At 36.5% G+C, this 50,857-nt stretch carries 41 protein-coding genes (1 of these 41 running past the window's edge); 13 read left to right on the forward strand and 28 right to left on the reverse strand.

Annotated elements, in window-relative coordinates:
* From A8L32_RS20515 to A8L32_RS20525, 3 genes are all read right to left on the reverse strand, one after another.
* On the reverse strand, positions 1-26 hold the 5' end (the start) of the coding sequence (locus A8L32_RS20515) for a hypothetical protein (protein WP_075591403.1). Its footprint begins 331 nt before the window's first position; only the first 26 of its 357 coding nucleotides appear in the window; its start codon is at positions 24-26; its stop codon lies off the left edge, out of view.
* Positions 27-142: 116 nt separating this feature from the next.
* Positions 143-2,812 (reverse strand): AMP-binding protein, encoded by a 2,670-nt coding sequence (locus tag A8L32_RS20520; RefSeq protein ID WP_075591404.1) that lies wholly within the window; start codon positions 2,810-2,812, stop codon positions 143-145.
* Positions 2,813-2,948: 136 nt separating this feature from the next.
* Positions 2,949-4,181: an MFS transporter gene (locus A8L32_RS20525; protein WP_075591405.1), complete on the reverse strand. Its 1,233-nt coding sequence runs from the start codon at positions 4,179-4,181 to the stop codon at positions 2,949-2,951.
* A 251-nt stretch (positions 4,182-4,432) separates the two neighbouring features.
* On the opposite strand from A8L32_RS20525, the gene A8L32_RS20530 reads away from it, so the two are divergent.
* Together A8L32_RS20530 and A8L32_RS20535 are read left to right on the forward strand one after the other, a co-directional pair.
* Positions 4,433-4,969, forward strand: a complete 537-nt coding sequence (locus A8L32_RS20530; RefSeq protein WP_083631435.1) for a glutathione peroxidase — start codon at positions 4,433-4,435, stop codon at positions 4,967-4,969.
* 212 nt (positions 4,970-5,181) lie between these two features.
* Entirely contained in the window at positions 5,182-5,898 is a 717-nt protein-coding gene (locus A8L32_RS20535; protein WP_075591407.1) for a YebC/PmpR family DNA-binding transcriptional regulator, read from the forward strand.
* A 58-nt stretch (positions 5,899-5,956) separates the two neighbouring features.
* Here the strand turns inward: A8L32_RS20535 and A8L32_RS20540 are convergent, their stop codons facing one another.
* Genes A8L32_RS20540 through A8L32_RS20550 form a run of 3 tightly spaced genes read right to left on the reverse strand, consistent with a single transcriptional unit; the run spans position 5,957 to position 7,157 of the window.
* Complete coding sequence (locus A8L32_RS20540) at positions 5,957-6,172, reverse strand: hypothetical protein (protein WP_075591408.1); 216 nt, start codon at positions 6,170-6,172, stop codon at positions 5,957-5,959.
* A gap of 42 nt (positions 6,173-6,214) precedes the next feature.
* Complete coding sequence (locus tag A8L32_RS20545) at positions 6,215-6,568, reverse strand: hypothetical protein (RefSeq protein ID WP_075591409.1); 354 nt, start codon at positions 6,566-6,568, stop codon at positions 6,215-6,217.
* Between the two features lie 10 nt (positions 6,569-6,578).
* Entirely contained in the window at positions 6,579-7,157 is a 579-nt protein-coding gene (locus A8L32_RS20550) for an RNA polymerase sigma factor (protein WP_075591410.1), read from the reverse strand.
* A 162-nt stretch (positions 7,158-7,319) separates the two neighbouring features.
* Between A8L32_RS20550 and A8L32_RS20555 the strand changes: the two genes are divergently transcribed.
* Entirely contained in the window at positions 7,320-7,673 is a 354-nt protein-coding gene (locus A8L32_RS20555; RefSeq protein ID WP_075591411.1) for a DUF6249 domain-containing protein, read from the forward strand.
* A gap of 93 nt (positions 7,674-7,766) precedes the next feature.
* On the opposite strand, the gene A8L32_RS20560 is transcribed toward A8L32_RS20555, so the two are convergent.
* From A8L32_RS20560 to A8L32_RS20575, 4 genes are read right to left on the reverse strand one after another with little or no spacing between them, the layout of a single operon-like run.
* Positions 7,767-8,966, reverse strand: coding sequence for a YeeE/YedE thiosulfate transporter family protein (locus A8L32_RS20560; RefSeq protein ID WP_075591412.1), 1,200 nt, complete (start codon positions 8,964-8,966; stop codon positions 7,767-7,769).
* A gap of 2 nt (positions 8,967-8,968) precedes the next feature.
* Entirely contained in the window at positions 8,969-9,499 is a 531-nt protein-coding gene (locus A8L32_RS20565; protein ID WP_075591413.1) for a YeeE/YedE thiosulfate transporter family protein, read from the reverse strand.
* Positions 9,492-10,181, reverse strand: a complete 690-nt coding sequence (locus A8L32_RS20570; RefSeq protein ID WP_075591414.1) for a cytochrome b/b6 domain-containing protein — start codon at positions 10,179-10,181, stop codon at positions 9,492-9,494. The genes A8L32_RS20565 and A8L32_RS20570 overlap by 8 nt, the downstream gene beginning before the upstream one ends.
* Before the next feature lie 32 nt (positions 10,182-10,213).
* A complete protein-coding gene (locus tag A8L32_RS20575; RefSeq protein ID WP_075591415.1) occupies positions 10,214-11,803 on the reverse strand; it encodes a tetrathionate reductase family octaheme c-type cytochrome in 1,590 nt (529 codons plus the stop codon).
* A 478-nt stretch (positions 11,804-12,281) separates the two neighbouring features.
* Here A8L32_RS20575 and A8L32_RS20580 point away from each other — a divergent pair, with 478 nt between their 5' ends.
* The 7 genes from A8L32_RS20580 to A8L32_RS20615 all read left to right on the forward strand — a co-directional run bounded on the left by A8L32_RS20580 (position 12,282) and on the right by A8L32_RS20615 (position 27,266).
* Positions 12,282-13,016, forward strand: coding sequence for an NUDIX hydrolase (locus A8L32_RS20580; RefSeq protein WP_075591416.1), 735 nt, complete (start codon positions 12,282-12,284; stop codon positions 13,014-13,016).
* A gap of 29 nt (positions 13,017-13,045) precedes the next feature.
* The gene (locus A8L32_RS20585) at positions 13,046-14,653 is read left to right on the forward strand and encodes an MFS transporter (protein ID WP_075591417.1); all 1,608 of its coding nucleotides are present in this window, start codon (positions 13,046-13,048) and stop codon (positions 14,651-14,653) included.
* Between the two features lie 107 nt (positions 14,654-14,760).
* A complete protein-coding gene (locus tag A8L32_RS20590) occupies positions 14,761-17,199 on the forward strand; it encodes a GH36-type glycosyl hydrolase domain-containing protein (protein WP_075591418.1) in 2,439 nt (812 codons plus the stop codon).
* Positions 17,200-17,937: 738 nt separating this feature from the next.
* Positions 17,938-21,060, forward strand: a complete 3,123-nt coding sequence (locus A8L32_RS20600) for a SusC/RagA family TonB-linked outer membrane protein (protein WP_083631436.1) — start codon at positions 17,938-17,940, stop codon at positions 21,058-21,060.
* Positions 21,061-21,079: 19 nt separating this feature from the next.
* The gene (locus A8L32_RS20605; protein ID WP_075591420.1) at positions 21,080-22,669 is read left to right on the forward strand and encodes a RagB/SusD family nutrient uptake outer membrane protein; all 1,590 of its coding nucleotides are present in this window, start codon (positions 21,080-21,082) and stop codon (positions 22,667-22,669) included.
* Positions 22,670-23,147: 478 nt separating this feature from the next.
* On the forward strand, positions 23,148-25,430 hold the full coding sequence (bglX, locus tag A8L32_RS20610; RefSeq protein WP_075591447.1) for a beta-glucosidase BglX: 2,283 nt from the start codon (positions 23,148-23,150) through the stop codon (positions 25,428-25,430).
* Positions 25,431-25,766: 336 nt separating this feature from the next.
* On the forward strand, positions 25,767-27,266 hold the full coding sequence (locus tag A8L32_RS20615) for an acyl-CoA dehydrogenase (protein WP_075591421.1): 1,500 nt from the start codon (positions 25,767-25,769) through the stop codon (positions 27,264-27,266).
* 57 nt (positions 27,267-27,323) lie between these two features.
* On the opposite strand, the gene A8L32_RS20620 is transcribed toward A8L32_RS20615, so the two are convergent.
* The 12 genes from A8L32_RS20620 to nifH all read right to left on the reverse strand — a co-directional run bounded on the left by A8L32_RS20620 (position 27,324) and on the right by nifH (position 39,858).
* Entirely contained in the window at positions 27,324-27,908 is a 585-nt protein-coding gene (locus A8L32_RS20620) for a DUF1287 domain-containing protein (RefSeq protein ID WP_075591422.1), read from the reverse strand.
* Between the two features lie 274 nt (positions 27,909-28,182).
* Positions 28,183-28,554 (reverse strand): hypothetical protein, encoded by a 372-nt coding sequence (locus A8L32_RS20625; RefSeq protein WP_075591423.1) that lies wholly within the window; start codon positions 28,552-28,554, stop codon positions 28,183-28,185.
* Positions 28,555-28,656: 102 nt separating this feature from the next.
* Complete coding sequence (locus A8L32_RS20630) at positions 28,657-29,766, reverse strand: homocitrate synthase/isopropylmalate synthase family protein (protein ID WP_075591424.1); 1,110 nt, start codon at positions 29,764-29,766, stop codon at positions 28,657-28,659.
* 97 nt (positions 29,767-29,863) lie between these two features.
* Complete coding sequence (locus A8L32_RS20635; protein WP_075591425.1) at positions 29,864-30,169, reverse strand: (2Fe-2S) ferredoxin domain-containing protein; 306 nt, start codon at positions 30,167-30,169, stop codon at positions 29,864-29,866.
* Between the two features lie 249 nt (positions 30,170-30,418).
* Positions 30,419-31,684, reverse strand: coding sequence for a radical SAM protein (locus A8L32_RS20640; protein WP_075591426.1), 1,266 nt, complete (start codon positions 31,682-31,684; stop codon positions 30,419-30,421).
* A 193-nt stretch (positions 31,685-31,877) separates the two neighbouring features.
* Complete coding sequence (locus A8L32_RS20645) at positions 31,878-33,290, reverse strand: nitrogenase component 1 (RefSeq protein ID WP_075591427.1); 1,413 nt, start codon at positions 33,288-33,290, stop codon at positions 31,878-31,880.
* A 90-nt stretch (positions 33,291-33,380) separates the two neighbouring features.
* Complete coding sequence (gene nifE / locus A8L32_RS20650) at positions 33,381-34,715, reverse strand: nitrogenase iron-molybdenum cofactor biosynthesis protein NifE (RefSeq protein ID WP_075591428.1); 1,335 nt, start codon at positions 34,713-34,715, stop codon at positions 33,381-33,383.
* Between the two features lie 341 nt (positions 34,716-35,056).
* Positions 35,057-36,439, reverse strand: a complete 1,383-nt coding sequence (nifK, locus tag A8L32_RS20655; RefSeq protein ID WP_075591429.1) for a nitrogenase molybdenum-iron protein subunit beta — start codon at positions 36,437-36,439, stop codon at positions 35,057-35,059.
* Positions 36,440-36,458: 19 nt separating this feature from the next.
* Positions 36,459-38,096 (reverse strand): nitrogenase molybdenum-iron protein alpha chain, encoded by a 1,638-nt coding sequence (gene nifD / locus A8L32_RS20660; RefSeq protein ID WP_075591430.1) that lies wholly within the window; start codon positions 38,094-38,096, stop codon positions 36,459-36,461.
* A gap of 36 nt (positions 38,097-38,132) precedes the next feature.
* Complete coding sequence (locus A8L32_RS20665) at positions 38,133-38,510, reverse strand: P-II family nitrogen regulator (protein WP_075591431.1); 378 nt, start codon at positions 38,508-38,510, stop codon at positions 38,133-38,135.
* Positions 38,511-38,537: 27 nt separating this feature from the next.
* Complete coding sequence (locus tag A8L32_RS20670) at positions 38,538-38,858, reverse strand: P-II family nitrogen regulator (protein WP_198931825.1); 321 nt, start codon at positions 38,856-38,858, stop codon at positions 38,538-38,540.
* Positions 38,859-39,033: 175 nt separating this feature from the next.
* Positions 39,034-39,858 (reverse strand): nitrogenase iron protein, encoded by an 825-nt coding sequence (gene nifH / locus A8L32_RS20675; RefSeq protein ID WP_075591433.1) that lies wholly within the window; start codon positions 39,856-39,858, stop codon positions 39,034-39,036.
* Positions 39,859-40,357: 499 nt separating this feature from the next.
* On the opposite strand from nifH, the gene A8L32_RS20680 reads away from it, so the two are divergent.
* Entirely contained in the window at positions 40,358-41,806 is a 1,449-nt protein-coding gene (locus A8L32_RS20680; protein WP_075591434.1) for an ATP-binding protein, read from the forward strand.
* An 86-nt stretch (positions 41,807-41,892) separates the two neighbouring features.
* Here the strand turns inward: A8L32_RS20680 and A8L32_RS20685 are convergent, their stop codons facing one another.
* From A8L32_RS20685 to A8L32_RS20695, 3 genes are all read right to left on the reverse strand, one after another.
* Positions 41,893-43,074, reverse strand: coding sequence for an aldo/keto reductase (locus A8L32_RS20685; protein ID WP_075591435.1), 1,182 nt, complete (start codon positions 43,072-43,074; stop codon positions 41,893-41,895).
* 23 nt (positions 43,075-43,097) lie between these two features.
* Positions 43,098-43,685, reverse strand: a complete 588-nt coding sequence (locus A8L32_RS20690) for a YiiX/YebB-like N1pC/P60 family cysteine hydrolase (RefSeq protein ID WP_075591436.1) — start codon at positions 43,683-43,685, stop codon at positions 43,098-43,100.
* Between the two features lie 210 nt (positions 43,686-43,895).
* Positions 43,896-44,204 carry a hypothetical protein gene (locus tag A8L32_RS20695; RefSeq protein ID WP_075591437.1) on the reverse strand — a complete coding sequence of 103 codons (309 nt, stop codon included), beginning with the start codon at positions 44,202-44,204 and terminating at the stop codon, positions 43,896-43,898.
* Between the two features lie 356 nt (positions 44,205-44,560).
* Here A8L32_RS20695 and A8L32_RS20700 point away from each other — a divergent pair, with 356 nt between their 5' ends.
* Complete coding sequence (locus A8L32_RS20700) at positions 44,561-46,120, forward strand: sigma-54 interaction domain-containing protein (RefSeq protein ID WP_075591448.1); 1,560 nt, start codon at positions 44,561-44,563, stop codon at positions 46,118-46,120.
* A 42-nt stretch (positions 46,121-46,162) separates the two neighbouring features.
* Here A8L32_RS20700 and A8L32_RS20705 read toward each other — a convergent pair whose 3' ends face one another.
* Both A8L32_RS20705 and A8L32_RS20710 read right to left on the reverse strand, forming a co-directional pair.
* Positions 46,163-47,203 (reverse strand): acyltransferase family protein, encoded by a 1,041-nt coding sequence (locus A8L32_RS20705; RefSeq protein WP_198931826.1) that lies wholly within the window; start codon positions 47,201-47,203, stop codon positions 46,163-46,165.
* Between the two features lie 8 nt (positions 47,204-47,211).
* Positions 47,212-47,784, reverse strand: a complete 573-nt coding sequence (locus A8L32_RS20710) for an ankyrin repeat domain-containing protein (RefSeq protein WP_075591439.1) — start codon at positions 47,782-47,784, stop codon at positions 47,212-47,214.
* A gap of 265 nt (positions 47,785-48,049) precedes the next feature.
* On the opposite strand from A8L32_RS20710, the gene A8L32_RS20715 reads away from it, so the two are divergent.
* On the forward strand, positions 48,050-50,104 hold the full coding sequence (locus A8L32_RS20715; RefSeq protein ID WP_075591440.1) for a helix-turn-helix domain-containing protein: 2,055 nt from the start codon (positions 48,050-48,052) through the stop codon (positions 50,102-50,104).
* 2 nt (positions 50,105-50,106) lie between these two features.
* Here the strand turns inward: A8L32_RS20715 and A8L32_RS20720 are convergent, their stop codons facing one another.
* On the reverse strand, positions 50,107-50,523 hold the full coding sequence (locus tag A8L32_RS20720) for a hypothetical protein (protein ID WP_143525182.1): 417 nt from the start codon (positions 50,521-50,523) through the stop codon (positions 50,107-50,109).
* Between the last annotated feature and the right edge of the window lie 334 nt (positions 50,524-50,857).

Below are 50,857 nucleotides of genomic sequence, written 5' to 3' on the forward strand. Positions count from 1 at the left end.
TGTTTATGTACTTTTTTTAATGTCATTGAAAGAATATTTACTCCAGTTTCCTTTTTTCTAACTGCAATTAGCTGTCAAGTACATCTATATTTAAAATAATTTGGGTGATTGAATCCTCCTTCAACTATAAACTATCAACTCATTATTTTACTTGTTCTTTCAGTAGTTTGTAATCAACTTTACCTGTACCGAGCAGCGGAATATTTTCCATTAGTATTACATCATTTATTTTAGCGAGAGGGGGCGCATTCTTTTCTTTTAAATAATCATTGGCCTCCTTTACGCTTATGGCTTTAGTAGAGAATAGAACAATTTTAGGAGGAGAACATTTGTCGCTTCCTTCAATCGCCAATACTTTTTCATCTTCATCACCATATTTTTCTAGCAGTATGTTTTCTAAAAACGGAAGGCTAATCATTTCGCCACCATTCTTAATAAAGCGTTTTAATCTACCCGTTAAAAATAAATAACCTTCATCATCCATGTAACCCAAGTCACCCGTTTTGTAGAACGGCTCACCATTAATTTCTATAAAAGGAGAATCTATGGCTGAGTTTAAGTATCCATTAAATATATTTTTACCTCTAAAGCAAATCATACCTTCTTTATTGGTGTTTAAAAGAGTTCCGTTTTCCAGGTCAATGATTTTGCATTCTACATCAGCAATTACTTTTCCTACGCTACCCTCTTTTTGTTTTTGTATAAGGTTTAAAGATAAAACGGGTGCGCATTCTGTAATACCATATCCTTCCAAAAGAATACCATTGGGAATCATATCATCAAACTGTTTTTTCACATCTTTGCCTAGTGCTTCAGACCCAGACACAACAAAATTGATGGATTGCAGGTCTTCCTTTTGAGCATGCGAAAGAATCATTTTTAGAAAGCTTGGTGCAGCTACTAATAAGGAGGCATCGGTATGCTGAATTGTTCTGACCACGCCTTTGGCATCCGTTGGGTCAGGGAAATAGGCAATTCGAATACCTGTAATGAGTGGTAATATGGATAAAACCGTAAAGCCAAAACTATGAAATGGTGGGAGGATGCCCATGAATATTTCGTTTCTGGTAAAATCTACAGTGGATAAAGTACTTTTTAAATCGTTGACAATATTGCTATGCGTTAAAGGCACGGCTTTAGGTAAACTCTCACTACCCGAAGTAAAAAGTATAACAGCAATCTCATTAATGTTCTTTGTATTAATCAACAGTTTCGGGAAGCTGCTTTTTACGGCTCCTTTGAGTTTAGTTCCTATACCAGCCTTGGCCACCTCTTTTTCCATCATCACCAATTTTCCGATAACTGAATCTGGTAATTTATCTTTGATGTTCTCGATGAAAGAGCTTGCGGAAAATATTTTAGCTACTCCCGCATCCTCAACACAATGTTCTAGTATTTTTTTACCAACCGTCCAGTTGAGCATAACGGGTACTTTGCCTGCTAAATAACATGATATGATTAACAAAGAAGTGCTTTGGAGTGCAGGCAGCATAATACCTATGCGTTCTTCTTTACATTGTTTTTTTATTATTTCGGCCACAACACATGCTTTTAACAAAAAGCTTTTACGAGTGGTTTCGCCTAAAATAGCATCAAAGGCAAAAGGTAATTTTTTGTGTGATGTAAACCTGTCAATAAATTGAGTTGGAATGTTATTGAGGTTTTTAATTTTTACATAATCGCAAAAAGGGGTAGACTTGGAAAAAGAGCATGGAGGTAGTGATTTCTTCGTCTGTAATTCGGCATTTGCCAAATAATAGAAATCAATTACATGGTTAAATCCTGCTATGTCACTTACTCTATCAATCTTAAACTTTTTTTCAATCTCTGTAATAATCTCTACAATACTTAATGAGTCTGCTCCCAGGTCATTTATTAAATTAGCCTCAGTATGTACAGAATGAATATCAATATCTAGTTTTTGTGCGATAATTTTATTCACGCCTTTTTCAATAGCAATAGGAAAATCTACTTTCTCAATGGTATTTTTCTTTAGCTCTAGATTGGTTTGTAAATGGCTTTCTTCAATACCTTTTTTCTTATTTTTTAAAAAGAAAAAATGTCTAACAGAAGATATTGCTTCTGTTCCGTTAATGTTGTAAAAATTTTCTAAGTAGGAGTTAAAACCTTTTCTATCTTGCTGCAGAGCTTGCTTCTTACATTCCTCTGTGATGTTTACAAATTCGACACTTACTTTGCGGCGAGGCATAAAAATTACCAAGTTGCTTAAGGTGTATAATAATCCTCGAAGAAGACTTTTTCCAAAGTTGGGAGACTTTCCTGTGGGTGCTTTAGACCACATGCTTCCCCATAAACCATTGATGCGAACACCTACTACATGAACATGGCTAGGCATGTTTTTAACAATTTCGTAAGCTGATTTTTTATTCAAGATACGCTCGTAACCTTGCCCTGTAATTTGCCCTGCAGGGTAAATTACAATGCTGCGTCTGTGGTTAAAGGCTACTTGGGTAGAGTCCACAATATCTTTTAATACATCCGTATTTCTACTTCCAGCTTGCAGGTCACTTACTCTAACGGCGCCCCAGTTTTTAAAGAACTTATTTATGATGGGTAAGTCGTAATAACCAGATGTAATAACAGGTACAATGTTTTTAAACGAAGCCACATGACTAACTAATATCATGGGGTCTACCACTGCTTGATGATTAGGTAAAAACAGAACAGGTCTATTTTTATCAATAGCTTCGGTATTATTAAGCTTAACTTTATACCGGAGCGATAACACAACTCTTCCTAAAAAGAAAATAAGTTGTCCTATGGCTCTTACTATGGGATGTTTTTTTCTCATTCCTTTTGTTTTTTTTGAACAGCATCCATAAAGCAAAAATACATTGAGCTGTAATTGCTTATGCTACAATATCTAAACTTCCGATAAATGAAATGTGCTTACAAATGGTATATTCAATTTACAAAATAAATTAAACTTACCTCTTTCCTGCTCCAGGAATACGAAAATATGCCATCAGAGTAATGGCTAAGGATAATATTAAGATGAATAAAAACACCATTCTGGAATTAAAACTTCCTTCGATAATAGGAAATAATAGTGCCGAAATTAAGATGGCCACAAAAACCATTTGGTTGTTATAAGCAATAACAGGGCCTAGTTCGCGGCCTTTTACTTTATCTTGCATAAAGGCATTTAAGGGAATTTTAAAGAGCCCTGCAAAAAAGGCAAAAATGATAATGAGTATTGTAAATATGGTTACATCTGGTTTTATAAAGAAAATGGCTGCCATACTAATGGTCATTCCAACTCCTCCTATAGGAACCAGTTTGGTATTTACTTTATGGTTAGATAATACACCTGCAGCATAACAACCTGCTCCAATACCAATGGCCACTAATGCCATAATAGTTCCAGTGGCAGTGTTGGAAAGTTCTAGAAATTTTTCACAATAAATATAAAGGTTCAGTTGTATCATGGAACCAATTAACCAAAACATAGACAATCCAAGTACGGTGTAATTTAATCCAGTAACTTGTTTACACCATTTAAACCACTTAACGGGAAATAAAAAGGGATTTAAGGTATCGTCAGAATCATCTTCGGGTTCCGTTTCAATGGCTTCAATCTTTATACTAAACAACCAACCTACAAATGCTAAAATCATTAAGGATGCTGTCAGTATAATGGTTTGATGACGCGGATTTTCAAAATGCTCATGTAAGTCAGATATCACTCCACCCAAAAAGGTGCCCAGTAAAACGGCCACAAAGGTAATCATCTCCATGGCACCTGTTCCAAACGAAATACCTTCTTTGCCACCAATGTCTCTAATTATTCCGTATTTACTTGGAGAATAAATACAACTCTGAAGACCCATTAATAACATACTGAATAATACTACATACACGTTTTTAGTAAAAAAACCAGTTGAAGCAATAATCATAATAGGTATTTCAGCCATTTTTGCCCATTGAATGATTAGGGACTTAGGATTCTCTTTGGCTAGCTTACCAGCCCAGGGTGACAGAAATATATAGGGTAATACAAGTAATCCCGCTGCTGCAGAAACCAATTGAGCCTTGTGTTCTAGACCTATCCAGGTAATGCATACAAAACCAATTAAGGTTTTTAATAAATTATCATTTAATACGCCAGCAAAGTTTGTACTAAATAATGGAAACCATTTTGCACTTTTTTTATTCTCCATGTTCAAGCCTTATTGGTGATATTTATTGTACTAACATACACTTATTTATTAAGCTCCTCAAATTATAACGAGTTAAGTAAGATGGGTGCGGATTGTTATGTCCTGTTGTATAGGTAGGTGAGTCTGTTTTTAGGGTAATGTAAGTTAATTCGAATTCTATCGTTGAAAATTTTTCTTCATGCTAAATGTAAGGAATGAATAAAAGTAGAGACTATATCCTCAAAATAAACACACCATAAAACAGAAAGATGATGAAGAAGATATTTTTAATACTAGGCGTGATATTAAGTGTAACTGCCATTAATGCCCAAACAGAATTTCATAATTTTAAGATAACCGATATTGATGGAGAGGCCTTTGATTTTTCTCAATTAAAAGGAAAAAAAGTAATGATTGTAAATACTGCAAGTAAGTGCAGTTCTACTATACAGTACGAAATGCTTCAAGTATTATATGAAAAGTATAGTGCGCAAAATTTTGTGGTAATTGGGTTTCCTGCAAATAATTTTCATGATACAGAGCCTGGAGATAATGCCGATATCAGAAAGTTCTGTACCTTGAACTATCATGTAAATTTTCCTTTAATGGGAAAATCATCTGTAAAAGGAGAGGATATGAGTGAAGTGTATCAATGGTTAACTTCAAAAGATAAAAACGGAGTGATGGATAGCGAAGTAGAGTGGAACTTCCAGAAATATTTAATCAATGAAGAAGGGGTGCTCGAAAAGGTATTGGCTCCGGGAACAAAACCATATGATAAGGAGATAATCAACTGGATTAAGGGTTAGTATTGAATAAATAAGGTAATTTGCTTAGCAGAAAGAAAACTCTTTCTGCTTTTTTTGATTTTATTGACTAGGAATTTTAGCTTTGTGAGTTCAATAACAGGAAGTAATTAAACGACTTGGCCAGAACAATAAAATATAAAAATCAAGCATAGAGATTTTAATAATGCTTGAAAAGGTTTAGCTAGTTAATAAACAGAAGAAAAACATATATAATGGGACGCGCATTTGAATATCGTAAAGCCACTAAAATGAAGAGGTGGGCTGGAATGGCAAAAACATTTACCAAATTAGGTCGACAAATAACCATGGCCGCCAAAGAGAGTGGTGCCGATCCAGAAACAAACCCACGATTGCGTATGTTAGTGCAGAATGCAAAAGCTGCAAACATGCCAAAGGATAATGTGGCACGAGCTATTAAAAAGGCAACTGAAAAAAATACCGAAGACTGGAAGGAAATTGTTTATGAAGGTTATGGACCTTTTGGAATTGCAGTTTTAGTGGAAACCACAACAAATAATAATTTACGTACAGTTGGAGCTGTTCGTAGTTATTTTAGTAAAGCAGGTGGTTCTTTAGGTACGACAGGTAGTGTGGAATACATGTTTGAGCATAAATGTCATTTTCAGGTTGAAGGAAAAGAAGGATTAGATATTGAGGAGTTAGAGCTTGAAATGATTGATGCTGGAGCCAACGAAATTTTTGAAGAAGAAGGCAAAATCATTATTTATGGAGAATTCGAAAGTTATGGTTCTATCCAAAGTTATTTAGAAGAAAATCAATTTGAAATTGTAAGTTCTGAATTTGAGAGACTACCTACCACAACTAAAGAGTTAAGTGCTGATGAAGTGGTTGTGTTTGAAAAAATGATGGGTAAGTTTGATGAGGATGAGGATGTGACCAATGTTTATCACACTGCTACAGGAATTTAAGATATAACTGAAAAAGAATACTAAAACCGCAACTCAATTGAGTGCGGTTTTTTTGTTGCTATACTTTGGTTACGCCAGCTATAATTTGTCCTGATGGCATCATATCGTCAGAAGGAGGTATTCCTTTATCTTTTTTATATTGAAGCCTTTTACAATCCTTCATTTTTTCTCCTCTACAATAGCTTGCAATAAAACCTCTGCAGGCTAAATCTTTGGTTTCTCCGTACTTTTTAAAAAAGCCGCAACCAGCTAAATTTACACACTCTTTATTCATAACTGTAAGATTAAGATTTACTTAAAGATATGATTTTTGTATTTAAACATGCTTATTTTTCTGTTTTTTCAGAAAGAACATCCATTTTAAAACAACCTGATCGAAGAAAAATACAAAGACAATAGCTAATACCCCTAAAACTGGAAGTACGTATTCTGGTTTTAAAATTTGAGGCATATTCTTTTTTAATAAGAAATGGATGGCTGCATAAATGAGACCAATAACTACTACCGCAGCTAGCTTTAAAACCCAATCTTCTAATAGGCGGCGTCTCATGGCTCGCATCTCAAACTTTTGTGCTAACCTATTGGCAAAGCTATCTGGTATTCTAGGCGATGGCATTTCTTGATGCACCTCCGAAATTATTTTATCTATTTTAATAGGATCTTCTTTCATGGTCGTACTTTTACTTATCGTTATACAATAACTCAATTACATTATTGCCATGATGTTTTTCTAATTCTGTCTTAAAAATATTTCTTGCTCTACTTAAATAGCTTTTTATTGTTCCCAAGGGCATTCTCGTAATTTCTTGAATTTCTTTGTTCGAAAACTCTTCTAAATAATACAAAGATAAAACAGTTTGGTAATGTCCAGGAAGCCGAGCTATTGTTTCCGCAACAATAGATTTAATTTCATTTTCCCTAATGCTTTTATAGGTCAGGTTCGAAAAATCACTTTCAAAAATCTCAGGTTCTTCGCTAAGGTCTATCTTATTTCGTGTTTTCTTTCTAACATAGTCTATAGATGTTTTCCAGGCTATAGAAGCTATCCAAGTAGATAATTTCGATTCTTTTCGGTAGCTTTTAATGTTTTTATAAACCTTAATAAAAACTTCCTGTGCAATATCTTCTGTATCCATCTGATGATGGCTTGTCATTTTTTGAGCGATACTAAAAACCAATCTTTCGTGCTGAGAGACCAGAAAGCGGTACGCTTCATGATTCCCTTTTTTTACTTGGTTTATAAGTTCAATATCGTTCATATATAATGTAAGTCGACCATAGCCAAGTAAAGGTTGCAGATATTTAAGATTTTATTTTTTTCAATTTTATTGCAACCTTAATTAAAGTTGGTGCGACAAATAAGCAGAGATGATTCTCACATTGCAATGATTAAAAATACAAATTATTAAAATGAAAATATTATGGGAGAAGTTTTTACAGTAGCAATTGTTTTTGCAGGTTTCTATTACATCATTAAAATGATAACTGATTATCTATTAAAAAGGAGAATAGTTAAGAGTGGTCATATGGAAAAGGCCGATATTTTAAGTCCAGTGAAACCAGTGGATGATGAACCGCAAAAAATGAAAAGCTTAAAATGGGCTTTGGTAGCCACCATGGCAGGTGCAGGACTAATAGTAGCTTATATTGTTGGGGACTTGTATGGTTTTGATCGCTACGGAATTGAAAGGTCTTTGATTTCTTTTGGAATTGAATTGATGTTTATTGGCTTGGGATTTTTGTTTTATTTCTTAGTTGCGATAAGACAAAAGTAGTAGCTTATCAAATCTTAATGCGAAATAAAAAAGCGGTTGGACAATGCATGTTCAACCGCTTTTTACTTTATAACGTATATCCGTTTTCTTATATTAACTGCAACCTCCAGCTACTCTGCTTGCTTTTTTCTCAACGGGTTTATCTAGGTTAGCTACAGCTTCGCCAATTTCCGTAAGCTTCTCAGCGGCATCCTTTCTAAACTTAAATAAATCAACATCTGCTTTTGAGCCATTTTCATCAACTTCAGACAATAAGAAGTATTGCTTATTAAACTCCTCGGCTGTTAGATCCAGTGCAAAATTATCTGATTTACCAAAGTATTTAGAAACCATACAAGCACGTTGCGATTGGTAAATATCAGCTCCGTAAAACACATTGGTTTTAATATTTTGAATAACAGTACTTAGGTTCATGGATTGATGAAGTTCTTCCAAAGGAATGTTAATCGCAGTAGGAATATGGAATTCCTTATATTCCTCAGGTGTACGAACATCAATAACATTGTATTTATAGTAATGATTCATTAATTCGTAAGCCAACTTGTCTGCATTCATCATCTTAGGATTACATTCTCCAGCATCTATTTTAGCATCAATACGCGTGTTCATTACTTCGGTTCTGTTTGGCGTAATGATAACAAGTAATACCAATAGTATAGGTGTAGCTACAATAATGGTGTTTTTTATAATAGTTGGTTTAAACCATTTGGTTTCTTTGTTATTAATTTTGTTTTCGATAATGGTAGTCATCACAAAAGCCCCTGCTGCCACCAGTATCATAACTATTCCAAATACTTCTCGGTTTAACCCGAATTGCTCAAACATTAATACAGGGCCCCAGTTTTCGGCAAGATATAAATCTTCCCAAATAGGAAAACCTTCGGCAAAAATAAAAATACCAATTACACCTCCAAGTAAAAAGGCCCAACCATCTACACGCCCAGTAGCTGCGGCACACGCACTCGTTCCTGGGCAAAAGCCTCCAATAATAAATCCTAAACCCATAATTCCACCGCCTACTAAGGCTGCCCATAAAAAGGTAGGGTTAATGTAAATAATACTTAAATCGAGTAGGTTAAGATGATTGAGTATGATAATACCTACCATGGCTGTAACACCAGCAGTAAAAAATACTCTTAATACGGTAAAATCGTAACCGTAAAATAAGCCCACTAATTTCTTTGTAGATGCAAAACCTGCTTGCTCTAATGCGAATCCAAAGCCAATTCCAACAATTAAGGCTATTATGAAATTGAATTCTCCACTTATAATATCTGGTACTAACGGTCCCATATCTATTGTTTTTTAATCCATAAGTTTTTGAAAAAATAGGCGGTCATATAAGCCATCCCGAAAATGGCTAGCATGGTAATAATGCCGCCAAAGGACATTACGGCCATTCCGCTCAGCGCAGAGCCCGAAGTACAACCTCTTCCGAGCTGGCTACCAAAACCAAATAAAGCACCACCTGCTATGGCTGCAATAATTCGGGTTCTGTTTTTAACGCCAGGACCTTTTTCTAATTTTAATGCGACTCTATTGGAAGCAACAGCAGAAATAAATGCACCAATAAGTACGCCTAATACTTCAAAGACTAGCCACGATTTCATAGGGCCTTCTGGATGCGATTCATTATAATCAGCATAATATGCGGTGTTTTCTGCATGTTCAGGAGCCACGCTATTTACTGATTGAATAACCACGCTTTTAAATGCTCCACTTGCGCCAAGTCCTCTACCTGTTATATATATGGTAGCTAACAGAACAAAGCCTAGAAAAAATCCCGCTAAATAGGGATTCATGTATTTTTTAGGTGCCTCACTCATTTTCTTTCGTTTTTTTAGTTTCAACAACTTCTCCTTCACTCACCGTATTCTTAGAATTTTCATTCCCATTTTCAGGTTCATCATCTAACTCTTCCCAACCGGTAATCATTGCTTTAATATTTGTGGTTAGCGTATGTCCTGTGGTGGTCATATATACATGTACAATAACAAAAGCCATCAACAAAAATGCTCCTAATGTATGTATTACTGCTATCCATTCTAATGGGATATTTAAGGCAATAATCATATCATTTACATCAAATGACTTATAAAACATATACAGCAACCCCGATAAAATAACCATTGGTGCCATAACTAATTTAAAGCCTAAATACACTACGGCTTGTAAAGGATTTAACTTTTTACGAGCCGATTTAATGGTAGGGTGCGGTTCGCTTTTGAACATACCTACCGTATAATATCTTATTTGAGCCTGCAATTTTGAAAAAGTAGGGATGTACTGTCGCCATTCGCCCGTTGTAAAGTGCCAAAATATGCTAAAGGCAATTAATGCGAGTAATAAATAAGAGGCGGTACGATGGAAAGCCACTGCTTTTTCGAATCCAAACAAATGAAAGGAGTCATGAATCTCGAATCCTGTTAATGCCAGAAAAAAGATGAGTGCTGCCTGACTCCAGTGCCAAAAGCGTTCAAACGATTTATATATATATACTTTAGCCATAATGGTTATATTTATAGTTGCTTTTAAATAAGCTATTGATCTGTATTTATTTCTTCGGCTTCCATTTCGTTTTTCCTAAACGAATTAATTAAGCGGGCTAGTCCATGAATAGAAACACCAACTAAAGAACCCCAGAATAATAAATTACCCAATAAGTCGATCCAATTGTTGCGATCTCTACCAGGCATATAAAAGTCTGTTAGTGAAGCTAAACGACCATTATCACGAGTATGGCAGTCCGCACAAGCTAATGATTGATCCTTTGGCGAAACCATGTGATTCACTGGCCAGTACATCTCTGTTTCAATAAACTCATGCTTTCCACTATAAGGAAGATTCATTCTTTTCATACCAGCTTCTGCCGCTAAATCCCAATTAAAGTCTACCCAAAATGCACTATCGCCTTTTTCAGGAGAATATAGTTTAGGTTGAATGAGTAGTTTCGTTTCAGGGTCATAAATTTGATCACCGCGATGAACTTTAACGGGATAAATTTTAGAATGAATATCATCAGCAGAACCCAATAGTGTATTTATTTGTACAGGAATTGTGTCTACTATATCACCAAGGACGTAATGTTGGGCATTTCCATTAAACCATTTGTATTCAGGTTCAACATTTTTTTGCCAATCAAACTCTCCTTTTATAGATAAATAGGTATGGTTGCCCAGTGAATCTTCTTCGTGATAAGGTTTACCATCCTTAAGTTTTCCCGATTCCGACCAGCGCCAAGCCATTTTTGTAGCATTCTCTTTTGCGTAAGTAGGTATGTGGCAAGTCTGACAAGCAATTTTATCGTAATGACGATTGAGCATATCATCCAAGTGCGGACGAGAACTGTGGCAGTCTTCACAATTTAAGCGATTAACATCGGTTGATGAAACCGAATATAGTTTTCCTTTCATCTGGTGTTTGTCTGCAGTATGGCAATCAACGCAGCTTAAGTTAATTCCGTTTTGGGCCATATGTACATCTGTGTTTCTATCGCACGCCAATAAAGCCTCCTCCAAATCACCATGTTTTACATTGTTACCACCACCACTATAAAAGTGGCAACTTCCACAGTTAATTTTACTAGGGCTACCTACACTTTGTGCCACCTTTGAAAGATTAACGCTTCTGTCAGGATATCCAGCCATGGCTGCTCCTTTTATATACTCTTCACTATTATCATGACACACCATGCAATCTACATTTTTTGCATTGGTGAAATCAAAACTATTGCTAGTCATTCCAAAGCCTATGTGGCATTTTGCACAGGATTGTTCATTGGTGTTTGCGCCAATACAAAAGTTATTAAGTACATTCTTTTTTCCAATTTTAGAAATCCCTTTTCCTTCTACATAGGCTACTCGTTCCCAATTCCAGTGGCTAGAGTGAATTACCTCTTCATGCCTTTTGTTGTGACATTCCAAACAGGCTACAGTAACGTCTTGAGGGGTTTTAAAATCTTGATTTAAGATTTCAAACTGAGTATGATCTACGGAAGGTTTATCCTTGGTAGCATACTCCTGCTTTAGTTTGTATTGCGATAGATTTAAAGGTTCTGTTTTGTGAAGTAAGTTCACAGAAACTAAAACTATTATAGTAACCACAATAACATATACAATGACTCGATTCATACGCGTTGGTTTTATTTCTTTTGTTCTGGATTACTAAAGTTAAAGATAAAAATGCAAGGTATTAAGGTTTTTGATATAATTCTTACTACGATGATTTTCACCAAAAGTATACAAGAATCTAGATATATTAAGTGAGATATATATAGATTCTTGTAATTTATATTGAGTCTGCTTAAGTATAGTCTTAAAAGTATTGAGTTATATGGGGTGAACGGTGTTTGTGTATAATTTGCATAGGTGTCATTTCTTTTATTTAGAATCGATATAAATAGAAACATTCTTATTAACTAAATATTTACCATGATTGCCAAGAATTATCAAGGGTTCTTCTACTTCATTTATTACACCAGCAGTAACAAAAATTAACTTTTGGGTTAAAATATGTTGACTATTTATTTTAAAACAATTACATTGCGTTCAAATAGTAAAGTGTAAAAAATACACTAAGGGTGTTTTAAGTGAAAATAATGTAATGTAGATGAGGAAGTATTGTGATTATATATCAGTGGATTGTGTAATATTTGGTTTTGAGATTGACCGACTGAATGTTTTGCTTGTAGATAGGACACTAAGAGGTGAAGGTGAGTCGGATATTGAGTTCGCTGATCATACGCTGACAGGTAACCACATTTACGAAACGGAGACGGTAGGTGATGCTGCAAATCGTGTTTTATACGATTTGACAGGACTAACAGGAATTTATCTTGAACAGTTTAAAACTTTTGCTCATCCCGATCGACTAAAAAAAGAGAATGATAGAAAGTGGCTGTTGCACGACGGTAGAGATCCTGATAAAAGAATTGTGTCGATTGGTTATTTTGCTCTACTGGCTACGCAAGATGTAACCATAGAATGGAAAGGAAGAAATGTAAAATGGGTTCCTTATCATGAAATAGGCGAATTGGCTTTTGATCATAATGAAATATTAGAAAATGCATTAATTGCCTTGCGCAATAAGGCCAAGCACGAACCTATAGGTTTTGAGCTTTTACCCGAGAAATTCACCTTAAGCCAACTTCAAAAAGTATATGAAATTATTCTGGATACGGAGTTTGATAAAAGGAATTTTAGGAAAAAAGTAGCACGAATGAAATATCTAATACCTCTGGATGAAAAGCAAACAGGAGTAGCTCATAAACCCGCCAGATTGTACATGTTTAGCAGAGAGGTATATGAAAAAACGAAAAAAGACCTTTTTGATTTTTGGGTATAGAACTAAAACGAATTGAACAAAGCTTTTAAATGAAAAATAATCTACAACATAAACTTTCAATTAAAGAAAAAGTAGGGTACGCCCTTGGAGATGGAGCAGCTAATATTGCTTGGAGAGGAGCTTCAACGTTTCTACTATTCTTTTATACCGATGTTTTCGGAATTACCGCTGCGGCTGCAGGAGTATTGCTTTTAGTAGCGCGATTTAGTGATGGTGTTAGTGATGTGGCTATGGGGGTAATTGGCGATAGAACCAATTCTAAATACGGAAAATTTCGCCCTTGGGTTTTATGGACGGCCATTCCGTTGGCGGTTATCTTGTCGCTATTATTTACTACACCTGAAATAGGAACCACTGGTAAAATAATATACGCCTATACAACTTACATTCTGTTTACACTGATCTATACAGCTAACAATATTCCTTATGGAGCCTTGATGGCAGTGATGACTTCGGATAATAGAGAACGAACCAGTCTCGGATCGTACAGAATGGTGGGTGCATTTGGTGGAGGAATGTTGGTGCAAGGTGCATTGCTTTTTTTAGTGGCATACTTTGGTAATGTAGATCCCACTATTAAAATAAATCAATTACAAGAAGATAAATATGTAGTTAGTGTTTCTTCTCCTCAATTTGTAGAAAGTGCTAAAATTAACACCAAGGATGGTGTGGCTAATTTCGTTTGGGAAGATAGTTCCTTGGCTGAAAATAATAAGCCATCTCCATATATTAGTTTTTCGATGGAGCCAAATCAGCCCTATTCATTTATAGTTGAGGGCGAGAGAGAACTAGAGGAAGCTAAGATTTCTTTAATCAACCAAAAACGAGGTTATAGCAATTCTATATATGTGCTATCTGTTTTTTTGGCTTTGTTTATGATTGTAACATTTGCTACTACGCGCGAAAGAGTAGCACCACCTAAAACGCAGGAAACAAATCTTAAGAATGATTTATCAGATTTATTTCGCAATAAGCCGTGGTTAGTGTTATTGGTTGTAGGCTTATTATGGACTATCTATAACTCTATGAAGCAAGGTATGGTGCTATATTACTTTACACTTTACCTCAATAATCAATTATTAGCTGCTTCCTTTTTAGTAGGATTAATGATAGCTTCTATAGCTGGAGCAATGGTAACTGCACCATTAGGAAAACGCTTAGGGAAGAAGAAGTTATTTATATGTGCCTTGATATTTTCGGGAGCAGTAAACGCCTTGTTTATTTTCTGTGGACCTCAAGATGTAGGAGCAATATTTACCATAGGTATCATTTCTGAATTTGGAGCGGCCATATTTCCTACCTTGTTTTTTGCCATGTTAGGCGATGCTGCTGATTATTCTGAATATAAAAACAACAGAAGAGCAACTGGCTTAATTTATTCAGCGGGTTCGTTTGTAACCAAGTTTGGAGGAGGTATTGCTGCTGCCATTATAGGAGCCGTTTTGGCCGCCTACAATTACGATGGTATGGATTCAAGTACTATTGAGGGAGCCTTGCCTGCAGTTAAAATGCTGATGAGTTGGATGCCTGCATTAGTGGCTATGTTGGCGGCTGTTTTAATGACTGTTTATCCTTTAACGCAAAATAAATTAGATGAAATAAGCCTAGAACTTAATGAAAGGCGGAGTAGTGAATAAGTACCAGATAAGTACAGGGTTTAACAACTAACTAAATGGAGAGGGCACCGATATAGTGTTTGCGATATCGGTTCCATTTAGTAAAACTAACAACGAAAATAAATAAAATGAAATACGGTTTTTTTGATGATACTAATAAGGAGTACGTGATTACGGATCCTAAAACTCCATGGCCTTGGATTAATTACCTAGGCAATGAGGATTTCTTTTCGCTTATTTCTAATACGGCTGGAGGCTATAGCTTTTATAAAGATGCCAAGTTCCGTCGCCTTACAAGGTACAGGTATAATAATGTGCCCATGGACAATGGAGGAAGGTATTTTTACATTAAGGATGAGGATACTGTTTGGTCACCAGGTTGGAAGCCTTGTAAAACTCCATTAGATAAGTACGAATGCAGACATGGTATGAATTACACTTCCATACTAGGAGAAAAAAATGGTGTGTCTGCCAAGTGTACATTTTTTGTTCCGCTAAAAACATGGGCCGAGGTTCAAAAGGTAAGCTTAACCAACCATACCAATGCGGTTAAGAAAATTAAGCTTTTTTCGTTTATGGAATGGGCTTTATGGAATGCTGCTACGGATATGGAGAACTTCCAACGTAACTTCTCCACAGGCGAGGTGGAAATAGAAGGTTCTACTATTTATCACAAAACAGAATATAAGGAGCGCAGAAATCATTTTGCCTATTATTCGGTTAATCAAGCTATTGATGGCTACGATACCGACCGAGAATCTTTTATGGGTTTATACAATGGTTTTGAAGAGCCTGAGGTGGTTGAGAATGGAGCACCTAAAATGTCTAAAGCCATGGGATGGTCACCTGTTGCCTCTCATTATATTGAGGTGGAGTTGCAACCTGGAGAAACAAAGGACTTGGTTTTTGTACTCGGATATGTTGAAAATAAAGATGAGGAAAAGTGGGAAAGTAAAGGTGTTATCAACAAAACGAAAGCGAAAGAAACTTTAGCTCGATTTAATACTGCCGAAAAAGTAGATTCGGCTTTGGCAGAACTTAAAAATTATTGGGAAGGGCTGTTGAGTGCTTATACCGTTCAATCTGGCGATGATAAGTTAGATCGTATGGTCAATATCTGGAATCAATACCAATGTATGATTACCTTTTGTTTTTCGCGTTCAGCTTCTTTCTTCGAGAGTGGTATTGGACGAGGAATGGGTTTCAGAGATTCAAATCAGGATTTAATTGGTTTTGTTCATCAAGTGCCTGAAAGAGCGCGTCAAAGAATCATTGATATCGCTTCAACGCAGTTTCCTGATGGGGGATGTTATCACCAATATCAGCCGCTTACCAAACGAGGAAATAATGATGTTGGGGGCGGATTTAATGATGACCCGATGTGGCTTGTTTTAGGAACTACAGCTTACATTAAGGAAACTGGTGATTTCTCTATTCTTCGCGAACAAGTGCCTTTTGATAATGACGAAAGTATCGCCAAGTCTTTGTTCGATCACTTAACTGTTTCGTTTAATCACGTAGTTAATAATTTAGGTCCGCATGGTTTACCACTAATTGGTAGAGCCGATTGGAACGATTGTTTAAATCTGAATTGTTTTTCTACAGACCCCAACGAATCGTACCAAACTACAGAGAATAAAACAGAAGGGTCAAAGGCTGAATCTCTTATGATTGCTGGTTTGTTTGTAGTTTATGGGCGTGATTATATTGAGTTATGTAAGGTGTTGGATAATAGTGAAGAGGCCAAGCGTGCTCAAGTACATGTTGATGCTATGGTAGGTGCTATTAAAGCACATGGTTGGGATGGCGATTGGTTTTTAAGAGCTTATGATTTTTATGGTAAAAAAGTGGGAAGCCATGAAAACGAAGAAGGAAAAATATTTATAGAATCGAACGGTTGGTGTACCATGGCCGAAATAGGAAAAGATGAGGGCATGGTAGAAAAAGCCTTAGATAGTGTAAAAGAAAAATTGGATACGCCTTATGGTATTGTTTTAAACAATCCAGCGTTTACAAAATATATTGTAGAATACGGAGAGATTTCCAGTTACCCTCCAGGATATAAGGAGAATGCAGGAATTTTTTGCCACAATAATCCTTGGATCATGATTGGAGAAACCAAACTTGGACGAGGGGAACAGGCTTGGGAGTATTTTAAAAAGATATGTCCGGCTTACCTACAAGAATTTAGCGACCTGCACAAAACAGAGCCCTATGTTTATGCCCAAATGATTGCAGGTAAAGATGCGGTTAAGCCCGGTGAAGCTAAAAATTCTTGGTTAACGGGTACAGCAGCCTGGAACTACTATACAATTACGCAATATATTTTAGGTATTCAACCTCATTATTACGGTCTAAAAGTTGACCCATGTATTCCAAAGGATTGGAAAGGGTACAAAATAAGCCGCAAGTTCAGAGGTGTTACCTACAATATTGAAGTGAAAAATCCACACGGTGTAAATAAAGGAGTCAAGTCAATACAAGTCAATAATAAAAGTATTGATGGTTGTATTATTCCTATTATGCCAGAAGGAACTCACGATGTAATTGTTGTGCTTGAAAGTTAAAGGATAGTAAGTGAAAAATAATGAAACAGAATGCCTATGTAACAGATTGAAAGAAAAGAAAAAGAGAACCCGTATGGAAATTGCAGCTTCCTCCGGGTTCCAAACATCAAAACCTTTAAAAAATGGAATTGAATCACTTTAATAACGCAAATTTATGAAAAACTCTAATCATTTTAGCACATGTGCATGACGACTATTTGTAATTGGTTGCTGGCTTGTAAATAGCGGTGTTGATATAAATAATTTAGTTAGCTAAAAATGTAATGTAACAAAACGATCAAAAATGGTAGTTTATGAGTAGTGTATTATTCATTATTGAAGTTTGTAACTGAGAAAAATAGGCTACCTAGTATCTACTTTATTTATTAGAGGTGCGTTTTGTAAGGGTCACATTAGTAGTTAGTAAGATGTGGTTTGTATTTCTTGATCTCTACTTTTTTAGTATATTTATTTAATAATTGTTAAAAAATGACTCTCTTTGTTAATGTAATTTTTAAAGGAGATTTGAAGGTGTTATTGAGTTTAGTTAATTGATTATAATATTGACTATTTGTAAATGCCTTTATTACTAAAAAATCTTTTGCCGAGATCAACTTTTATTAATATTTCAAGATATGCTTATGTAATACTAAAACAAAAAGAAAAAAAGAACCCGTTTGGAAATTGCAGCTTCCTTCAGGTTCCGAAAATCAAAACCTTTAAAAAAATGGAATTGAATCACTTTAATGACGCAAATTTATGAAAAACTCTTATCAAGTGAAGTGCTGTACACAGCAAGTACACACTCAAATTAATGCCAGTGCCAACTGGTTGAAAAAAATGGGTTTAACCCTGTTTTTATTGTTGTCCCTTGTGTCCACGCTTATGGCACAAACTAGTGAAGTAACAGGTACAATTACCAACACCCACGGAGAACAACTTCCAGGTGTAAATATTATTATAAAAGGCACCACACAAGGTACCGTTACTACTATCGATGGAGAATATAGAATTAATGTTGCTTCAACAGACGTTCTTGTTGTTAGTTTTATTGGTTATACCAGTCAGGAAGTAGCCGTGGGTGACCAAACGACCATTAACGTTACGCTTGAAGAAGAAACCTTAGGTATGGATGAGGTTGTAGTAGTAGGGTATGGAGTTCAGAAAAAGAGCTTGGTAACAGGTGCTATTTCTGGAATTGAAGCAGAGGAACTAGAAAATAACTCATGGACCAATGCCGAAAGCGCTTTACAAGGTAGAACCCCTGGAGTTGTTATTGTACCTCAGTCTGGTTCGCCAGGAGCTGGTATGAATATGAAAATCCGTGGTTCAGGTACCAATGGTGATTCTAATCCACTTTATATTGTTGATGGTATCCGTATGTCAGATATAAAGGATATCTCGCCAACAGATATTGCTTCTATTGAAGTATTAAAAGATGGAGCTTCTGCTGCCATTTATGGTGCCGAAGGAGGTAATGGAGTTGTGATGATTACCACGAAAACTGGAGTAGCAGGTGAAGGAAAAGTTACTTACGATTTTAGCTATGGAGTTCAGAGTGTGGGTAATTTACCTAGCTTGTTAAATTCAGCAGAGTATAATCAATACCAAAGTGAGCGTGTAGATGGAGACGGAAATGCAATCGTACCAAATACAAGCGAACATGACACGGATTGGTTAAATGAAATTTTTACAACTGCCCCTATGCAGTCTCATAACTTATCTTTTTCAGGAGGTACAGAAAAATCAAAATACTTTACTTCTTTAAGTTATGTAGCCCAAGATGGAATTGTTGGTGGAGATGAATCAAAATACGAGCGTTTTACAGCACGTATAAATGCCGATCATAAAGTAAAAAACTGGTTAAAGGTTGGTGTAAATGCAACTTATGCTCGTTCTAACAGAAAGGTGTTAAATGAAGATGATGAGTTTGGTGGATTAATATCTTCTGCGTTATTGCTAGATCCTTATACGCCAACAACACTAGCTCCAGACAAGTTAAATGATTTCATGACTAAAGTATTAGCTGATGGAAATACTTTACGAATGGATGGTAGTGGCGACTATTACGCTATTTCTGAGAATGTAAGAGGAGAAATGATTAATCCTTTGTTGCAGATGGATTTAGCAACCGAAGAAATCGCTACAGATCGTATTGTTGGTGCTATTACTATGGAAATAGATTTAACTAAGGATTTAAAATTTACTTCGCGCCCCGGTGTTGATGTAAAAGTTGCCAATACTACTAGTTGGACGCCTAAATATTATTATTCAAATGAGCGAAACAACTCCACATTAGCTACAAACGACAACTACGACCTATTTTATCAATGGCAATGGGAAAACTTCATTAATTATAACAAAACCTTTGGAGCCCATTCTGTGTCAGGGGTATTGGGTATGTCCTCTCAAATGAGTGTAGATAAGTTTGTTACTACTAATACTTCGGATATGCCTCGCGAAGGAAAGGAGTATGCACAGCATGCTTACACCAGTGGAACAACGGGTTTAATCGATGGTAATCGTTTCGAGAATAAATTAGTGTCTTATTTTGGTAGAGCTTCTTATGATTATAAGAATAAGTATATGGTTCAGGCCACATTAAGAAACGATATTACTTCAACGTCTAATGTTCCTTCTGAAGGAATCGGTGGGATTTTTCCATCGGTATCAGCCGGTTGGACATTCTCCGAAGAAGATTTCTTTCCTGAAGGTTTTATTAGCTTGGGTAAGTTAAGAGCTAGTTGGGGGCAAAATGGTAGTATTAAGTCGATTACAAGCCAAGCTCGCAACGAAGGGCAGTTCTTATATTCATCGTCAATAACAACATCAGGTTTAAGATATCCTAATTCTTCAGGAGGTTTTATTACTGCAGCAGAACCAGGAAGAACAGTTAATCCTAATCTTACTTGGGAAACCAGCGTTCAATCAAATATTGGTTTAGATTTAAGAATGTTAGATGGTAGTTTATCATTCACAGCTGATTATTTTAGTAAAGAAACCAAAGATTTATTAATGTTTGGTCAGCCACCAGCAATATCTGGTACTTATGCTTCTATGATAAATGCAGGGGATGTTAAAAACTCAGGTATTGAGTTAGGCCTTGGATATAAAGATTATAGTGGTGAGTTTAAGTATAGCATTAATGCCAACTTTGCTTCCTTAAAGAATGAAGTAACTAAATTAAATGTTACTGCTCCTCGTTTAAATGGTAGCGATATAGGTACTGGTTCTTGGGTAGGTGCAACTGCTTTTGAAGTAGGAGAGCCAATTTGGTACTTCCGAGGATATAAAACCAATGGTATTGACCCCAATACTGGAGATCCTATTTTTGTTGATGCGGATGGGAATAATACTTCTGATCCTGTAGATGCTGATAGAACAAACATTGGAAGTCCACATCCGACCTATATGTATGGATTAAGTGCTGTTTTAGAGTATAAAGGATTTGATTTTAACTTTTTAATGCAAGGTCAAGGAGGTAATCAAGCAGTATACGGATGGATGAGAACGGACCGTTTAACGGGTAATTTACACAAACGCTTTTATGACGACCGTTGGACTGCAGATAATACAAATGCATCTATGCCAAGTGCAAATGGCGATAGTAGAATGTATGCTAGTGATTTAATGGTTCAGGATGCTGATTTCTTACGCATTAAACAAATTCAATTAGGATATAATATTCCACAAACATGGGCAGAAACAGTGAAGATTTCTTCTGCAAGAGTTTATGTTTCACTTGATGATTACTTTACATTCACTAAGTACGAAGGAATGGATCCTGAAGCTGGAAGTGACCAGTTTAATCGTCAAGGGATAGATAGAGGAGTTTACCCTACACCTCGTAAATTTATGTTTGGTTTATCTGTTTCATTCTAATCTTATAAAAGAACTAAAAATGAAAAATAATATTATATATATAGTTGTGGTACTTCTATTAGCAGTCGGTACGTCTTGTACCAAGGACTGGTTAGAAATACCAGAAGAGGGTCTTATTCCTCAAGAAAATTTTTATAAAACGAACGAAGATAATATTCAAGGTCTTGCTGCAGTTTACGATATGATGCAAGTGCTAAATGCACAAGATTGGTCTAGTTTACATCATATTAAAACAATTCTTTCTGATGAGGCTCGAGCAGGGGGTAATGATGAAGGTGATCAGCCAGAATATCATGAGTTTGATGATTATGCCATTACGCCATTAAATACAAAAATTAAAGATATATGGGAGCGTCTGTATTATGCTGTTTACAGAGCTAATGTTGTGATAGCAAATGTAGGAGAAGCTTCTAATTCGGATGCTGTTAAAGCTGAAGCTTATGCCTTAAGAGCTTATTTGTATTTTGAGTTAGTAAACTTATTTGATGAGGTTCCTCTTGTGTTAACAGAACTTTTGCCAAGTGAGTATTATATGGAAGCTAGTACTGTTGAAGCTATCTATGCGCAAATTGAAGCGGATTTAAAAATGGCCATTGCAGGACTACCTTCAAAAGCGGATCAAGAATCTTGGCGTGTAGCTGATGGATTTGCAAACGCTTTAATGGGTAAAGTCTTAATCTTCCAAGAGAAGTATACAGAGGCTATTCCATACTTAGAGGCTGTAAGTGGTTATGGCTTGTATAGTGATTATGCTGATGTGCTTAAAATTCCTTCAGAGTATGGAACAGAGTCAATGTTCGAAATTGGCTATGTGAATACAGAAGGATGGAACTGGGGTAATTATAATATTTGGGGTGACGGAAGAGCTCAGGAGAATAACATTCACTGGATTCTTTGTGGACCTCGTGAAGGTTTCTATAACTCTTATGATACGGCGCTTGTGGATGGTAGTGATAAAAAATTAGGAATTGTATTACCGGTATTCCAAGGCTGGGGAGCTATGCCGCCAACCAAAAAAATGTATGATGAATTTGATGGTTTAGATCCTCGTAGAGACTTAACCGTGATGTACGAAGATGACCTAAATATGCCAGCATATAATGTGAGTTTAAGAGCTAGACTTAAAAAGGATGATGGAACTTTAGAGAACTTTCCTACAGGAGGTTTTCAGCACGAAGGTCAAGGTGTACTACGTTTAAAGTACGGAACTTGGAAGTCAGAAGGAGGACAAGCGGATTCGGATGAGCCTGGTTTAAATATGGGTACAAATCTAAGAGTGATGCGATATGCTGAGGTTTTATTATTGCTTTCAGAGGCTTATGTACAGGCTAATAGAGCTGGAGATGCCATTCCTTTAATCGAATCATTAAGAGATAGAGCAGGATATACTGCACCTGTTACTAGTGTTGATATGGATGTGATCGAATATGAAAAAGTAGCTGAGCTTTCCTATGAAGGACATCGTTTTTACGATATGATTCGTTGGGGTAAAGGTGCTGAAATGTCGAGAGAAGGAGCCACTTTTACCGATAAGTATAGTAAACTTCCAATACCGCAAGCAGAGTTGGATGCAAATCCTAATTTGATGCAAAATAAGTATTGGAGATAATTATAATGCGTGTTTTTTCGGAAGCTGCCAGTAATATGGTGGCTTTCGTTCTTCATAAAAAATCATTGCTGACCCACTAAAAAAAGAACAATAGATCAAGTGCAACATTTTATTTTGGAAAAAACGTCACTTCAAGGTAGCTAATTCGCCTTGCATTAAAAAGCGTTAAGAAAATCAGTAAACGCAGCGAACAAAGGAAAAGCTGTTTGAGCGTAGCGAGTTCTTTTCTTTTCGCGGAGAGTATTGATTTTTAGCTTTTTTATGCCAGCGGCGGTCTTCTTTGTTTCCTTTCCTCGACTGAAGGAAGAAAGTAAAAGCCTGTCTGGCTAGAAGACAATGGTTCAGTATAAAATAGGAGTATGGATTTTAATATTAAAAAATAGTCGCAAGAAACGACCCATGAGAAACCTTTCGCATGCAGGAAGAAAATTATAAGGGAGTTCTATCGAATACAATTGAATGTTTAAATGATAAGGATATGAAACGAATATGTATCTGGTTTGTAGCCCTGCCGTTATTATTAGCTGGTTGCGAACAGAGTAATGAAACGAGTGAAAAGGGTGATGAGGAGCAATTTGTAAATGATCTTTTGCAAAAAATGACCTTGGACGAAAAGGTTGGTCAGCTTTGTCAGTATACCAGCCAGTGGGAAATGACTGGGCCAACACCTGATGCAGCGAATGCCCAAAAATTAGAAGAAAAGCTAAGAGAAGGTAGCGTAGGTTCTATGTTAAACGTAGTAGGTGCCGAAGCTACCAAAAATGCGCAAAAAATAGTAGTTGAAAACTCACGTCTAGGTATTCCCTTAATATTTGGTTATGACGTAATTCACGGACAAAAAACCATGTTTCCAATCCCCATGGGAGAAGCTTGTTCATGGGATTTAGAATTGGCTAAATTATCTTCCTCCATTGCTGCAAAAGAAGCTGCGGCTAATGGATTACATTGGACATTTGCACCCATGATGGATGTAGGGCGAGATGCTCGCTGGGGAAGAGTAATGGAAGGAGCCGGTGAAGATGCTTATTTAGGAAGTAGGTTTGCTGAGGCTAGAGTGCATGGTTTTCAAGGAGATGATTTGAGTAGTGAGAATACCATTGCAGCCTGTGCCAAACATTTTGCAGCCTATGCTTTTTCAGAATCTGGAAGGGATTATAATGTGGTTGAAATTGGAGGTGAGTCTTTGCATAATGTGGTACTACCTCCGTTTAAGGCTGCTGTTAATGCTGGCGTGGCCACTTTTATGAATTCTTTTAATACTATTGATGGAATGCCGGCTACGGCTAGTGTTTATTTACAACGTGATTTATTAAAAGGTGATTGGGGCTTTAAGGGCTTTGTGGTTTCTGATTGGAATAGTGTGGGCGAAATGATAGCTCATGGCGCTGCAGCCGACTTAAAAGAGTGTGCACAGAAGGCCATTACCGCAGGTTGTGATATGGATATGGAAGGCTATGCTTATGTCGATTACTTGACTCAATTAGTAGAAAACGGAACCGTGGATGTTCAGTTGATTGATGAGGCTGTTTCTCGAATTTTAAGCGTTAAATATCAGTTAGGCTTGTTCGAAGATCCATATAAATATTGCGATGTAGAAAGAGAGAAAAATAATATTTACACGTCTGAACATCGTGAAGCTTCTCGAAAAGTAGCTCGTGAGTCAATGGTGTTGTTGAAGAATGATGATGCCATTTTGCCTATTAAATCAAGCGTAAAATCCATTGCGGTTATCGGACCATTGGCAGATGATAAAGATTCTCCATTGGGAAATTGGCGCGCAAGAGCCGAGGCAAATTCGGCAGTTTCCTTGCTCGAAGGTGTAAGGGCTGCTGTTCCTGAAGGTGTGGAAATCAACTATGCCAAAGGTTGTGAGTTGGCTACTGGAGGAAGAACTTTTTCTACCTATCTGCAAGTGAACGAAGATGATAAGTCAGGTTTTGCTAAAGCAGTTAAAGCGGCCAAAAAATCAGAGCTTGTATTATTAGCAATTGGCGAAGATGCATATATGTCTGGTGAAGGTCGAAGTCAAACAGATATCACCTTGCAAGGTGTGCAAAAGGAATTGTTTGAAGCAGTGGTTAAAGCCAATAAAAATGTGGTGGTAGTTTTAATGAATGGTCGCCCGTTGGTTATGCCAGAGGTAGTTGAAAAAGCAACGGCTATTTTAGAAGCATGGCATGGCGGTTCTGAAGCAGGTCATGCTATAGCTGATGTGTTATTCGGCAAGTATAATCCTTCGGGGAAATTGGTGATGTCGTTTCCTCGAAATGTGGGGCAAATTCCTATCTATTATAACTATAAAAATACAGGACGACCTGAAGGTAAATACGATGAGGATAATCTATGGTCTAATTATACAGATGCTCCTAATTTGCCACAATATCCATTTGGATATGGTTTAAGTTATACCTCTTTTACTTATGCCGGGTTAAAATTAGATAAACAAGAAACAGGTGTTAATGGTGAAATAAACCTTAGTGTTAAGCTTACTAACACTGGCCAGGTAAAAGGAAAAGAAATAGTTCAATTGTATATTAGGGATGAGGTGGCTACTTATGCTCGCCCTGTTATTGAGCTAAAAGGTTTTGACAAAGTAGAGCTAGAGCCAGGAGAATCTAAAACTATAGAATTTAAATTAACAGATAAAGAACTGGGTTATTATTTCCCCGATGGAAAATATGTAGTTGAACCAGGAAGTTTTAAAGTGTTTGTCGGTGGTAATCCTCATGAACTATTACAATCCAATTTTATATTAAACTAATTATCTATCTAAAACCAAAACAACACCATCCCATCCCAGAAGATCTCATTCTTCTGGGATTTTTTTTATCAGAAAGTTAGTAGTAACAGTTTATAGAATTTATAGGCTATATATTCTAAATGTCAATAATTTCAGATGTTGATTGAACAATTGTGCTAAAACAGGGTCTTAGTTGTTCATTAGGGTAAATAAACGATAGACAAAATAACATATTTCAGCCTGAAGGATTTTCTTAGCAAGCCATAAATCGAGTATATATCATTCATCGATAATGATATTTTATTCGTGTAATGTTTGTAAAAGTGCTTTAAAGGCTTAACCAATTGAAAAAAATAGATGAGTACAGAACAACTTCAATTTTCTGAATATTTAAATTCCTTTAAGGATACGCTGAAGAGTGTATTTTACCAACGCGATAACATCGAACAGTTTATACAAAAAAGAGGATTTCCTGCTTTAGTTCTTAGAGATATTATGGCTAAAAATCCCCTGTCGGTAGGTATCCCAGAGGAATATGGAGGTAGAGGCGTAAAGATGAAAGAATGTCTGGGTATGATGGATGCGGCTTCCTATGAGTCACTACCTTTATCCTTGACTTTTGGTATTAACATTGCCTTGTTTTTAGAACCGGTAGGTAAATATGGTAGCGAAGAAGCTAAAAAAAGTGTTTTTAATCGATTCTTAACCCAACAAAATATGGGTGGGTTAATGATTACAGAACCAGATTTTGGTAGTGATGCCTTGGGAATGCAAACTTCTTGCGAGCGTCAAGGGAGTAATTATCATGTTAAAGGTACTAAGCATTGGCAAGGACTGACTGGTTTAGCCGATTATTGGTTAATTACATCAAGAAATAAAACTGCTAAAGGCGATTTAGCCAGAGATATTGATTTTTTTGTTTGTGATGTACAGCAGCCTAATCAACAAATTATTGTTGAAGAATATTATAATAACCTAGGTTTATATCCTATCCCTTACGGAAAAAATAAGGTGGATGTAATTATTCCAGAGCAATATAAACTTCAGCCAGTATCATCGGGTTTAAATTTAATGATGGATTTATTACACCGTAGTCGTTACCAATTTCCTGGCATGGGAATGGGTTTTATTCGACGTATGTTGGATGATGCTATTGAGCATTGTAAAACGCGTATTGTTAGTGGAAAGCCATTGATTAAATTGGATCAGGTTCAGCATCAAATCAACAAAATTCAAAGTGCATTTACGGTTTGTTCGGCCATGTGTTCGAGAAGTGCAGAGTACGCAGGAGTAGAGAAAAACTTGGGGGCAGATGCTATTGAGGCTAACAGCATGAAGGCTTATGTAACGGATTTAATGCAAAGTTCTGCACAAATTCTTACCCAGCTAAAAGGTGCTAATGGTTATAAGGCTGAGAGTGTTAGTTCGAGAGGTATTATAGATTCACGACCATTTAGAATTTTTGAAGGGTCAAACGATATGCTTTATACGCAGATTTCTGAAATGGTCACTAAGCTGATGGTGCGTAAAAAGGAGCTTAACTTATCTTCTTTCTTAAAAGGATTTAATTTAACAGAAAAAGTGTCGGAGCAATTTAAAGGCCTGATAGATTTTACCATTGATCCTAAGGTTGTTCAGCGTAAAAGTGTTGATTTAGGAAAAATATTAAGCCGTATTGTTTCTGCAAATATGGTTGTAAGTATGGCTGAAAAAGGTTTTAGAAATGATTTAATTACCAATAGCATTGAGAACCTGAAACAGGAAGTTTCGATGTTGGTTAGTTCATACCAATTTCAAACTAATATTGCCACAATAGAGGATTATAAAGAGTCGTCTACTTGGTTAGATATAGTTTAAGATTTAAATATATTTGAGTAGAAAGGTTTATGAGTGATGATGCTTATAAACCTTTTTTTATTGTGCATACTTATAATGGCCAATTATCTTAAAACTAAAAAGGCAATCCTCCATTACTTGTCCAGCACCAATGTTATGCACGATGAGGTAACGCTTGTTATCGCTTGATTTTTTATTGATGACTAAACCAATATGCGTAGTTCCTCCACCTAGGTTCCAGCAAACAATATCTCCAGGCTTGTAATCATTAGCCTCATTACTTTTAGATAAGGTAGTTCCAAAACGAGAAAAGTAAGTCATTAAATTGGGAACTCTGCGATGGTCAATATTAGTATCTGGCCTTTTTAAGCCCCAATTATTGGGATACTTGCTAAAGTTAGCTTTCATATCTTCATGTACCTCCTTTTGCAAATCAATACCTAATTTTCGATATGCTCTAATAATAACATCCGTACAAACGCCTTTGCCTGCAGGTACATCTCCATTGGGGTAGGGGATGCTAAAATAACTGGGGTCGTAACTAACCTTATCCTTAGTCAGTGATATGGCTGCATCTGATAATTTTGGGTAAAAGATACTATCATTCTGTGCCCCAGAAAGTACCGTTATGGAGATAAAAAGTATTGATAAAAATAGTTTCATTTTTTTAGCATTATTGACATGCTAAACTTACCAAGAAAAAATTGAGGATAAAATTACGTTAGGCAAGAAAATGTTAATTTGAAGATGCTAACTCAATAACGATAAAAAGTCTGTAACTCCATATGATGATTTGCCACCCCTGCTAATCATCACACGAAATATACAGACTTTTCGGGTTAAGAGCGGTCCCTATTAAAAGCCGCTCTTTGCGTAACCTAATTCTTTGTGCCAGAAAGTTAGGGTTCGCGAAATTATAGATTAGAGTATGTTTTATTTATACCTTAACTAGTTTAAACGATTCATCAGCCCAAACCTTAATTCCTCTAAGAGAGTCGATTTGATTTTCGATATCAAATTCTCCTTCATTAGGTTCTTTGCAAGGTGATTGTTTACTTATTTCTGAGGCTTTTATTTTTACTTCTTCAGGAATAAGCTTGTTCTTTTCTAGTGTACACAAAATGTTTTCTAAACCAGCATCATGATGTTCGATTCCATTTTTTAAAAGCATAGCACTTAATAAATATTCAGCCGACATGGCTATTACATTAAGTGTAATTACTTCTCCAAATTTGTTGGACTTAGAAAAAGCAATGGCATTATGAAAGTATTCGATGCCTGTGTTATAAAATTCTTTTGGACGTATCATCTTTAGTTTATTTTCTGGGCTTTAATATTTAAAACTGAGTAAACTTAGTTTGTTGTTATTAACTGATTGTTTACCCTGTGGGGTTTTATGGTTAAATGTTTATTATAAATTAAGTATAAGTTCTTTTAAGTCGTTATTGTCTACACTCTTTTTTTGTGCAGTAGCCAATTGTTTTATTTGTGGCAATATCTTTTCTCCTTGTTCAGGCGTTAGTTTTATACCCATTCCTTTTAATGTATCCAATACTGAGGCTATTCCTGAATGTTTTCCAATTACAAACTTAGACTCTTTACCCACTTCTTCTGGATGAAAAGCATGATAACTCATCGGGTTATTCAGTAATGAACGACAATGAATGCCGCTTTCGTGACTGGTTATTAATTCACCAGTGATGGGTTTAGTTTGGCTTACTTTGCGTTTGGATATTTTCTCAACAAATTGACAAATTGGTGCTATGTTTTTTAAATCGATTCCAAGGTTTTGGTTCAAGGAGAATTTTGCTGCAGCGGCTACTTCTTCGAGTGGCGCGTTACCAGCTCTTTCTCCTAAGCCATTGATGGTTGTGTCGATGCTGTTGCAACCAGCTTGTAATGCAGCAATGCTGTTAGCTGTTGCCATTCCTAAATCATTATGTGCATGAAACTCTAAGTCTAGTTCAGGAAATAGATAACGATAATCATTGATCATATCGTGCACTGAGAAAGGATTCATGATCCCGACAGTATCAGCAAATCGTACTCGTTTTACTCCTAAATGCACCGCTTCGTTAATATAGCTTCTTAAAAAGTGAGGATTAGCTCTTGAGGCGTCTTGTGCACCAATACCTACAAACTCAAAATGGTTTGAAGCTAAGCCGATCATAGTTTTCATTTGTGTGAGTACCCAATCGTGGTTTTTGCCAATAGCGGCTAATTGAATATCGCTCACCGGAAAGGAGATGCTAATGCGTTTTACACCAGTACGCTTAGCGGCCATAATATCTGATACGGTAGCTCGTGCCCAACAAAGCGCATTAAAGCTAAAACCTTGATTAATCAAAGTTCGAATATCTTTTTCTTCTTGAATAGAAATGGCTGGTGTTCCAATTTCAGCTTCTTGTACACCAATTTCCTGAAGCATATGGGCAATCTTTATCTTTTCATCTAATGAAAAAACAACGCCAGCAGCTTGTTCTCCATCTCTTAGTGTAGTGTCTATCAGATATTGTTTCATGGCAAATTGGTTTATGGATCAATAGTGGATTAGTCATTGGTCAGTAGTCATTTGTGAAAGTAATAACCCATGACTACTGACGAGTGACTAATGACTTTTAATCTGAAATTAAATACTCCTCAACTGCTTCGCCTTCTTCAAGCGCATCAAGTATTTCATCAATTTTTTCTTCGGTTATTTCGCCATACCAAAGGTTGTTGGGATGGATGACCATGATAGGGCCTTGGCTACATACATTTAAACAAGCTGTGCTTGTTACAGCAGCATCAATGCCTCTATCGTTACACTCTTCCATAATGTATGGGATAAAATCTCCAGCTCCATTTTTGTTGCAGAATCCTTTTGCATCTCCTGCTACACGGTATGAATTGCATACCAAAATGTGATATTCCGGTTTTTTCATGATTTGAAAATTATAGGTTAATTAATATTTGTTTATTTGTCTTCTATGTCAATTTTCGATGCAAAAACTATTTCTATATCTTATGCCATTTGTGATGCATCGATTTTAGGTTGTAATTAAAACCTAGGGCTTCACCCTAGGCTATAGCTTACGCACCTTTGGTGCTTTAATTGCACTGCAAACTGTTTGTTGCCAGTTGCTTACTGAACCCTGCCAACTGCCCACTGAATACTGCCCACAGTTTATCGATCACCCACATCCTGTTCCAGTTCCTGAACATTCAGATCCACATTTAAAGCTTTCGGCCTTGGTGATGGTTCTTAGTTCAGCTCCTTTATATACTGAGTCCATTCCTTGATCAATTAAACCAGACATCTCAATTACTTCTAATCCTGATTTGCCTAATATCTTAGATGGTTTAGGTCCAACACCTCCAACTAAAATGGCTCTACAATCGCTTAATATTTTACCTAGTTCTTCCCATCGCCCGTCGCCATTTCCTTTTGGAGGAGTTACGCGTTGGTTTACTAGTTTATACCCGTTAGGTGTTTCTTTAAAAACGTATAGTCTTTCGGCTTCGCCTAAATGTTGGTTTACTAAGATACCTTCGTTACTGGCTACGGCTACATATGGACGCTTATCTGCATCGCCTTTATCTATGCGTACTTTGGCAGCTTCAGTTAAAAGCTCCATGGCTTCGGTGCTATCTTTTCCTAACAGTCCGGCAGCATCTGCTCTACATCGGCTACAGTGCGTCATAGGTGGCAAGTGCTCGCCTATTTCTTTTCTGATTTCCTTCATGTAATCGCTGGTAGGCTCTGTTAAATCAGAAAAGGGTGTGTCTTCAACAGGAATCAAAGGAATGGTGTTCATTAAGTCAACGCCCATTTCGGATAAGCCTTTAGCTAAGTCTCCAAGTTGTGTGTCGTTTACTCCAGGAATAACAATAGCATTGGCTTTAACAGTAATGCCAGCTGCTTTTAGTTTATTGATGGCTTCCAATTGTTTTTCTAACAATAGTTCAGCTCCAGCTAAACCGAAATATCCTTTTTTCTCAAAGCGTACCCATCGATAAACATTCTCCAGTACTTTAGGATCTAAAGAGTTGATGGTGATGGTTACATGGCTCACTTCTAGTGCAGCTAGCTCATCAATATAGGGAGCAATACCTAGTCCGTTTGACGATACACAAAGAATCATATCGGGAAAGTTAGAACGTACCTGACGTAGGGTCTCCATGGTTTCATCTGGGTTAGCAAATGGATCACCAGGTCCCGCAATACCTACTACCGAAAGCTTTGGCATTTTTTCGCGCAACGACTTTAAATAAACGATAGATTGCTCTGGCGATAATATGTTAGAAGTAACTCCAGGACGACTCTCATTAACACAGTCGAACTTACGGTTACAATAGTTACAGCTAATATTACATTTTGGTGCAACTGGTAAATGCACTCTGGCATATTGTCCTTTTGCTTCTTTATTGAAACAGGGGTGTTTTTTAAAGTCGATCATATGCGGTTTTTTTAGTATAAAGTATAAAGTATTAAGTATAAAGATGATTTACATCTTGTGAATGTGCTTTATTTCTTTACGCTTAAGTCTTTATGCTAATGTCGTTATATCTATTTTTAAAATATTGAGTATTAAGATGTTTCGCGCTTTGTTAAAGAGTCTTTTGTCTTTATACTTTTGTCTTAATACTTCTTTATATGTATTTATATCCTACTTCAGAATGCTCCTGTTTGTACTCCATCATGGCGTTTCCAATTTTATCGAAAAGCTCCTGAGCTCCTTTGTAGGCAACATGTTTTAATCTGGATCCACCCATTCTATCATGTATAGGGAATCCGACTCTGATGATGGGAATGTTTAGCTCACGTGCGATGTAGTAACCTTTACTGTTGCCCACTAATAAATCGGGTTTCATGTCGATACATAACTCATTGATTTTTTCATAATCTAAATCACCCATTACTTCAATGGATTTGCCATGAGTTGGAGCACATCTTTCAATCTCTTCTTTTAGTTTTCCGCTGTTACCACCAGAGGCAGCTAAAATGACTTCAACGCCAATTTCATCCAGGAAACCTGTCATGGCAATCACTAAATCCTCTTCGCCATATACTACTGCTTTTTTACCAAAAACGTATTTATGTCCATCGGCGTAAGCATCAATCAATCTGCCTCGCTCCATGCTATATTTCTTCGGAATTTCGTTTCCACTGATGTCGCTGAGTAATTGAAATAATTCGTCACTTTGCGTGATGCCAACCGGAACGTTCATGGTGAATTTCTTTACCCCAAACTCCTTCTCTAGGTATTCAGCTCCAGTGTGCGCTAAATTTTTGTTTTTAATGCGACCTACTAAATTGCCTTTGTTAAGGATGGGACCAAACTCAATACTTGCTTTTGCTCCACCCATCATTTTTAGCTCTTCAACTGGCGTTCCTCCATCAGGTATTCTATGGTATGTATCCCAAACAGGATTATCTAGCGTCTCTGAATAATCAGGAACCATGATATAATCGATCCCAAAATCTTCTAAAATATCTTTCAACATCCTTAAATCCTCAGTTGAAATAAAACCAGGAAAGATGTTTACCTTTTCGTTCATCTCCACCTTTGTGGCAAAGGTTTTGGTAATGGCAGCAACCGTTTCGTGGAAACCGTCCATGTGCGAACCTTGATAACTTGGCGTTGATGAGTATACAAACTCAGGTACGCTAGGGTCGTCGGCATTGGCTGCTTTGTAATTTCTTAAGGCCTGACCAATATCGTCGCCAATGGTTTCGCTTAAGCAAGTGGTACAAACGCCAACTACTTCTGGTTTATACTGTGCAATAACATTATGTATGGCTGCACTTAAGTTAGCTTCGCCACCAAAAATGGTTGACTCTTCGCTAAAGTTAGATGAGGCAATATCAACAGGCTCTTTATAGTGACTGATTAAATATCGTCGGATATAAGTGGCACATCCTTGTCCTCCGTGAATGACAGGAACACATCCTCTCACTCCTTTATATGCTATACTTCCGCCCAATGGAGAACACACTTTACATGCGTTTCTCGTGGCAACGAAGTTTTTACGTTCTTTTAATACTGGTATCTTGTCGGCCATTTTATTCTAGTATAAAGATTAAAGTATAAAGTATAAAGATGATTTACAGCTTGAGCTAAAGTCTTATGTCTTTCGTCTTTATACTTTTGTCTATTTTTTATCAATAAACTTCCACACAGGGCTGCAAACCGAAGCGTATACTTCTTTAGCGAAGTTGAGCATGCCTACAAATCCAGCTAATGCTTCTTTACGTTCGTGGTTGTGATCGCAAAAACCAAGTCCTAGTTTATAGGCTATAGGGCGTTCTTTAACACCACCTATAAAAAGGTCGGCTCCTGTTTGTTTTACAAAGTCTGATAACTCATTGGGGTTAGAGTCATCCACAATAACAGTCCCTTTGTCGCAAATTTTTTGCAATAGCTTGTAATCGTCTTTGTTTCCTGTTTGTGAACCTACTACCACGGTTTGCATACCTAGTAAGCGTAATGCTTTTACTAAGCTGATGGCTTTAAAAGCTCCACCTACATAAATAGCGGCTTTTTTACCTTCTAGCTTTTCGCGATAGGGTTGAAGTGCAGGAATAAGCTCTGCTATTTCTTCAGAAACCAAGGCTCGTGCTTTGGCCATTAACTCGGGGTCGTTAAAATGTGTAGCTACTTCGTAAAGTGCATCCGACATATCTTCGATACCAAAGTAGGATACCTTTTTAAAAGGGATATCGTACTTATCTTTCATTTCTTTGGCTACGTGCATCATACTTCCTGAGCACTGTACCACGTTTAACGATGCTTTATGACATCTACGAACCTGTTCTACTCGGCCATCGCCAGTAAGGCACGCGATAATCTCCACACCAATTTTTTTATAATATTCGGCTAGTATCCATAATTCACCAGCCAGGTTAAAATCGCCTAATATGTTAATGCTATATTTAGGAGGAACATAATCATCATTGGTTCCTACCAGATTCATTAAAGCATCACAGGCAGCTTTGTAACCATCTTTTTTAGTTCCTTTAAAGCCTTCGCTCATTACAGGCAGAACTTCTACGCCTGTTTCTTTGGTTAGCTGTCGGGCAACAGCTTCTACATCATCACCAATAACGCCTACTATACAAGTGCTGTAAATAAAAACAGCTTCAGGTTTGTACGACTCGATTAATTCGGTCAGTGCGCTATATAATTTTTTTTCTCCTCCAAAAACCACATCCTTCTCATGTAAGTCGGTAGAAAAGCTTAAGCGGTGTAATTGTGGACCTGATGACATTGCTCCCCTGATATCCCATGTATAGGCGGCACATCCTATTGGGCCATGGACAAGGTGAAGTGCATCGGCAATTGGGTAAAGTACTACCCGTGAACCACAAAAAACGCAAGCTCTCTGACTTACTGATCCTGCTACTGATTTTTTTTCGCAGGCTAAATCATGTTGGTCTTCGCCAATGGTAACAATCTGGGATGTTCTATCTTTTATATATTTTGACATGATATATCTGTTTTAATAGAAAGATTGGGTCTTGACAAGACTCATTAAATAATTAAGAGAATTAATATCTCTTAGAGACAAGGACAAAGGCTGGCGAGGCAATTCAAATATTTATACCACCTATTATTTACCACTTCAGCGTTCCGAAGTATAATTGCCTCACCAGTCTTAACCTCTGGCAAACACAAATTTGTCGCTTGATAAATCAAGCTTAGATTATTAGATACAAGTATCAAGTATCAAGATGATGTGCAAGCTGTAAATAAGTCTTGTGTCTTGATACTTACTACTTGATACTATTTTTACAAAATGTAAATCTTAATTGCTAGTTCCGCCGGGACTTACATTACAAGCTCAACAGCTTCTTCAGGAGAATTTTCATCCTGATATTGCATGATAAGGTCAAGCATTTTTTCTAGGATACGGATACCTCCCATATAACCTAAGGTTGGGAAATAAGAGTGTCCAACACGGTCAACAATTGGGAAACCCATTCTTAAGAAAGGAATCTTCTCATCAAGAGAGATGTACTTTCCGTAAGTGTTACCGATTAATAAATCAACACCTTCTTGTTTAATCCACTGGTGTAATTGGAACATATCCGCATTCGCACCATTTTTATATTTCACTTGGTCAATTTTGTCTCCAAGAACCTCTTTAAGTCTCTTTTCAAATGCTTTTCCTGGTGTACCAGAAACCACATAAGCAGGAACCATATCAAGGTCTAATAAGAACTCAACCATTGGAATTAATTGATCAGGATCTCCGAATAATGCTACACGTTTTCCGTAGAAATACTGGTGCATATCAGTAATCATATCCATTAAGCGACCTCTTTCCATATCTATTTCTTCAGGTACAGATACTGCACCAGCTTTAGATAAAGACATGATGAAACGGTCAGTAGCCTTAACTCCGATAGGAAGATCAAGTAAATCAAAAGGAACTTTGCAAGAGTTGTCAAGCGCAACAGCAGCACCTTTAGTACCGAATTGTCCTATGGCAACCGTTTTCATGCTGTCTCCCATGCTTACTAGCTCAGGAATAGTAGTACCACCTTTTGGATACATTTCGAATTTACCTGTCATTGGAGCATCCAAAACATCAGAAGTATCAGGAGCCAATACGGTTTTGATACCCATCATTTTGGTGATTCTTTTTAGCTCACGCATGTCAGATGGCTCAACCCAACCAGCAAGTAGGTTGATTTGACGTTTAGCCTCGTCAGTTTTTATAGCAAAATACTTAACGATAGACTCTAACATATTGTGATAACCTGTAACGTGAGAACCTACGTAACTTGGTGTTGCTGCTTCAATCACGTGTTTTCCTTCAGGTACTTTACCGTCAGCGTTAGCTTTTGCAACAATTTGCTTAAGGTCATCACCAATTGTTTCTGATAAACAAGTTGAGTGAACTGCGATGATTTCTGGATCGTACACTGAAAATATTGTTCCGATAGCTTGTAAAAGGTTGGCTTGTCCACCGAAAACTGAAGAACCTTCAGTAAATGATGAAGTTGCAGCCATTACAGGCTCTTTGTAGTGACGAGTTAGCGCTGTTCTGTGATAAGAACAACATCCCTGTGAACCGTGGCTATGTGGTAAACATCCGTGAATACCTAATGCCGCGTACATGGCACCTACCGGCTGACATGTTTTAGCCGGGTTAATGGTTAGTGCCTTTCTATCTATTTCTTTTTCTGTTGTATGTCTTAATAACATAGTAATGTCCTCCTAATGATTAAGCGTTAATAGTCATGCTACCTACAATCTCTGGTTCTGATTTCCATGGAGAATCAACCATTTTCCAAACATCAGTTACCAACATGCGTTCCATCTCTTTAAAGAAGTTGATGGCTCCACCGAAAGCAGTGTAAGGACCACCGTAATCGTAACTATGAAGCTGCTTTAATGGAATACCCGACTTTTGAACCACGTATTTCTCTTTGATACCAGCACAGAAGATATCTGGCTTGTAGAACTCGATTAGTTTTTCCGTTTCGTGGTGAGAAACATCATCAATAACTAAAGAGTTTTTGGCCATTTCAGGCATCATACCTTCGTAATCGCTAAATGCATAACCTTTTTCTTCAAGGGCTGCTTTTTTAGTTACAAGGTCATCGCGCCATAACTCAGGATTATCTGTTTTCTCGATTGTTAAATCCTCGATGTTACGTGTATCTGCGTCAATCTTAATGTTAGGAATTACTTTACGTCCTTCATAATCATCACGGTGAGCAAACTCATAACCTGCCGAAACAGTTGTCATTCCAAGCTCTTTAAATAACTCTTGGTAATGGTGAGCACGAGATCCACCTACGAACATCATAGCTAGTTTACCTTCCGTTTTAGGCTTAATAGCATCCATTACTACTTGTACTTTCGCCGATTCGCGAGCAATTACTTCTTCAATTTTTGCAGTTAAATCAGCATCATCAAAGAATTCTCCTACTTTGCGAAGTGTTTTAGCAGTAGCATCGGCTCCAATAAAGTTGGCTTTGATCCATGGAATACCGTATTTCTCTTCCATCATCTCTGCGATGTAGTTGATAGAACGGTGACACATTACAATGTTTAAGTCAACGGTATGTGAATACTCCATACTTTTAATGGTAGAGTTACCAGAGAAAGTAGAAATTAACTCAATGCCTATTTCTTCGAATAAAGCTTCTAATTCAAAAGCATCACCACCAATGTTATACTCACCTAATAAGTTCATTTGGAACTTGCTTTCGCGAGGACGATCATTTAATCCAACTACGTTTTTAAATACACCGTTGTTAGCAATGTGGTGACCTGCAGACTGAGATACTCCGCGGTATCCCTCACAAGAGAAACCGAATATGTTGATACCTAATTCTGCTTGCATATCGCGAGATACAGAGTGAACATCATCACCAATTAGTCCTACTGGACAAGTTGAGAAGATACCGATTGCTTTAGGATTAAATAAAGCATGTGCTTCGCGAATAGCTTCTTTTAATTTAACCTCTCCACCAAATACAATATTTTCATCTTGCATATCTGTAGAGAAAGAGTAAGTGATAAAGTTATCTTCTCCCTCAGCTGGTCTGGTTTGGTTACGACGGGTTAACCATGCGTAAAAACTACAACCAATAGGTCCGTGTACTAAGTTGATGATATCTCTGGTTGGTCCTAAAACCACCCCTTTACAACCTGCGTAAGTACATCCTCTTTGGGTAATGATACCAGGAATGGTACGTACGTTAGCTTGTACTTCCTGATCTACCTCAGGATCGTTAGCAACCATACCCTTTTTACGCTTCTTAGCAATTTTGCTAGGGTACTTGCTAATGATGTCTTCTATTAATGGAGTAGGATCTGGTAATCCTGCTGAATAATCTTTCTTTTTAACCATGTTTTCTTGTTTTTAAGTGATAAAAACGAATCGTAATTAATCCACTGCTTTGCTTCCTGTAATTCCAGTTCTTACCTGGATTACATCCATCATTGGCATTACAAATATTTTTCCACATCCATGTGGCTCGCCTTGGTTAGCGTCAATAATTGCGTCTACTGTAGGCTGTACAAATTGGTCGTTTACCACGATTTCAAGTACTCTTTGTGCGCGAAGGCGTGGCTCTTTTCCTAAATGCTCTAAAGCTTCAGGTTGATCATTTTTAACGCCCTCAAGTATCTTAGCTTCCCAAAGTCCTTTACCTCTTCCAAACACTTTACCCGATGCAGTCATCGAAGTAACGTTGGCATCTAAAAGAGCCTTTTTGGTAGCATTCATCTTATCGATGTTTATTATTGCCATTACTTTCTTCATGTCTCAGACTTTTTTGATGTTAGTAAATTAAAGTTCTTTTACTCCTCTTGAGATAGTGTATGCTTCCTCTACTGGAGTGATGAAAATTTTACCATCACCAAAAGCTCCTTTTTCTCCTGAACGTGCAGCTTCCATAATGGTAGATACTGCAAAGTCTTTGTCTTCGTCTTTAATCACCATAATTAACTGCTCTTTTGGCAACTCATCATAAGTAACATCTCCAATTTTAATACCTCTTTGTTTTCCTCTACCTACAACAGGCGATTTTGTAACGGCGATATAACCCGCTTCGAATAAAGCTTTAAGAACTGCACTTGATTTTTCTGGACGTATAATTGCTTTGATCATTAACATTTTCTGGGTCTCCTATTTTTTAATAAATAAATGTTGAGATGTGAATTGATATGAAATAGGTTATCTCAACTGAAGTTTGTTTGATTTTTTAAGTACTCAGTCTGCAGTCCTCAGCAAGCAGTATTTTGTGGACCGCTTACTGTTGGCTGCTTATTTTGACTGAGAAAAATTAGTTCATGATACCGAAGTCCATTAATAATTTCTCTAACTCTTCAATTTCAAGAGGAGTAGGGATAATGAACATTTCGTTAGCATCAATGGCTTTAGATAAAGTTCTGTACTCGTCAGCTTGTGCGTGCTCAGGAGCGTGCTCAATAACTGTTTTTCTGTTGATCTCAGCATGTTGAACCATGTTGTCACGAGGAACAAAGTGAATCATTTGAGAACCTAATTGACGAGCTAACTCTTCAATCATTTCTCTTTCGTTATCAACTTTACGTGAGTTACAAATAAGTCCTCCTAAGCGTACAGTACCTGCTTGTGCATATTTTTGAATACCTTTACAGATGTTGTTAGCAGCATACATGGCCATCATCTCACCTGACACTACAATATAAATTTCTTCTGCTTTACCATCGCGAATAGGCATGGCGAATCCACCACATACTACATCACCTAATACATCATAAAAAGTATAGTCAGTTTTAAATTTATCATCCCAAGCACCTAATTGCTCTAATAAGTTAATTGAAGTAATGATACCACGACCAGCACATCCTACACCTGGCTCTGGACCACCTGACTCAACACAACGAACACCACCGTATCCTGGTTTTACAACGTCATCTAATTCTACATCTTCACCTTCTTCACGAAGTGTGTCTAATACTGTTTTTTGAGCTAGACCACCTAATAATAGACGAGTTGAATCCGCTTTTGGATCACATCCTACTACTAAAATGTTTTTACCTAATTCTACTAAACCTGCAACAGTGTTTTGAGTAGTTGTACTTTTACCAATTCCACCTTTTCCGTAAATAGCAATTTTTCTCATCTCTAATTAATTTTAATAGGTTTATACTAATTGTCTGTTTGGTTTCTCTTATTTCACACGGTGTGCCAAGAATGAATTATAGGACTGTTTAAAAATGCATGTGTGTGGTGTAAGTGTCAGTAGTACAGTGTTTAAAAAAATATTAAAAGACTGATTTGTTTTTGGCATGCTTAAATTTGTACTACATTAATGTAGGAATAAGCCCGATCGTTACTTTTTAGGTAACAAAAAGCGTAATGTGCACTGTGTCAGTGTATAATAAATAGGTTGCGAATTACTTGATTACAAAAGGGTAGGAAAGTGTGATATTTATCAGGGTTATGTAATGTGTAATGATTGTCATACGTAATATAATAATAGTAAAACGAGGATATAAATGGAATTGGCAATAATAATAAAGAATTAAATTGTGTACATTTGTTATGTGATCGTTATGTGACTAAGTGGTTTTGATTTTTTTTAATTGTTTGATTAACTGAGTGTTTTATTTTTTATTTGTATGACTGAGTTAGAATTGAGAAAGTTATTAAGTGAACTTAGAGCTATGCCAAATGAAACAGAGTGGCTCGAGTTTAAAACGAATAATTGGCAAGATATAGGTGAGTACTTATCTGCGTTGTCAAATTCGGCATGTATTCATGATAAAACATATGCATATATAGTGTTTGGTGTAGAAGATGAGAAGCATCGTATTGTAGGTACAACATTTTCTCAATATCAAAAGGTAAAAGGAAATGAAGAAATGTTATCTTGGTTATGTAGGTTACTTGAGCCAAAAATAAATATAGATTTTTATCCTTTGCAAGTGGAGGGTGAACGTGTAATGATAGTTCGGGTTCAATCTGCGATTAATACGCCAATTAAGTTTTCTGGTGTGCCTTATGTGAGAATAGGGTCGTATAAAAAGAAGTTAGATAAGTATCCTGAGATGCAGCGTTTGATTTGGACTAAGGAACCGATGAGTGTTTTTGAGAAGGGTGTTGCAATACGTAATGTCAATGGGGATGATGTTTTAGGACTAATTGATTATCCTTCGTATTTTGAATTGTTAGGTTTGCCATTGCCTGATAACAGAAGTGCCATATTCGATAGGTTGAAGAAAGAAATTTTAATTTCTGCAAGTGATGAATTGTACAATATCACAAATTTGGGAGCTATCCTTTTTGCAAGGAATCTTAATGATTATGAAACTTTGTTTAGGAAATCAATTCGTGTAATTATATATCAAGGCAAAAATAAACTTAAGGCGATAAAAGAACAGGTTGGGCAAAAGGGATATGCTTCTGGGTTCAAAGGATTGATTGATTATATTAATGATCGGCTTCCTATGAATGAAGAGTTAGGGAAGGTTTTTAGGAAAGAAATAAAAATGTATCCAGAAATTGCAATTAGAGAGCTTGTAGCGAATGCAATTATTCACCAAGACTTTAGTGTTAGTGGAACTTGTCCTATGGTTGAAATTTTTGATGATCGCATAGAAATAACTAATTCAGGAAAACCGTTAATAAGTACATTGCGATTTGTAGATCATAATCCTCAATCTAGAAATGAAAAATTAGCATATTTCATGAGGAGGATGAATATATGTGAAGAAAGAGGTAGTGGGATAGATAAAGTAATATCTGAATGTGAATATTATCAATTACCTGCACCACGTTTTATAGAGGAGGATAATTATACAAAAGTTATATTGTACGCACATAAAACTCTTCGTCAAATGGACAAGGAGGATAAGATTAGAGCTTGTTATTTGCATGCTTGTTTGCGATATGTATCAGGAGATTATATGACAAATCAATCGTTAAGAGAAAGGTTTGGTATAGTGGAAAAGAATTACTCGATGGCGTCAAGGATAATTTCAGATAGTATAAAAGATGGTATGGTAAAGTATTCTGATCCAGAAAGTAATTCTAAAAAGCATGCTAAGTATATTCCGTATTGGGCGTAGTATTTTATGTGATTGAGATGCAGCTTGGTGCTGTGTTGTATGTGATGTGATACAGAAAATCAATTGGTTAGAATTGGTTTTGTATGTTATCTTATGACCTTCATCTTTGTGGGGTAATACTTAGGCGCTTCTGGTGCCTGGTAAAGAGCTTCATGAAGTTCAGTTAGCATTTTCTTTAAAGGAATCTCACTCGGTATTTTCGAGAAATCTATTTTGTTGATGTTCTCAGGGGTGGCAAAAACACCAGGAACCCAATGGTTAGGCGTTTTCAGTTCTTTGTACCGGTATTTCGCAAAATCTAACATGTCGTAGCATTTCCAAAGTTTGCGCCAATGTAATAACAAAGGTAAATCCAGTTCAGAACCGTTATCTTGATATGGGTATGCATCAAAGTTAGAATATGGATCGTCGTTTAATCTATTATCTAATCTTTGTTTAGCCATTAAGTCTAACTCTTTGGTGCGGTCTGTTCGGCTAAAAATTGCATTCATCTCATCAAAGTGCTGGGGTTCTGTTATGCCAAACGATAAGGTATGTACATTAGGTGTATTCAAACAAAAGCGTGCATTCCATTGAATAGGTGTAGCATGCGGTATCGCATTTTTAACTTTGTTAGTAGGCCTAAAAAGCTGACCTCCCTTGTCGTTGGGCGAAATAATAAAAACACCCATATCTTTCTTCTCTGCCAACTGAATAGCGGCTAGGTTTCTTTGGTAGAAATAATAATAATGAAGGTTTACGAACTCAAAAAGGTCGGTATCAATAGCACTACAAATACTTTCCATAGAACCATGTGTACTAAAGCCAACGTGTTTAATAATACCTTCCTCACGCATTTTTAATAGTTCTTCAACAGGACCACCCTTTTTACAAGTACTATGAATGATATCTTGATTGTTGATACCATGCCAAGCATAAAAATCTACATAATCAGTTTTGAGCGTTTTTAATTGCTCCTCTACTAATTTTCTGGCTTCCTCAGCAGTGGGAGGATTCCCCTTGGTCATTAGGTAATATGAAGAACGGTCTACTTTTAACTCATCGTTTAAGGTTTTTCCAAAAACCTTTTCGCTTTTTACATAGCCGTAAGCCGTTTCAAAATGATTAATACCATTTTTTAAAGCCAAATCAACAATGTTGTTGCAGTGGTCTTGTGTTTCAGTTGGAATCTCATGCCTTGGTTGATCCCACGACTTTGTAAATCTCATCCCTCCTAATGTAATAGCACTAATGTGCTTCTCTGTCTTTCCAAATCTACGGTATTCCATTCTGTATAATATGCTATGTTATTCTATAATCGTTTGATAAATTCTAAGGAGCCTTCCATGGCCATTTCATTGGGGTTACAACCAGGCAGTCCTTCAGGAATATCCAAGCCTAAGTTACTGTAATGTTCAACCCACCCTTGATGAAAATCAGCTGTGGCAGGATTCTTAAAGGTCATGGGGTTTAAAGTAAATATGGAGTCTGTTTTAAAGATATGATAAATAAACTCAGAGCAATAAAAGCCAGGGCTTTCCAAGATGTAAGTCTTGTCATAAGGCATGCCAATTAAAATATTGGCAATATTAATAGCCTCGGTAATATCGGCTTGTAATTCCTTTTTTATACGATAGCTATCAGTTATAAAAGTGCTATCTCCATCGGGGTATTGAAAATCAGTAAGTAACTCCATGCAAACTCCATTTTTTGCACTAGCATGTATCACATACATGGTATCTCCTTTTAAACAACATATACCCATATGGGTGTAGTTAGTGTTTGTACCCGTTTGAGTGACTTCGTTAATGGCTTTTGATAAGCCCATATTATTGTTGCCTCTAAAAAGAATATCTCCATTCTTTAACTCAGAAGGCTTATTATTAGATGTACAACTCATCAATATTAAGGTGAAAAATATAAAAGTGTGTATATTGAGTTTTTGCATGGCGCAATATTAAACTTTTTATAATAGTTTTTATCGAATTCAATAGTTAAGTAACTCTAATTTGTGCTTCAGTGTTTAAAGTATTTTGTTTTAAAAGAAAAAGCCGAAAACAATCATCTGTTTTCGGCTTTAATAGAAACCATAGTAATATGTAGTAATATCTTAACTTTCAATTAATACAGCGTGCGTATTTCTAAATTGCATGGCTTTTCTAAAAAAAGATTCATTTTCGCCAAATGGCATTACCATATTAACGTTGCTGCTACATACTGTGCATTCACCTGATACTTTAATGTCGTTAAATCTATCCAAAAATATTTTGTAGTTACTTACCCCACTGTTACAATGTTGGTTGCATGTTTCACACAGCAGTTCGTTACTTAAAAGGTATTTAAAACCTCTTTTTTCTTGGTGGTTTAAAAGCGTATTGAGTTGGAATTTATTAATCTCAATATCATTAAAGTCAATCATAAAACTGGATTTAAGGTTATGAATTAATATGTAAACTGTAGATTTTCTGATTGTTAAATTATCTATAAATCACAAAAAATCAAAGTCATTATTCATTTTTTTTGCCATGAATTATTAAATTTTAATGAAAGAAGGAAATCTTCGAAAAAATATAGATCTATTAATATACTCAGAAGTTATTATTGGGGGTGATTGTGAAAAATATTAAATAAATGTTGGTTGAACTTAAAATATAGGGGGTGTTAGAAAGAAAGAGTATAAATAAGCTGAGTAGTGGGGCGAATATGGAGGGGTGGTGTGTTAAAGTGTTATATTTGGGCTTTGAATGGTTTCGGATTACAACTAGAGGGTTAATTATGCATGCAAATTGTAAAAAAGGAGGAGAGGATTGCTACGGCTTAAAAGAGATGACGTTACTCTTTGAGATTAGTCAGCGATTAATTGCGAGTAAGGAGCTTAAAAGTGACTTGTCTCCTATATTGAAAATAGTGGTAGATCACTTGGGTGCTGACCGAAGTTTTTTGACAATTTTTAATAGGAATAATTCCAATATATATATTGAGGCGGCTTATGGAATGAGTCAGAAGCAACAATCGTTGGGTAAATATCGTTTGGGAGAAGGCGTAATCGGTAAGGTAGTTGAGCTAGGACAACCTATAGTCATTCAGGAAATTTCTAAATCGAATTTATTTTTAAATAAAACTAGGTCAGAGCTGAATAAAGAGGGGCGGGAGTTGACTTTTATTTGTATTCCTATTGTGTTGGAAAATAAAACAACAGGCGCGTTAAGCGTTGTTCGTCCTTTTAATCCGCATATAACCTACGAAGAAGATATTCATTTGCTCTCTATTGTAGGGTCTTTAATTGCTAAAACAGTTAAATATCGTCAGGAAAAAGCAGAAGAGTTAGAGGATTTAAAGCAAAAAAATATAGAGCTTGAATCAGAAGTGAAAGCCAATAATTTTACGACAAACATTATTGGTAATAGTAGTAAAATGCGCGATGTGTTCTCCCTTATTGAAATGGTAGCACGAACCAATAGTACCGTTTTGGTGCGAGGAGAGAGTGGTATTGGTAAAGAATTAGTGGCCGACGCTTTGCATATTGAAAGTAGTAGAAAGAATAAAAACCTGATTAAGGTAAATTGTTCTGCTTTGCCCGATTCTTTAATAGAAAGTGAATTGTTTGGGCACGAAAAGGGAGCTTTTACTGGAGCGGACCAAATGCGCAAAGGTCGTTTTGAGATGGCCAATGGCGGTACCATATTTTTAGATGAAATTGGAGATTTACCTTTATCTACGCAAGTAAAGCTATTAAGAGTAATTCAGGAGCGAGAGTTTGAGCGCTTAGGAGGAACGGAAACCATAAAGATAGATGTGCGGATTGTTTGTGCAACCAACTGTAATCTTGAAAAGCTGATTGAAGATGGAACCTTTAGAGAGGATTTGTTTTATAGAATCAATGTGTTCCCTATTTTTGTACCTGCCTTGAGAGAGCGACGTAACGATATTCCTTTGTTGGTGGATTATTTCATCAATAAATTCAATAAAAAGAATAAAGCATCTGTTAAGCGAATCACTACTTCAGCCATTGATATGTTAATGGTGTATGGCTGGCCTGGTAACGTGAGAGAATTAGAGAATGTAATAGAACGTGCTTGTATTTTGGCTCGCGATAATGTTATTCATAGTTATAACTTACCGCCAACCTTGCAAACTGCCGACTCTACAGCCACGGGTTCTCATGAAGGCATGACAGGTGTTTTGGAGCGTTTAGAAAAACAACTTATTATTGAAGGCTTAACAAGTACCAAAGGAAATATTACCAAGGCCGCTGAAGAGTTAAGAATTACCGAACGTATGTTGGGTACTCGAATTAAAAAGTATAAAATAGACGCTTGGCGCTACAAAGTATAATATAGAAAATGCGGGACACCTAAATTCGCTGTCCCGCATTTCCTATTTTAGTCCAAATAATGGTCTGATAAATTTTACCCGCCTAATGATGAGTTCATAAATGGCAAAACTCCCCAAAAAGGTGATGGCATTAACTAATAATAGCTTTAACCATACGTTCATTTCAAAAGGTAGAATTAAATATGCACCCAAATATAAAAAAGCCATGTGCCAAATATAGATAGGGTAGGCCGCTTCGCTCAAATATTTTAATTTTTCGCTGGGTTTGTTTAAATATCTACTCGTAAATCCTAAAATAGCAAATATCCAAGTAGCAGATTCAATTGACATTAAATAGTTGGGAGCTTTTAATTCGTAAACCAATAATCTAAAAACGAATAATGCTAAACTTAAAACGAATAAAGTCCATCTGTATTTTAAACAAGTATCCAGAAGCTTTAGGCCAGTTGCAACCGCACTAAACCCCCAAAAGAAAGCAATAAATCCGAATACAAATCCATGCAGTGTTGAAGCGTACATCTCATAAATGCCTGGATTTACAATAAGTGATTCTAATACAAAGCTTAATGCGATGATGGGTAATATAAATGGACTTCTATAGAGCCTAGCAAACCAGTTGTCCGGATTTTTTTCGTTCGTTTTCTGCATCCAAAAAAATATAGGTAATAGCATCAGTACAAACGAAAAAATATGACCTAGAAACCAAAGGTGACTTGGGATAGCTGCATAACTTAAGTCGTGTTTGTAGTAAAACTGAAAAATATAATAATGTATAGGTACAACTACAAATATTCCTATTATAAAAGGGATGAATATTCGTTTGGCTCTTTCGCCGAGTAATTGTTTCCAATTTCGCTTTTTGAGCGCAAAGGCCACACCCATGCCCGATACAAAAAATAAGATAGGTATCCTCCATGTGTTTATCATTGACATAGGTATCCAAATGGATTCTAAAGATTCTGAGCTTTGGATAAAACCAATAAATATTGCCCACGGCTGAAAAACAATGGCTACGTGATATATTAATAATAGCCCAATTGTAGTTACCCTCAACCAATCTATATCGTATCTTCTTTCGTTCATCATTGTTTTTATTTAAGTAATTCGGCTATAATTGGTCGTTCATTTTTAATAAAATCATAGTCTAACTGAAGGCCTAATGTACCCAATTGTGTACCAAAGAAATCATAAATGCCTTTTACTTTTTCAAAATCATCCGCTACAGATTGTGCCGCTGTAGAACCTCCTTTATTGATAATATCTTTTTTAGCTCCGTGTTGTAAAAGTGCTTTTACAATTTCTGTTCTGCAGAAGAAAGCAGCCGAATGTAGAGCTGTAGACCCCTCTTTGTTTTGTACGTTAACATCGGCTCCAGCTTTAATAAGTTCTATGGCAACTTCATTGTGTCCAAAAACTGTTGCAGATATTAAAGGAGTAGAACCGCCCATAGGTTCAGTGGAGTTTAAATCCGTCCCTGCTTTCAGGTGCTTTTTAATTTCATCTAAATTACCTAAGTACGCAGCAGTGTGAATGTCTGTTGTAATTTCTGTTTTACTGGAGTTTGCTGCTGCTTTATTTTCTTTTGCCTGAGAATTGCAAGATCCAAAAGCTATTAAAGATAGTAATAACATAGCGCTGATTCGTTTTTTTAAAATAGTTTTCATGATTGAAGTTTTTATTGTTTAAATTCTTTAATGTAAAGGTCTGTTAATTCGTGATGCACTATAAATCAATCATGAAGAAATCTATAGTAATAATACTTTATCCAATGAAACTATGATGCATGTATGTAAAATATGATGCAAATGCGGATTAGAAGACGGTTTTTATCGAACTTTTATATTTTATTTCTCTTGTGTTATTGGTTGTATCTTTTAAGATAAATACTAATCTTTGAGATGCTTTAGTAAGTAATTTTAAACCCTCATAATGTCGGAATTGACACCAAAAGAACAAAGTTTTTTAAGCGAGTTAGATGAATTGATTCGTAAAAACATATCAAACGAACAATTTGGTGTGGCTGAGTTAGCTTCTGAAATAGGAATGAGTAGGTCTAATTTATTGCGCAAAGTAAAAAAGTTGGCTCAGGTGTCGGTGAGTAAATATATTAGTCAGATTCGTTTGCAAGATGCCTATACCTTGTTAAAGCAGGATGAGTTAACGGTTTCAGAAGTTTCTTACCAAGTTGGTTTTGCAAGTACATCATATTTTATCCGATGTTTTCGAGAGCAATATGGCTACCCTCCTGGCGAAGTGAAAAATAAGGTGGAAGAAGTTCAACCGTTAAAGCAAGAAAAAGCTCCAGTTAACAAAAGGTATTTGATGGTTGCTTTGGCCTTGCTAATCGGTACAATTGCTTTGCTGTATATATTTATTCCAAGACAGAATACTGTTATGGATCTTGATAAAACCATCGCAGTATTGCCGTTTAAAAATGAAAGTGCAGATTCTTCAAACATATATATAGTAAATGGAATGATGGAATCGGTGCTGAGTAGCCTGCAAAAGATGAAAGGACTAAAGGTGGTGAGCAGGACTACGGTTGAACAATACCGAAACACGACTAAAACAATTCCTGAAATTGCGCACGAGCTTAATGTAAGTTACTTTGTGGAGGGAAGTGGTCAAAAGGTAGGTAATCAGATTATGCTCAATGTACAATTGGTTCAATCCAATAGCGACAGGCAGTTGTGGGCTAAACAGTATAAACGAGAGGTGGAGGATATTTTTCAGTTGCAAATAGATGTAGCTAAAAATATTGCCAATAATATTGAGGTTATAATAACTCCTGAAGAGCAAAAAAGGATTGAGAAAGTGCCCACGCAAAACTTAGAAGCTTACGATACCTTTCTAAAAGGCTTGGAGTTGTTTCGTCAGGAAACGGGAGAGGGGTTGGAGGAATCTATCGTTTATTTTAAAAAGGCTATTGAGTTAGATGAGAACTTTGCCAGAGCCTATGCCGATATTGCCATTGCTTATTATTATTTAGATGCTTTCTTTGCCGAAAAAAAGCATAGTGCTAAAATAAACTATTACGCCGATAAGGCTCTTTTACTAGATGCGCATCTTGGACAAAGTTTGCAGGCCAAGGCATATTATTATATAAATATTGGTGAGTATGCCGAAGCCATTCCTTTTCTGGAAAAAGCACTGGAGTATAACCCCAATTCCGTATTAATAATAAATACCCTTTCCGATTTTTATACCACTTTTATACCCAATGCAGGTAAATATCTAGAATATGCTTTAAAGGGAATACAGCTAGACTTGGCTGCTCAAGATTCTTCAAGCGCAAGTTATGTTCATTTACATTTGAGTAATGCCTTTATGCAAACAGGTTTTGTAGAGGAGGCTGAGCAATATATAAATTCCTCCTTGGCTTTTAATCCCGATAACTTATACTCTCAATATGTAAAAGCATATATATTATTAGGCAAGGATAAAAACTATGCGCGTACAAAAGATTTATTGTTCTCTACCTTGTTAAAAGATACCACGCGTCTAGATATTCTACAGGAAGTAGCTAAGGTGAATTACCTCATGCGTAATTATTCCGAGGCATATGTTTATTATAAAGACTTTCTGTGGGCAAAGGAAACGTATAAACTACGCATATTTCCCTCAGAGGATATTAAAATGGCTTTGGTTTGTAAGGAGCTCGGTTATACTCAGAAGGCAGATAGTTTATCACAGGCATACTTTCAATATGCTTCCAATGATGAATCTATTTATAAAAACCTAAGTTTATCTGCTTATTATTCATATCAAAATAACACAGAAAAGGCCATTGAGCACCTTGGTCTATTTGCTCAACAAACCGATATTCAGTATTGGATTGTGTTATTTTTAAGAGAAGAGCCTGCCTTTGATAATATAATAGATATGCCAGCATGCCAAGCCTTGATTTCGCAAATTGAAGATAACTTTAATAAGTATCACGAAAATTTGAAATCAACCCTCCAGTCCCAAGGGTTAATCGAGTAGTATTATTCCTCAGGTATGTGTGCGTAATCAATAATCTCAATGGTTAATTTTTTGCTATCGATGCTTTTTAGTTTCCACTCGCGTTGTTCTTTGCCTCCCCAATAGCCTACCTTAATATATATAGTAGAATCATTTTGCGACCAGCTTCCCTCAAAGTCTCCATAGGTTATTGGCGGAGTTCCGCACCAACCAGCATTTTTTCTTTCTATTAACGATTGGTCTGCTTTTAAAGCAAGCCCATATTCGTTTTCCTGTAAGGCGTAGGTCTTAGTATATGTAATTTGATTTGCCGAATAGTCAGGATTTATCCAGTAGCCAGTTACATCCAATCCTGGTTTGTCTGCGGGTGTATTTTCCTTATCGCATGATAGTAGCGTGCATAATAGTATAGCTACAATAGTTAATTTAGTATGTTTCATGGTTTTCATTTTTCAATAAGATGAAAGAATCTAACTATGGTTGCGTAATAGTTCTTCTATTTCCATGGGCGTTCCCTCGATGCGTCCTCTTCTCTTAAAAGGTACAGGTACTCTCGGGTCGGGCTTTTCGCTCTAACTCCTCGCTGTTTTCTTATGTGTTACATACATTATATACAGAAATATCTATTCTATATAAGAAAGCCTGTTTTTTAGCTGCGGGGTACCCGCTTCAATCCCTAACGCGAGCTATGGCGATGCGTTTGGCGATGCGTTTGGCAGGTTAAATTGAAGGTCTAAATCTATAATGAAACTTTTTTCATATTTTATTTCAATG

Source organism: Labilibacter marinus (assembly GCF_001659685.2).
In the GTDB taxonomy this organism is placed as follows: domain Bacteria; phylum Bacteroidota; class Bacteroidia; order Bacteroidales; family Marinilabiliaceae; genus Saccharicrinis; species Saccharicrinis marinus.

What these genes read in the sequence shown, in the direction of transcription:
- A8L32_RS20520 (WP_075591404.1), bottom strand. Translation starts at nt 2,812, where the DNA reads ATGAGAAAAAAACATCCCATAGTAAGAGCCATAGGACAACTTATTTTC.
- A8L32_RS20525 (WP_075591405.1), bottom strand. Translation starts at nt 4,181, where the DNA reads ATGGAGAATAAAAAAAGTGCAAAATGGTTTCCATTATTTAGTACAAAC.
- A8L32_RS20530 (WP_083631435.1), top strand. Translation starts at nt 4,433, where the DNA reads ATGAAGAAGATATTTTTAATACTAGGCGTGATATTAAGTGTAACTGCC.
- A8L32_RS20535 (WP_075591407.1), top strand. Translation starts at nt 5,182, where the DNA reads ATGGGACGCGCATTTGAATATCGTAAAGCCACTAAAATGAAGAGGTGG.
- A8L32_RS20540 (WP_075591408.1), bottom strand. Translation starts at nt 6,172, where the DNA reads ATGAATAAAGAGTGTGTAAATTTAGCTGGTTGCGGCTTTTTTAAAAAG.
- A8L32_RS20545 (WP_075591409.1), bottom strand. Translation starts at nt 6,568, where the DNA reads ATGAAAGAAGATCCTATTAAAATAGATAAAATAATTTCGGAGGTGCAT.
- A8L32_RS20550 (WP_075591410.1), bottom strand. Translation starts at nt 7,157, where the DNA reads ATGAACGATATTGAACTTATAAACCAAGTAAAAAAAGGGAATCATGAA.
- A8L32_RS20555 (WP_075591411.1), top strand. Translation starts at nt 7,320, where the DNA reads ATGGGAGAAGTTTTTACAGTAGCAATTGTTTTTGCAGGTTTCTATTAC.
- A8L32_RS20560 (WP_075591412.1), bottom strand. Translation starts at nt 8,966, where the DNA reads ATGGGACCGTTAGTACCAGATATTATAAGTGGAGAATTCAATTTCATA.
- A8L32_RS20565 (WP_075591413.1), bottom strand. Translation starts at nt 9,499, where the DNA reads ATGAGTGAGGCACCTAAAAAATACATGAATCCCTATTTAGCGGGATTT.
- A8L32_RS20570 (WP_075591414.1), bottom strand. Translation starts at nt 10,181, where the DNA reads ATGGCTAAAGTATATATATATAAATCGTTTGAACGCTTTTGGCACTGG.
- A8L32_RS20575 (WP_075591415.1), bottom strand. Translation starts at nt 11,803, where the DNA reads ATGAATCGAGTCATTGTATATGTTATTGTGGTTACTATAATAGTTTTA.
- A8L32_RS20580 (WP_075591416.1), top strand. Translation starts at nt 12,282, where the DNA reads ATGAGGAAGTATTGTGATTATATATCAGTGGATTGTGTAATATTTGGT.
- A8L32_RS20585 (WP_075591417.1), top strand. Translation starts at nt 13,046, where the DNA reads ATGAAAAATAATCTACAACATAAACTTTCAATTAAAGAAAAAGTAGGG.
- A8L32_RS20590 (WP_075591418.1), top strand. Translation starts at nt 14,761, where the DNA reads ATGAAATACGGTTTTTTTGATGATACTAATAAGGAGTACGTGATTACG.
- A8L32_RS20600 (WP_083631436.1), top strand. Translation starts at nt 17,938, where the DNA reads ATGAAAAACTCTTATCAAGTGAAGTGCTGTACACAGCAAGTACACACT.
- A8L32_RS20605 (WP_075591420.1), top strand. Translation starts at nt 21,080, where the DNA reads ATGAAAAATAATATTATATATATAGTTGTGGTACTTCTATTAGCAGTC.
- bglX (WP_075591447.1), top strand. Translation starts at nt 23,148, where the DNA reads ATGAAACGAATATGTATCTGGTTTGTAGCCCTGCCGTTATTATTAGCT.
- A8L32_RS20615 (WP_075591421.1), top strand. Translation starts at nt 25,767, where the DNA reads ATGAGTACAGAACAACTTCAATTTTCTGAATATTTAAATTCCTTTAAG.
- A8L32_RS20620 (WP_075591422.1), bottom strand. Translation starts at nt 27,908, where the DNA reads ATGAAACTATTTTTATCAATACTTTTTATCTCCATAACGGTACTTTCT.
- A8L32_RS20625 (WP_075591423.1), bottom strand. Translation starts at nt 28,554, where the DNA reads ATGATACGTCCAAAAGAATTTTATAACACAGGCATCGAATACTTTCAT.
- A8L32_RS20630 (WP_075591424.1), bottom strand. Translation starts at nt 29,766, where the DNA reads ATGAAACAATATCTGATAGACACTACACTAAGAGATGGAGAACAAGCT.
- A8L32_RS20635 (WP_075591425.1), bottom strand. Translation starts at nt 30,169, where the DNA reads ATGAAAAAACCGGAATATCACATTTTGGTATGCAATTCATACCGTGTA.
- A8L32_RS20640 (WP_075591426.1), bottom strand. Translation starts at nt 31,684, where the DNA reads ATGATCGACTTTAAAAAACACCCCTGTTTCAATAAAGAAGCAAAAGGA.
- A8L32_RS20645 (WP_075591427.1), bottom strand. Translation starts at nt 33,290, where the DNA reads ATGGCCGACAAGATACCAGTATTAAAAGAACGTAAAAACTTCGTTGCC.
- nifE (WP_075591428.1), bottom strand. Translation starts at nt 34,715, where the DNA reads ATGTCAAAATATATAAAAGATAGAACATCCCAGATTGTTACCATTGGC.
- nifK (WP_075591429.1), bottom strand. Translation starts at nt 36,439, where the DNA reads ATGTTATTAAGACATACAACAGAAAAAGAAATAGATAGAAAGGCACTA.
- nifD (WP_075591430.1), bottom strand. Translation starts at nt 38,096, where the DNA reads ATGGTTAAAAAGAAAGATTATTCAGCAGGATTACCAGATCCTACTCCA.
- A8L32_RS20665 (WP_075591431.1), bottom strand. Translation starts at nt 38,510, where the DNA reads ATGAAGAAAGTAATGGCAATAATAAACATCGATAAGATGAATGCTACC.
- A8L32_RS20670 (WP_198931825.1), bottom strand. Translation starts at nt 38,858, where the DNA reads ATGATCAAAGCAATTATACGTCCAGAAAAATCAAGTGCAGTTCTTAAA.
- nifH (WP_075591433.1), bottom strand. Translation starts at nt 39,858, where the DNA reads ATGAGAAAAATTGCTATTTACGGAAAAGGTGGAATTGGTAAAAGTACA.
- A8L32_RS20680 (WP_075591434.1), top strand. Translation starts at nt 40,358, where the DNA reads ATGACTGAGTTAGAATTGAGAAAGTTATTAAGTGAACTTAGAGCTATG.
- A8L32_RS20685 (WP_075591435.1), bottom strand. Translation starts at nt 43,074, where the DNA reads ATGGAATACCGTAGATTTGGAAAGACAGAGAAGCACATTAGTGCTATT.
- A8L32_RS20690 (WP_075591436.1), bottom strand. Translation starts at nt 43,685, where the DNA reads ATGAGTTGTACATCTAATAATAAGCCTTCTGAGTTAAAGAATGGAGAT.
- A8L32_RS20695 (WP_075591437.1), bottom strand. Translation starts at nt 44,204, where the DNA reads ATGATTGACTTTAATGATATTGAGATTAATAAATTCCAACTCAATACG.
- A8L32_RS20700 (WP_075591448.1), top strand. Translation starts at nt 44,561, where the DNA reads ATGCATGCAAATTGTAAAAAAGGAGGAGAGGATTGCTACGGCTTAAAA.
- A8L32_RS20705 (WP_198931826.1), bottom strand. Translation starts at nt 47,203, where the DNA reads ATGAACGAAAGAAGATACGATATAGATTGGTTGAGGGTAACTACAATT.
- A8L32_RS20710 (WP_075591439.1), bottom strand. Translation starts at nt 47,784, where the DNA reads ATGAAAACTATTTTAAAAAAACGAATCAGCGCTATGTTATTACTATCT.
- A8L32_RS20715 (WP_075591440.1), top strand. Translation starts at nt 48,050, where the DNA reads ATGTCGGAATTGACACCAAAAGAACAAAGTTTTTTAAGCGAGTTAGAT.
- A8L32_RS20720 (WP_143525182.1), bottom strand. Translation starts at nt 50,523, where the DNA reads ATGAAACATACTAAATTAACTATTGTAGCTATACTATTATGCACGCTA.